The organism is Pseudomonas fluorescens, from assembly GCF_005938625.1.
Taxonomy (GTDB): Bacteria; Pseudomonadota; Gammaproteobacteria; order Pseudomonadales; family Pseudomonadaceae; genus Aquipseudomonas; species Aquipseudomonas fluorescens_BD.
Genome location: NZ_VCNJ01000009.1, coordinates 57,672 through 105,470, shown reverse-complemented (window position 1 = coordinate 105,470; position 47,799 = coordinate 57,672). Strand labels below are relative to the sequence as shown.

Below are 47,799 nucleotides of genomic sequence, written 5' to 3'. Positions count from 1 at the left end.
TCTCTACAGTGAGGGGCTTTTTTCCTGACCCAATAAAAAAGGGATCGCTCACCGCGATCCCTTTTTTTATCCCGCCTTAACCGAGGTTCTTGCCCAGCAATGCGTGATACAACTCACTGTCTCCCAGTATCCCCACCACATGATTGTTATCGTGCAGCACCAGCTTGTTGCCGGTCTGATAACGAATCTGCAGCGCATCACGCATACCGATATTCGAATCCACCAGCGTCGGCTTGCGCTCCAGACCTTCCACCGCTTGCCCCGGTGCCCAGTTCTGCAGGTTCAGTACCGAACCATTCTGCCGTGCGCCTTTGATGGTGTTGCCTTCGGCCAGATCCAGCCACGAATCGCCGCCCGGATCCAGACACACCGAACCGTTGATGCGTTTGCACTTGTCCAGCGTGCGCATCAGGCTGCGACCGCAAAGTACGTTGAGCGGGTTGGTGTGCGCGACGAACGTACGCACATAGTCGTCCGCCGGGTTCAGCACGATCTCTTCCGGCACGCTGTACTGGATGATCCGGCCGTCCTTCATGATCGCGATGCGGCTACCGAGTTTCAGTGCCTCGTCGAGGTCGTGACTCACGAACACGATGGTCTTGCTCAGTTTGCGTTGCAGTTCCAGCAGCTCATCCTGAAGGCCCTGACGGATCAGCGGGTCGAGGGCCGAAAACGGTTCGTCCATCAACAGAATATCGGCGTCCATCGCCAGTGCCCGCGCCAGACCGACACGCTGCTGCATGCCGCCGGAGAGTTCGTCAGGCTTCTTGTTGCGCCATTGAGTCAGGCCAACCAGTTCGAGTTTTTCATCGACCAGTTTCTTGCGTTCCTTCTCCGGGCGACCCTGCATTTCCAGACCGAAACTGATGTTCTCGCGCACCGTCAGCCACGGCATCAGGGCGAACTTCTGGAACACCATGGCGATGCGTTTGGTGCGCATCATTTTCAGCTCGGCCGGGGTGCAGGAGGCGATGTCGATCTGGCGGTTTTCATGCTCGACGAACAGCTCGCCGCGGCTCACGGTGTTGAGGCCGTTGATGCAGCGCAGCAGGCTCGACTTGCCGGAGCCGGACAGGCCCATCAGCACGCAGATCTCGCCTTTGTTGATGTCCAGCGTGGCTTTTTCCACGCCGACAATCTGCCCGGTCTTTTTCAGAATCTCGTTGCGCGTCATGCCCTGATCCAGCAGCTTGAGCGCCTCGCGCGGATCCTTGGAGAAGATTACGTCTACGTCTTCGAAGCGAATTATGCTCATGCGTCACCCCCTACTTTGGCGTCGGGTTGTTTGCAGATACGGTCGAGCATGATCGCCAGCAGTACGATCGCCAGGCCCGCTTCGAAGCCCAGGGCGATATCAGCAGTGTTCAGTGCGTTGACCACCGGTTTGCCGAGTCCGTCGGCGCCTACCAGTGCGGCGATCACCACCATCGACAACGACAGCATGATGCACTGGGTGATGCCGGCAGCGATGCTCGGCATGGCGTGAGGCAGTTCGATCCGTGAAAGCAATTGGCGACGCGAGCAGCCGAAGGCCTTGCCGGCGTCCATCAGTTCTTGCGGGACATCGCGGATGCCCAGGTAGGTCAGGCGGATCGGCGCAGCGATGGCGAACACCACCGTGGAGATCAGGCCCGGTACCACACCCAGCCCGAAGAGGGTCAGGGTAGGAATGAGGTAAACGAAGGTCGGTACGGTCTGCATCAGATCGAGTACCGGACGCATTAAAGTGTAGAACATCGGTTTGTGCGCGGCGACGATGCCCAACGGCACGCCGATGACCACGCAGACCAGGGTCGCGAACATGACCTGGGCGAGGGTTTCCATGGTTTCCTGCCAGTATCCCAGATTGAGGATCAGCAGAAAGGAAGCGATAACGAAAACGGTCAATCCCCATTTGCGCTGGATGAAATGCGCGAGCAGGGCGATGAGGCCGATCAAGACAAAAGGGTTGAACCAGGTGAGCGCAAACGTCACGCCGTGGATCATCGTTTCCAGGGTCACGGCGATTGCGTCGAACGTGCTGGCGCCGTGTTGCGTCAACCATTCAACGAAGCCCGCGATGTACTGGCCTAGAGGTATTTTCTGATCAATCAGCATGGTAGTGAACGTCCGCATGCAAGGAAATAAACAGCCCGAGGGAGCAAGCTCCCTCGGCATAAGCGATTACTGGGCAATCTTGGCTTTCACGGCCTCCAGGCCTGGTTTACCGTCAATGGTGGTCACGCCAGCGAGCCAGGTATCGAGCACCTGTGGATTCTTTTTCAGCCAGGCTTTGGCGGCCGCGTCAGGCTTCATCTTGTCGTCGAGGATGTTGCCCATCAGTTCGCTTTCCATGTCGACGGTGAACTCCAGGTTCTTCAGCAACTGACCGACGTTGCTGCATTCCGTGGCGTAACCCTTGCGGGTATTGGTCGCCACGGTCGCCGCACCGAAATCGGGGCCGAAGAAATCATCGCCACCGGTCAGGTATTGAATCTTGAAACGCTTGTTCATCGGGTGCGGCGCCCAGCCGAGGAAGACCACTGCTGTGTCGCGTTTTTGCGCGCGATCAACTTGCGAGAGCATGCCCGCTTCGGAAGATTCGACGACTTTGAAACCGGCGGTCTTCAGTCCGAAGGCGTCCTTGTCGATCATGCTCTGGATCAGACGGTTGCCGTCGTTGCCAGGCTCGATGCCGTAGATCTTGCCGTCGAGCTCTTTCTTGAATTTGGCGATGTCGGCGAAGTCATGCAGACCTTTGTCATACAGGGCTTGCGGCACGGCGAGGGTGTATTTGGCGCCCTTGAGGTTGGTGCGCACGGTTTCCACGGTGCCGGCGTCGCGGTAGGCCTTGATGTCGTTTTCCATGGTCGGCATCCAGTTGCCGAGGAACACGTCCATGTTCTTGCCGTCGGCCAGCGACTTGTAGGTCACGGGCACGGAAATCATGGTGGTCTTGGTCTTGTAGCCGAGGGCGTTGAGGACAACGGAGGTGGTGGCGGTGGTCGCGGTGATGTCGGTCCAGCCGACATCGGAGAAGTTAACAGTACTGCACTGCGCCGGTTCTGCAGCTTGCGCCAGTAACGGCAGACTCAGCATGGCGGCCAACAACAACGACGGGGAACCTTTCATGGATGGACTCCTTGGTGTTTTTTTTGGCAGTGTTCCGACTGTGGACCACCGCACTTATAGGTTGCGGTTGGATGGCGTTCTGGAGACAGCTCTACCACGGCGCCTTGCAATCGAGTCACAACGATCATGTACCAGTGAAAATCTGACGCCTACAGGGGGGGTCGTATCCAGTACAGGGATGGTCGTATCTAGTGTCGGTGACGTCGTTTACAGCTTTTTTCAGCCCCCGATGGCCATCTGAACCGTATAAAAACGGCGAAAAACCGGGGCGAAAACGGCGCGGCGCTGGTGGACATGAGTGCGTCGGTGTCAGACGCCGTGCGCTCCGACAAAAGCCTGATGATGCGGGCATTCCGGCGGATCGCAGCTTGAGCGTAGCAGCTCCGCCAGCGGGCGCTTTTGCGTCCCGGACCGGCATCCTCAGGAGCTCTGCAGCAATGGCTATCAGTGTTTTCGACCTGTTCAAAATCGGCATCGGCCCTTCCAGTTCCCACACCGTCGGGCCGATGCGCGCCGCAGCGTTGTTCGTCGAGTCGTTAAGGGGCCAACATCAACTGGAACAGGTGCGGCGAATCGAAGTGCAGCTGTTCGGTTCGCTGTCAGCCACGGGCATTGGTCACGGCAGCGACAACGCGGTGATCATGGGGCTGATGGGCGAATGGCCGGACGCAATCGACCCGGCGCAGATCGGCCCACGCATTAAGGCGCTGCGCGAAACGCACACCCTTCTTTTGGACGGTCGTTTATCGGTGCCGTTTGTCTGGGCACGGGACATGCGTCTGATCGACGAGAACCTGCCGTTCCACCCCAATGCCATGACGATTGTGGCCGAGGGCGATCACGGCGAGCTGCATCGCGACACCTACTATTCGGTCGGTGGGGGCTTTGTCGTGGATGAGGCGCAGGCGTCCAGCGGTGTCGTCGATCTGGATCGCACTGAGCTGCCGTACGATTTTTCCAGCGCGGTCGAGCTGCTGGAGCTTTGTAAAAAGAACAACCTGCGCGTCGCCGAACTGATGCTGGCCAACGAAAAGGTCTGGCGCAGTGAAGAAGAGATTCGCTCCGGACTGATGAAACTGTGGCGGGCGATGCAGGATTGCGTCGAGCAGGGCCTCAAACACGAAGGCATCCTGCCCGGCGGTTTGAATGTACGTCGACGTGCGGCGAAGTTGCATCGCAGTCTTCAGGAATTGGGCAAGCCCAATGTCATCGGCTCGACGCTGAGCGCCATGGAGTGGGTCAATCTTTTTGCGCTGGCTGTTAATGAAGAGAACGCGGCGGGCGGGCGCATGGTCACGGCGCCGACCAATGGTGCGGCGGGGATCATTCCGGCGGTGTTGCACTACTTCATGAAGTTCAGCGAAGCGGTGACGGACGCCAACGTGGTCGACTACTTCCTGGGTGCAGCGGCGGTGGGGATTCTGTGCAAGAAGAATGCTTCGATCTCCGGCGCTGAGGTGGGTTGTCAGGGTGAAGTCGGTTCGGCGTGTGCGATGGCGGCGGCGGGGCTGGCGGAGATTCTTGGCGCTACGCCGGAGCAGTTATGCAACGCGGCGGAGATTGGCCTTGAACACAACCTTGGGCTGACCTGCGATCCGGTCGGTGGCTTGGTGCAAGTGCCGTGTATTGAGCGCAATGCGATTGCGGCGGTGAAGGCGATCAATGCAGCGCAGATGGCGTTGCGTGGCGATGGTCAGCACTTTATTTCGCTGGATCGGGTGATCCGCACCATGCGCGATACCGGCGCCGACATGCATGACAAATATAAAGAGACTTCGCGCGGTGGGTTGGCGGTTAGCGCGGTTGAGTGCTGAGACCGAGTCGCCTCAATCGCGAGCAGGCTCACTCCTACAGGGGCGCGCATTCCAAATGTAGGAGTGAGCCTGCTCGCGATGGGGTCAGACCAGTCAAAATTGCTCATCAAGTGAACACGCGCGATCAATCACGCCACCTTTTAGCGCGTCGCAAACAGATAAGAGTCTTTCCCAGCTGTTACATGCATTCAGCACCCGCTACCGTCCGTCACCCGTGCTTGCGGTGACACTCCCCGCAAACTGCGCGCAGGCCAGTTCCCACAAGTGCTACCGATTTGCTCACAGACGTCGGGGCAGGGCTTTCACCGTCGCTGATGGCACTTCGAAATACCTTTCGTCGGACGGCTCGGATAGACACGTCGCGACGTCGTTTTCAGGAGTTATTGAACGGCCATCCAATTTTAGGCATGGCAATTGCTCTGTCATAACAAAGCCCGTCTCCCAAGCGAGAACGCTGGCAATAACAAGAGCCTCCGCCTGAGGCCATCACCCGCTTTGTGTGAGGAGATACCGCGATGACGTCGTTCAACTCCGGGGCCCAACCCCAGAACCGTGCGCCTCAATCCATCGGCTTTCTGCTGCTGGACAATTTCACGCTGATTTCTCTGGCCTCCGCAGTAGAACCTCTACGCATGGCCAACCAATTGTCCGGTCGCGAGCTGTATCGCTGGAGCACCCTCACCGTCGATGGCGGCCAGGTGTGGGCCAGTGACGGTCTGCAAATCACTCCCGACGCTTCCATGCACAAAGCCCCGCCACTGGACACTGTGATTGTCTGCGGCGGCATCGGCATTCAACGCACCGTTACCCGTGAACACGTGTCGTGGCTGCAAAGCCAGGCGCGCCAGTCCAAGCGTCTCGGCGCCGTGTGTACCGGCAGTTGGGCACTGGCTTGCGCCGGGTTGCTCGACGGTTTCGATTGCAGCGTGCACTGGGAATGTCTGGCGGCGATGCAGGAAGCTTTCCCGCGCGTGGCCATGAGCACTCGCTTGTTTACCCTCGACCGTAACCGTTTCACCAGCTCCGGCGGCACCGCGCCGCTGGACATGATGCTGCACCTGATCAGCCGCGATCACGGCCGTGAACTGTCCGCCGCGATCTCGGAAATGTTTGTCTACGAACGCATCCGCAACGAACAGGATCATCAGCGCGTGCCGCTCAAGCACATGCTCGGCACCAACCAGCCAAAACTGCAGGAAATCGTTGCGCTGATGGAAGCCAATCTGGAAGAGCCGATCGACCTTGATGAGCTGGCGGTGTACGTCGCTGTGTCGCGTCGACAGCTGGAGCGGCTGTTCCAGAAATACCTGCATTGCTCGCCGTCGCGTTACTACTTGAAGCTGCGGTTGATCCGCGCGCGGCAGTTACTCAAGCAGACGCCGATGTCGATCATCGAGGTGGCGTCGGTGTGTGGTTTCGTCTCGACGCCGCACTTCTCCAAGTGCTACCGCGAATATTTCGGCATTCCGCCGCGTGACGAGCGCGTAGGCTCCAACACCACCCAGCAAGTGGCGATGCTGCCGCTGCCGCAGGCGATCGTGATGTCGCCGCTGTCGGGGCCGATGTCGGCGTTGAGTCAGGCGCGGAATGAATCGACGTTTGCCAGCGTAAGGCTCTGATAAGGATCGTTCCCACGCTCGGCGTGGGAACGCAGCCCGGGACGCTCTGCGTCCCAAAAGGCCGAACGCGGAGCGTCCGTTGAGGCATTCCCACGCAGAGCGTGGGAGTGATCAGGTGATCAACGTCAGGCGCTATGGCTTTGCTGATAGTCCGCCAGTGCCGGCAACAACTGCTTGTCGATCGCCTGACGCACCGCAGGCTGGATACTGGCGCCGCTGGTGTACATGTCCTTGACCATCTTGCGCAGTTCAAACGCGCGAACATTATCCAGGCCGCGCACCGCACACTCGCAGGCCTGATCGGCGGTCGTGCCACTGGGCACTTGAATACCCAACGCCTTGAGCTGGCCCAACAGATCTTCCTGGTCAATCAAATCGGCGTACATCATTACGCAAATCCTTCTGTGGCAACGGAGGTCTTGGCTTGATTCTGTAAGGCCGGGGCGGGCACGGCAAGGGCGATTTGTCGCAGTGGCTGCGACGGCTATGAACAGGTCGTTTTCGGCTAACTTGCCGCTCAAGGGAATGGGCACACTGAACTCAGCTTGCAACACGAAGGTTTGGTCACCCTCGCACGGCAGCTCCTCAACAGTAGCTTGCGCCCCGATTCTGTCACGGCTGGTATCGGGGCTTTTTTTGGCCTGCTGCAAGGCGAAAGATCGCAGCCTTCGGCAGCTCCTACAGGGAACGTATTCCAATGTAGGAGCTGCCGAAGGCTGCGATCCTTTAACGGTCTATCTTTGCAACACGAGGATCCGCGACAACAACTCATCCCGGTCGATATAGCAGCCCTGAAAATGTCGCGCCCCCGTGCCCGGGTCAAACGCATTGCGCGCATGCAACGTGCGGCGGTTATCAAAGCACCACAGCTCACCGGGATTGAGCCGCTGCATCAGCCGAAACCGTGGCTCGCGGGTCATCGCAATAAACCGCCGATACACCCGATACAACAGCGGCATCTGTTCCACCGACGTCTCAAACGCCCCGCGCAAAAAGTTCGCCATGCGAATCTCGGCGACCCTGCCCAGAGCATCCAAAGCAATGATCGGCGCCAGGCAGCGATAGTCGCTATGCCGATCCTTGTTGCGAAACTCCACGGGGATTTCACACAACGCCTGAAACGCCGCCGGATCTTCGCTGCGCAACGCATCGGCAATCGCGAAACCGTCGACAAAAATACTCTCGCCGCCCTCGGCGTCATTCACCAGGCAATGCAGAAATTGCAGCCCCGGTTGCAGCTCGCGAGTGGGCAGGTCGGTGTGCAACGGCAGGTTGAAAGCGGTGTAGGCATTACTGTCGGCATCGGCCTTCGATTGCACGTTGAACAGCACGCCGAAGTTGCTCTCGCGGATGAACGAAATACGTTGGGCAATGAGCTTCAGCGAACCGGGTTCGGTGGGTACGCCGCGTACGTGCGTCAGGCCGATGTCGCGCACGGCGAGCAGCCATTGCAGCAGCGCGGCGTTGTCGTTCATCAGCGCCGCGTATTCGAACATCGGGAGTTGCAGATCGTTACGCCAAAGAAAGGGCTTGGGCTTGGCGGCCAGACGTTCGGCGCGGGATTCATCATCGTAGGCATGCGCGCGCAACCAGCCCGGATCGAAACGGCTGAGGTGACCGTCCGCCCAGTCGATGCGCAGGCAGCCGTCGGTATCGATGTTTGCGGCTGCGGGTTTCAGATCTTCAGCGGCGTCGACAATTTCGAAAACCTGCTCGCGGGTGACGTTGTAGACGCACTGCTGGCACGGACAGTTATCCCGCAACCAGACAGCGTGAAACGGGCTGATACGACCGTCAGCCCATTCAATGGCCACGCGATCCGCCAGGCTCTGCACGCCGCTTAGCGCGCTGATCAACGGATAAGTACGGAAATCGGCAACAGCGGCAGCGGTGCTCATGGCGGCTCCTTGCGATTGATGGGTTACCGGGCGGGTGGCAGTGCGATAACGCGGCCGATGTAAGCGGGGGCGGGCAGGTCTTTCTGTTCGGCGACGATGCTTTGCAGACGGCTCAGGGTGTCCGCGCTGAACGGTGCCGAACGCGGGCCGGCGAGGTCGACGTGCAGGAGCATTTGTTCGTTGCCGGCCAGTTCCTGCTCATTACCGACTTTGTACAGGCTGTGATAGAGGTGCAGGCGTTTGCTGTCGTGGCCGATGATTTGCGTGCGCACTTCGACCTCGGTGTCGAGCTTCACTTCGTGCAGATAGTTGAGGTGCAGTTCGAGGGTAAACAGTGAATGGCCGCTGGCGTCGCGGTTATTGCTGTCCATGCCGAGGCGGTCCATCAGGGCGTCGGTGGCGTAGCTGAAAATCAGCAGGTAGAAGGCGTCGCGCAGGTGGCCGTTGTAGTCAACCCAGTCGGGGATGATTCTGGTTTGGTAGGTGGTGAGGTTGGGCATGATTGGGTTCCGGCAGTTGGCGGGTCGTTAAGATCAAGAGCTACCCCCTCACCCCAGCCCTCTCCCCCAAGGGGAGAGGGGGAAAGGGAGCCGATCTTCAAGCTTTTCAAGTCCTGAGTTCGACTCGGTGGTGCAGGTCGGCGTAACTCGAACATTCAACTCGGTCAGTCCCCTCTACCCCTGGGAGAGGGCTAGGGTGAGGGCGGCGGTTTGACGCGAACGCATTACTCGCTGAACGCCATCCCATGCTTTTCCTTTGTGGTCTTCACCGCCTCCAGCACCGCCAGCAAGCAATCATCACGATAGCGCTCCAGCGCTGAAATGCTGTGCCTGCCGAGCTGATCGCTGGTGCCATCGACCACGTCATCAATCAACTTGTCAGTCAGTTCCGGAGCCGGCAAATACGTCCACGGCAACTGCAACGCCGGGCCGAATTGCGACATGAAGTGGCGCATGCCCGCATCACCACCGGCCAGCGTGTAAGTCAGGAACGTGCCCATGAACGACCAGCGCAGACCAGCGCCAAAGCGGATCGCGTCGTCGATCTCGCCGGTAGTCGCCACGCCGTCATTGACCAGGTGCAGCGCCTCACGCCACAGCGCTTCAAGCAAGCGGTCGGCGATGAACCCCGGCACTTCCTTGCGCACGTGCAACGGACGCATGCCGAGGGATTCGTAGACTTTCATCGCTGCCTGCACGGCTTCCGGTGCGGTGTTCTTGCCGCCCACCACTTCCACCAGCGGTAGCAGATAAACCGGGTTGAACGGATGGCCGACCACGCAGCGTTCCGGGTGTGTTGAGCTCTCGTAGAACTCACTTGGCAGCAGGCCCGAGGTACTCGAACCGATCAACGTATCGGGCTTGGCCGCTGCACTGATTTTGCTGTGCAGATCGAGCTTCAACTCGAGACGTTCCGGGGCGCTTTCCTGAATGAAATCGGCATCGCGCACGCACTCTTCGATGGTCGCGACAAAGCGCAGACGATCCTGCGAAGCGCCCGGCGCCAGACCGTTTTTCTCCAGTGCGCCCCAGGCATTGGCCACGCGTTTGCGCAGTGCTGCTTCGGCGCCGGGGGCCGGGTCCCAGGCCACCACATCGAGGCCGTGGGCGAGGGCGCGCGCGACCCAACCACTGCCGATGACACCGCTGCCCAGCGCGGCGAAGGTTTTGATTTCGGTGATAAAGTTCATAGGATTTTCCCCGTGGAAGGTAATCCCTGTAGTAGCTGACGAAGGCTGCGATCTTTTGATCTTGATCTTGAAAAACAAGATCAAAAGATCGCAGCCTTCGGCAGCTCCTACAGGTGAGATTGGGGGCAGTCAGAGCCCATTCTTTGAGCTGAGGGTCAGCCGCGCTGGGTCAGGCCCATTTTCTTGCGGCCCTCGGCCGGGGTCAGCACGCGGGCGCCGAGGCGACTGAGGATCTCGGTGGCGCGTTCGACCAGTTGGCCATTGGTCGCCAGCACGCCTTTGTCCAGCCACAGGTTGTCCTCCAGCCCGACCCGCACGTTGCCGCCCAGCAGCACCGCTTGCGCCGCCATCGGCATCTGCATGCGTCCAATGCCAAACCCGGCCCACACCGCATCGGCGGGCAAGTTATCGACCATGGCCTTCATGGTCGTGGTGTCCGCCGGCGCTCCCCACGGAATGCCAAGACACAGCTGGAACAGCGGGTTATCGAGCAAGCCTTCCTTGATCATCTGCTTGGCGAACCACAGGTGCCCGGTGTCGAAAATCTCCAGCTCGGCCTTCACGCCCAGCTCGGTGATGCGCTTGGCACCCGCGCGCAGTTGCGCCGGAGTGGAGACATAAATGGTGTCGCCATCGCCGAAGTTCAGCGTGCCGCAATCGAGGGTGCAGATTTCCGGCAGCAACTCTTCAACGTGGGCGAGACGGGTCAACGGGCCGACCAGATCGGTGTTCGGGCCGAACTCCATCGGGTTCTCGCCGGCGCCGATCTCCAGGTCGCCGCCCATGCCGGCGGTGAGGTTGACGATGATGTCGACGTCCGCCTCGCGGATCCGCTCCATCACTTCGCGGTACAGCGCCACGTCACGGCTGAACTTGCCGGTCTGCGGATCGCGCACATGGCAGTGCACGACGGTGGCGCCAGCCTTGGCGGCTTCAACAGCCGCCGCAGCGATCTGTTTTGGGGTGACCGGCACGTGCTGGCTCTTGGCGGTCGTGTCGCCAGCACCGGTGAGTGCGCAGGTGATGATGACGTCGTGGTTCATGGTGCGGTTTCCTTCAAGCGTGATGGGTCTGTCCGCAGCCCTTTTCGGGGCTGCGAAGCGTGGTTCATTTGCCTCTCCCATCTGGGAGAGCGGGTTTTTCAATTGGGGGTTATTTGCTGGTCAGCTGGAGGTTTTCAGCGGCCGGTTTGCCATCGAACGTGGTCACACCTTCCAGCCAGCGTTGCTTGTCTTCGGGGTGATCCTTGAGCCATTGCCTGGCCGATTCGAAAGCATCTTTGTGGTCGAGCAAGGGTTGCATCATCCGGCTCTCGTCTTCGGCGGTGAACGTCAGGTTGGTCAACAGACGGCCCACGTTCGGGCATTGCTCGGCGTATTTCGGCGCGGTGACCGTCCACACGGTGGCCATGCCTTCGTTCGGGCCGAGGGCATCGTCGCTGCCGGTCAAATAAGTCATCTTGACGTTGACGTTCATCGGGTGCGGCGCCCAGCCGAAGAACACCACAGCCTCTTTGCGGCGCACGGCGCGATCGACGGCGGCGAGCATGCCGGCCTCACTGGATTCGACCAACTGGAATTTGCCGAGGCCGAACTGGTTCTTGGCGATCATTGCCTTGATCTGCGTGTTGGCGCCCGAGCCTGGCTCGATGCCGTAGATCTTGCCGCCCAGTTCTTTTTCGAATTTGGCGATGTCGGCGAAGGTTTTCAGGCCCTTGTCCGCCAGATAAGTCGGCACCGCGAGGGTCGCGCGGGCGTCTTTCAGGCTTGGCGCTTCGAGAACCTTGACCTGATTGGCGTCGACGAACGGGGTGATGGTCTGGGTCATCAGCGGGTTCCAGTAACCGAGGAACAAGTCCAGCCGCTGATCGCGGATCCCGGCGAAGATGATTTGCTGGGACGCGCTGGTTTGTTTGGTGTTGTAGCCGAGGCCGTCAAGCAGGACCTGGGTCATGGCACTGGTGGCGATCACGTCGGTCCAGTTGACCACGCCCATGCGCACGTTCTGGCACGCTGCCGGTTCGGCCGCCATGACGCTGGCGCTCAAGAAAGCGGTACCGCTGAGTGCAAGAACACAGCTGCTGATCAGTCGTTTCATGTCGGGTTCCTCGGCAGGTCGTTTATTGTGAGTTCCGGCATCTGTCGTGCCGGTGATGCAAAGTTACGCAGCTATACGCCCATGAAAGCGCACTGCGGCGACTGGCATTTGCACTGTAGCGACCTGTGCGCTTGAACGCCGACGACAATCGGCGTATCAACGATCCACGCTACCCGCCAACCGAGTGCGCACATGTCCCAGGATTTCTACTTTTTGCTGATGCCGGGCTTCTCCGCCATCGGCTTTATCTCCGCGATCGAACCACTGCGCGTGGCCAATCGCTTCCGTGGCGAGTTGTACCGCTGGCATGTACTCAGCGCCGATGGCGGGCCGGTGTTGGCAAGTAATGGCATGTCGGTCAATGCCGATGCTGCGCTGGAACCGCTGAAGAAGGGCGCAACGTTATTGGTGGTGGCAGGGTTTGAACCGTTGAAATTTGCCACGTCGACGCTGGAGCATTGGCTGCGCCGACTCGACAACGACGGCGTCACCCTCGGCGCCATCGACACCGGCAGCTTCGTCCTTGCCGAGGCGGGCCTGCTCGATGGCCATCGCCTGACCCTGCACTGGGAAGCCATCGACGCGTTCAAGGAATCTTATCCACAGCTCAGCGTGACCCAGGAGCTGTTCGAGATCGACCGCCGCCGCATCACTTCGGCGGGCGGCACCGCTTCCATCGATTTAATGCTCGATCTGATCGCCCAGGCCCATGGCCCGCAACTGGCGATTCAGGTCAGCGAACAATTCGTGCTGGGACGCATCCGTCCGCGCAAAGATCACCAGCGCATGGAAGTCGCCACGCGTTACGGGATCAATAACAAGAAACTGGTGCAGGTGATCGGCGAGATGGAGCAGCACAGCGAACCGCCGCTGACCACGCTGCAACTGGCGGAATCGATCAAGGTGACGCGACGGCAACTGGAGCGTTTGTTTCGGCTGCATCTGAACGATACACCGAGCAATTTCTACCTGCGCCTGCGCCTGGAAAAGGCCCGGCAGCTACTGCGCCAGACCGACATGAGCGTGCTCGAAGTCAGCATCGCCTGCGGCTTCGAATCCCCGTCCTACTTCACCCGCAGCTACCGCGCGCGCTTCGCCCGCTGTCCGCGTGAAGACCGCCGTACCGCACAGGCCTGAAATCAAAAGATCGCAGCCTTCGGCAGCTCCTACAGGGAAATGCATTTCCAAAGTAGGAGCTGCCGAAGGCTGCGATCTTTTGATCTTGCTGTTGGTTACTTCTTTACCAACGCCGAACACGCCGCTTTGTAAGCCTCATGCTGATACTTGTTCAGCGTCCCCGGCAGCTCGAAATTATGCTTCTTCGCCTGCGCATTGATCGTCTGCGGCGACAACAACGTCACCTCACAGCCATCGAGCAACTGCAAAATCCCTTCAATCTTGAACGTCGTCGGCCCACCGGCAAACTCACCCTTCTTGCTGCGCTTCTTGATCGCAATCCGATCAACCGAATTCTCCCGCACAAACGACGCCACCTGCGCCGCAAAGAGCTTAACGTTTGCCGCTTCGTCATCGTCTTCGAGGGCGATCTTCTTGGTGGCAAGGGGAATGTGGCTCAGGGTCGAACCGTCGAGAGCGGCCACGGCGATGATCGCTTCGCTGCCTTTGATTTCGATGCCGCAGATGTTCATGGGGAATTCCTTGAAGTGAAGAGGGCAGCTTACAGCTCAAGCTGATTGGCGGTGATGCCGAACGCCGACGCAATTTTCTCGCGAGTGGCCTTGCGTGGCTTGGCGACTGTTTCCTGCTGGGCAAACGCCGGTTGCGAAATACCCATGCGTTTAGCGACTTCTTCCTGAGTCAGGTTGAGGTGTTCGCGCCAGGCACGGATCGGTGTTGCTCCGTCGACCATTCGACCGACCACCTCATGCGGGATCAGATCGGGCTGCATTTTCTGCGCGACATATTGTGCGTATGGAATGACCACAAAGGCTGGTTTGCCCTCGGCGTCATTAATGATTTGGATGTCAGTAGGTGCGTTCATCGCGTTTTTTGACCTCTTGAATACTGACCACTTTGATTGCTCCGTCCCAGTCGAACATCACTCGATAATTGCCGACACGCAGGCGGTAGGCGTAGTCATGGCCAATCAGTGCTTTGACATTGCCCACATCAGGCATGTGGGCAAGCGCCGTAACGGCATCCCGAACCTGTACCTGATGCACAGAATGCAATTTCAAGAGTTGCTTAACGGCCTTTCGAGTCCAGTGGATGCTGTTCATGGAAGAATATAAGTCTTTTATAAGATTCGCGAATCTTTACTTATATTTTCAAGGCGACCAATCAAGAACTGTTGTCAGCATATTGCGTGAAAGGCCCGTAGATCGGAGCTTTCACGCAATAGGTGCAGGCGAAGTCGGCATGTGCCGTAAGAAGAAGAGATTCACGAGGCAATTGCAGAAAGCAGTGCCAATTTTCCTTCAAATTTTGAGGACTATTCCTGCCCAATCGACTCCAAAAACTCCGACCGTTCATCACTCATCCGCGCCACGCAGTCATTCTGCGCAATCGTAAACGCCTTGCTCCCCGCCGTCGCCGGGAACGCCTCCACCGCGCAATCCGCGTCCCGCGTCTTCAACCACTGCTGCTGAGCCGTCTTGATCTTGGCAGTGATGTCCGCCAATTGCGTAGCGTTCTTGCCATACGCCGTCTGCATGCGCTCGTTGAGGCTGGCGTAGTTGTCCTTGAGCAGGTCTTCGGCGGTGCTGCGGCTGTAGGTCGAGCATTCCAGGGTCTGGACGTCGTTTTCGACGGCGTCGCAGGGGTTGTTGTCGGACTCTTCAGCGGCGTGTACGCCGGTCGCCATCAGTGCCAAAGCCAGGAAGATCGATTTCATTGTTGTCGCCGCTCTAATCCAGTGGTGTATCCAAGATGCCGGAGATTCTGGCTCAAGCTGGCGGGCTTGAACAGGTAGCTGATCGGAGCGTCTGGCGACCCTTTGTCGCGGATTGACGCTTTCGGCAATTCCCCTGTCGTTTTTGCACCCGGTCGCCCCGGCACCGAGGCATATGCTGGCCCCAAAGCGCCGGCAGACGATTCGGCGCATGAATCGCCAATAAGGGGACGCCTGATGAGCCCAGCCGAATTACACGCCGACAGCATCGTTATCGACGGTCTGATCATTGCCAAATGGAACCGCGAGCTGTTCGAAGACATGCGCAAGGGCGGTCTGACGGCGGCCAACTGCACTGTGTCGGTGTGGGAAGGCTTTCAGGCGACCGTGAACAACATCGCTGCCAGCCAGAAGCTGATCCGCGACAACAGCGATTTGGTAATGCCGGTGCGCACCACCGCCGACATCCGTCGCGCCAAGGAACAAGGCAAGACCGGCATCCTCTTCGGCTTCCAGAATGCCCACGCGTTTGAAGACCAGATCGGCTATGTCGAGGTGTTCAAGCAACTCGGCGTTGGCATCGTGCAGATGTGCTACAACACCCAGAACCTGGTCGGCACCGGTTGCTACGAGCGTGACGGCGGCCTGTCGGGCTTCGGTCGCGAAATCGTTGCCGAGATGAATCGCGTCGGCGTCATGTGCGACCTGTCCCACGTCGGTTCCAAGACATCCGAAGAGGTCATCCTCGAATCGAAAAAACCGGTGTGCTATTCCCACTGCCTGCCGTCGGGCCTGAAAGAACACCCGCGCAACAAGTCCGATGAAGAACTGAAGTTCATCGCTGACCACGGCGGTTTTGTCGGCGTGACCATGTTCGCGCCGTTCCTCGCCAAAGGCATCGATTCGACCATCGACGACTACGCCGAAGCGATCGAATACACCATGAACATTGTCGGCGAAGACGCCATCGGCATCGGCACCGACTTCACCCAGGGCCATGGTCAGGACTTCTTCGAATACCTGACGCACGACAAGGGCTACGCCCGTCGTCTGACCAGCTTCGGCAAGATCATCAACCCGCTGGGCATCCGCACCGTCGGCGAGTTCCCGAACCTGACCGAAACCCTGCTCAAGCGCGGCCATTCCGAGCGCGTAGTGCGCAAGATCATGGGCGAGAACTGGGTGAATATCCTCAAGGATGTCTGGGGCGAATAAGCCGCCGCACTTCTGAATCCTTTCCCCCGGCCGTCCGCGCCGGGGGCAACAAACCAAATTTTCTGGAGTTAAGTTTCCATGGCCAAGATCGCCCCGCAATTGCCAATCGAAGTCGACAGCGAGACCGGTGTCTGGACCTCCGACGCCCTGCCGATGCTCTACGTGCCACGGCATTTTTTCGTCAACAATCACATGGGCATCGAAGAAGTTTTGGGCGCTGACGCCTACGCCGAGATCCTCTACAAGGCCGGCTATAAATCCGCCTGGCACTGGTGCGAAAAAGAAGCTGAATGCCACGGCCTGGAAGGCGTCGCCGTATTCGAGCACTACATGAAGCGCCTGTCGCAACGCGGCTGGGGCCTGTTCAAGATCCAGGACATTGACCTCGACAAAGGCACAGCCAGCGTCAAGCTCGAACACTCGGCATTCGTCTACGTCTACGGCAAGGTCGGGCGCAAGGTCGACTACATGTTCACCGGTTGGTTTGCCGGGGCCATGGATCAGATTCTTGAAGCGCGCGGCAGCAAGATTCGCACGGTTGCCGAGCAAGTTTACGGTGGCTCCGAAGAAGGCCACGACGACGGGCTGTTCACCGTCAAGCCGTTGTAAGTCGAGGAACCCGCCATGGCTTTCGAAGCAATGTTCCAGCCGATCCAGATCGGCAAACTGACCATCCGCAACCGCGTGCTCAGTACCGCGCACGCCGAGGTCTACGCGACGGACGGCGGCATGACCACCGACCGCTACGTCAAGTATTACGAAGAGAAAGCCAAGGGCGGCATCGGCCTGGCGATCTGTGGCGGTTCCTCCGTGGTCGCCATCGACAGCCCGCAGCAGTGGTGGAGTTCGGTCAACCTGTCGACCGACCGGATCATTCCGCACTTCCAGAATCTGGCCGACGCCATGCACAAGCATGGCGCCAAGATCATGATCCAGATTACCCACATGGGCCGGCGCTCGCGCTGGGACGGTTTCCACTGGCCGACCCTGATGTCGCCGTCGGGCATCCGTGAACCGGTGCACCGCGCCACCTGCAAAACCATCGAGCCGGAAGAAATCTGGCGGGTGATCGGCAACTACGCCCAGGCCGCACGCCGGGCCAAGGCCGGGGGGCTCGACGGCGTTGAGCTGTCGGCGGTGCACCAGCACATGATCGACCAGTTCTGGAGCCCGCGCGTCAACAAGCGTACCGACGAATGGGGCGGCACCTTCGAAGGCCGGATGAAGTTCGGTCTGGAAGTACTGAAAGCCGTACGCGCCGAGGTCGGTGACGACTTCTGCGTGGGCATGCGCATCTGCGGTGACGAGTTCCACCCGGACGGCTTGTCCCACGAAGACATGAAGCAGATCGCCAAGTATTACGACGACACCGGCATGCTCGATTTCATCGGCGTCGTCGGCTCGGGTTGTGACACCCACAACACCCTGGCCAACGTGATTCCGAACATGAGTTATCCACCGGAGCCGTTCCTGCATCTGGCCGCCGGGATCAAGGAAGTGGTCAAGGTGCCGGTGCTGCACGCACAGAACATCAAGGACCCGAACCAGGCCACGCGCATCCTTGAAGGCGGTTACGTCGACATGGTCGGCATGACCCGCGCGCACATCGCCGACCCGCACCTGATCGCCAAGATCAAGATGGGCCAGATCGACCAGATCAAGCAGTGCGTCGGCGCCAACTATTGCATCGACCGCCAGTACCAAGGTCTCGACGTGCTGTGCATCCAGAACGCCGCAACGTCCCGTGAATATATGGGCGTGCCGCACATCATCGAGAAATCCACCGGGCCGAAACGCAAAGTGGTGATCGTCGGTGCCGGCCCTGCCGGCATGGAAGCGGCCCGCGTTGCCGCCGAACGTGGCCACGACGTGACCTTGTTCGAGAAGAAGGAATTCATCGGCGGGCAGATCACCACCGCATCGAAAGCGCCGCAGCGTGACCAGATCGCCGGCATCACCCGCTGGTTCCAGCTGGAATTGGCGCGGCTGAAAGTCGATCTGCGCCTGGGCACGGCGGCCGATGCCGACACCATCATGGACTTGCGTCCGGACGTGGTGGTGCTGGCGGTCGGTGGGCATCCATACCTTGAGCAAAACGAGCACTGGGGCGCCGCCGAAGGGCTGGTGGTCAGCAGCTGGGACGTGCTCGACGGCAAGGTTGCGCCGGGCAAGAACGTGCTGGTCTACGACACCATTTGCGAGTTCACCGGGATGTCGGTTGCCGACTTCCTCGCCGACAAAGGCAGCCAGGTCGAGATCGTCACCGACGACATCAAACCGGGCGTGGCCATCGGCGGAACGTCGTTCCCGACCTACTACCGCAGCATGTACCCGAAAGAAGTGATCATGACCGGCGACATGATGCTCGAGAAGGTTTACCGCGAGGGCGACAAACTCGTGGCAGTGTTGGAGAACGAATACACCGGCGCCAAAGAGGAGCGGGTGGTCGATCAGGTGGTGGTGGAAAACGGCGTGCGCCCGGATGAGGAAATCTACTACGCGCTCAAAGAGGGTTCGCGCAACAAGGGCCAGATCGACGTCGAAGCGTTGTTCGCGATCCAGCCGCAACCTTCGCTGAGCGAGGCGGGCGACGGCTACTTGTTGTTCCGCATCGGCGACTGCGTGGCGCAGCGCAACACGCACGCCGCCATTTATGACGCACTCCGGCTCTGTAAGGATTTTTGACGGCTCAGCTGCGAGCCATAAGCTTCAAGCCGCAAGTAAAAGCCCGGCAGATTTTGCTGCTCTTTCTTGCAGCTTGTAGCTTGTAGCTTGCACCTCGCCAGAGGTGACTCTGATGTTGAACACCCTTCTTCCAATCCTGTTGTTCGCAGCCATGGGCCTTGGTGTCCTCGGCGCGTTGCGGCGGGTAGCGATGTGGCGTCGGGGCCGGGCCTCGAAGGTCGATCTGATCGGCGGCCTGCTGGCCATGCCCAAGCGCTACATGGTCGACTTGCACCACGTGGTGGCGCGAGACAAATACATCGCCAACACCCACGTCGCTACAGCGGGCGGTGCGGTGGCGTCGATTGTGCTGGCGCTGCTGGTGCACGGTTTCGGCCTGCATAACCGCATTCTTGGTTACGCCTTGCTACTGATGACGGCAGTGATGTTCGTTGGTGCGATCTTCGTTTATCTGCGTCGGCGCAACCCGCCGGCGCGGCTGTCGAAAGGCCCGTGGATGCGCCTGCCGAAAAGCCTGCTGGCGTTCTCGGCGTCGTTCTTTCTGCTGACGTTGCCCGTGGCCGGGATTCTCCCGGAGAACTTTGGCGGCTGGGTGCTCGCAGTCATTCTCGGGATTGGCGTGCTGTGGGGCGTGTCGGAACTGTTTTTCGGCATGACCTGGGGCGGGCCGATGAAGCATGCCTTCGCTGGTGCTTTGCATTTGGCTTGGCACCGTCGTGCAGAGCGTTTTGGTGGTGGTCGTTCCACGGGTTTGAAGCCTTTGGATCTCAATGATCCGTCAGCGCCGCTGGGCGTTGAGAAACCCAAGGATTTCACCTGGAACCAGTTGCTCGGTTTTGACGCCTGCGTGCAATGCGGCAAGTGCGAAGCGGCATGCCCGGCCTTCGCCGCCGGCCAGCCGCTGAACCCTAAAAAACTGATTCAGGACATGGTCGTCGGCCTCGCTGGTGGCACCGATGCGAAGTTCGCCGGCAGTCCTTATCCTGGCAAACCCATCGGCGAACACTCAGGCAATCCACATCAACCCATCGTCAACGGTCTGGTCGACCCCGAAACCCTGTGGTCGTGCACCACCTGCCGCGCCTGCGTCGAGGAATGCCCGATGATGATCGAGCACGTCGACGCCATCGTCGACATGCGCCGGCACCTGACCCTGGAAAAAGGCGCAACCCCGAACAAAGGCGCCGAAGTCCTCGAAAATCTCATCGCCACCGACAACCCGGGCGGTTTCGCACCGGGCGGGCGGATGAACTGGGCGGCGGACTTGAACCTCAATCTGCTCAGCGAGAAGAAATCCACCGACGTGCTGTTCTGGGTCGGCGACGGTGCCTTCGACATGCGCAACCAGCGCACCCTGCGCGCATTCGTCAAAGTGCTGAAAGCGGCGAAAATCGACTTTGCCGTACTCGGTCTCGAAGAACGTGACAGTGGCGACGTGGCCCGCCGTCTCGGTGACGAAGCAACCTTCCAGTTACTCGCCAAACGCAACATCCAGACTCTGGCCAAATACAGCTTCAACCGCATCGTCACCTGCGATCCGCACAGTTTCCATGTGCTGAAAAACGAGTACGGCGCGTTCGACGGTAACTACCTGGTGCAGCACCACAGCACCTACATGGCGGAAATCATCCAGGCCGGCGCGCTTAATCTCGGTCAGCACAAAGGCAACAGCGTGACCTATCACGATCCGTGCTACCTCGGCCGCTACAACGGCGAGTACGAAGCGCCGCGTGAAGTGCTGCGTGCGCTCGGCATCGAAGTCAAAGAGATGCAACGTTCCGGCTTCCGTTCGCGCTGCTGCGGCGGCGGTGGCGGGGCGCCGATCACTGATATTCCGGGCAAGCAACGGATTCCCGACATGCGCATGGAAGACATCCGCGAGACCGGCGCCGAACTGGTGGCCGTGGGTTGTCCACAATGCACGGCGATGCTCGAAGGTGTGGTCGAACCGCGTCCCTTGATCAAGGACATCGCCGAACTGGTCGCCGACGCACTGCTCGAAGACGCCGCGCCAAGCAAACCTGCGACCCCGGCCAAACGTGAACCAGCGGAGGTCCACTGATGAGCGACATTATCCGCCGCGACCCGCGCGCCGAATGGATTGCCCGTAACCGCCTGCACCCGCTGCACGCGGCGATGCAACCGGCGCAACACAGCTGGATGGGTCCCAACGGCGTCATCCGCAAGAATCTGCACGGCATCGGCTTTATTGGCCCGAACGGCATCAAACGGATCGACCGCAGCGGCGCGCAACAGGGCGGGGCGGTCAAACGTTCCGCTGCTGTGGAAGTGCAATTGCCGCTGCATCAGGTGCCCGCGCCGGCGTTCTACATCAGCGTGGTGCCCGACATGGTCGGCGGCCGCTTGAGCAGCCACGACCGTGATCTGTTCGGCCTCGCCCATCAGCTTGCCGGTCAGGACGGCGCGGTGTTGGCGGTGGTCTTTGGTGAGCACAAGGAAAATGCTTTTGCCACCGCAGGCGTAGATCGCTTGCTGGTGCTCGAAGGCGAACAGTTCAGCGGTTATGCACCGGAACAGCGCGTGCAAGGTTTGCGCGCTGTGGATAACCAGTTCAATCCGCGCCACTGGTTGCTGCCTGACAGTCGCAGTGGTGGCGGTGAACTCGGTCGACGCTTTGCGGCGGCATTGGGCGAGCGCCCGGCGACGCGGGTCTGGCAGGTCAAGGATCAGGAATGCATTGGCCGCGCTGGCGCTGGGCTGCAAGACCTTGCCCGTCCCGTTGCACGGTTGATTCTGGCTGCCGCCGAATGCGCCGAGCCGGTCAGTGAAACTCGCCATGAAGCGTTGCCGGTGGAGTTATCCACAAGTGTCGCGCGCAGCCTGTCGCGGATTGAAGATCTCGGCGCTGTGGCGGTCGACCCGGCGGCGATTCCTATGGCTGAAGCCGAGTTTATTTTCTCCGGCGGTAATGGCGTCAAGGACTGGGCGCTGTTCCACGAAACGGCGGCGGCGCTCGGTGCTACTGAAGGCGCGTCGCGGGTGGCGGTGGACGACGGCTTTATGGCCCGTGATCGCCAGGTCGGCGCGTCCGGCACCTGGGTCACTGCGCGGGTTTACGTGGCTGTGGGTATTTCCGGTGCGATCCAGCACCTGCAAGGCATTGGCGCTTGCGACAAGGTGGTGGCGATCAACCTTGATCCGGGTTGCGACATGATCAAGCGTGCCGATTTGTCAGTGATCGGCGAGAGCGCAGAGATTCTGCAGGCGTTGATCGAAGCAGTCGCGGCTTACCGCAACGAAGCCAAGCGCGATGCGGCTTAAGGAAACGCTATGAACACGAAGATTATCAGTCTGGTTTCCATCGGCGCCCACCCGACTTCCGGTCGACCGCGCCGCGCTGATCAGGACGCGCGTGCCGTGGAACTCGGTCTGCAACTGGCTGGGGATAACCTGCAAGTGCTGCATGCCGGCGACGTTACGGAACCGGCACTGCGCGCCTATCTGGGCATGGGCCTGGAACAGATACATGTGCTGGAGCAACCGGTTGGCGCTGATGCGCTGCCGGCGCTGACCGCATATCTGCGCGATGCCGGTGCGCAGGTGGTGCTGACCGGCAGCCAGGCGGAAACCGGCGAAGGTTCGGGGATGCTGCCGTTTTTGCTCGCCGAAGGTCTGGGCTGGCCGTTGGTGGTGGGGCTGGCGCAGGTCGAATCGATCAATGATTGTTCGGCGCTGGTGCTGCAAGCCTTGCCGCGTGGACAGCGGCGGCGGTTGAAGGTGAAGCTGCCGTTTCTCGCGACTGTGGATAACGCTGCGCCGAAACCTCGGCAGAGTGCCTACGGCCCGTCGCGACGTGGGGTGCTGGAGGCTGCTGATGTCGAGGTTGTCGATGATGAACTCCTCGCGGTTGCCACTCTGCAACCGGCCAAACCCCGGCCGAAACGCTTGAAGGTGATCAAGGCCAAAAGCGGGGCGGACCGGATGAAGGCCGCGACGGCCAAGGCCAGCGGTGGCGGGGGGCAGGTGCTCAAGGGAGTTACCGCGCAGGCTGGCGCCGAGGCGATTCTCAAGTTGCTGATCGAAGAGGGTGTTGTTCGCTGAAAAGCCCCTCACCCTAGCCCTCTCCCAGAGGGAAAGGGGACCGACCGAGTGGTATTGGCTAATTACATCGACCTGCGATTGCGCAGTGACCTTGGCTTGGCCAAGCATGAGATCACAATGATCGTTCACGTCGGTGAAACTCGAATAGGCGATTTGGTCGGCTCCTCTCCCATTGGGAGAGGGTAGCTGTTTACCCACAATCCCTGTTGGCGGATCTGTGGATAACGTGTTCGCCCCTCTCTGCACCCCACGCCAATCAAGCCCTACAGCTCTCCGATCAAAAAACAACCAGCCTAAGTCACGGATTTTCCGGGCTTTTTCGGCAGGGTAACTCTGTGAGTTGCCCCCAATCTCTGTTGGCGCTTCTGTGGATAAGATGTTTGCTATCCGCTGAAGAGCACGTAAAACGTGGCTTACGATGGATTGATCAATAAACAGTCAATTCATCTGTTTCCACGGAAAACTCCCGCACAAACCCCGATTTAATCCAGCCTTCAGTGCTTTTCCACAGCATGGCCAAAGTTACCCCCGATCTCTGTTGGCGCTTCTGTGGATAACGTGTTCGCCATCCGCTACAGGCCATTAAAAACGGGGCTTACAAGGATGTGATCAAAAAACAGCCAATACGTCTCGCAAACCGTCCTTCTGGATAAGTCACGATTTTTCTTCACAAATCAGCCGGTTATTTTCCGAGTCATCCACAGTTACCCCCATTTGCTGTGGGTGGCTATGTGGATAACTTGTTCGTCAAACCCTGCGAGTCCCGTCCGCCATAGTCCAAACGGCAATTGATCAGATTTCATACAGTTCTAAGGCATTGCCTTGACTTCGATTCCTGCGCTGTCTTCACTGCAATGGCACAAGGACAGCCGTCACTTATCCACATCAGGTTCTGGGAGAACACATGATGGATAGCCCGTCGCACCGCCCCCCGCCCGTTTCACGCAAGCGCACCCTGCGTCGCGCTGCCAATCAGCACGCTCGCCTTTAGCGCGCCTCACCCGCCAGACCGTTGTGCTGTCACCGGACCCGCTCCGGAGGCCAGGTGCCCGTTCGCCCATTGATTGCAGGCAACCGCAGAGTTGCCCCCATCTGCCTGATTAGAGGATGCACCTCATGACACGGATCGCAACGCCCATCAGCGAGATCAAGGAACACTACGATGTCATCGTTATCGGTTCAGGCTACGGCGGCGGCATTGCTGCGTCGCGCCTGTCCCGCGCCGGCAAACGTGTGTGCCTGCTCGAACGCGGTCGGGAAATCCAGCCCGGCGAATACCCCAACACCATGATCGCCGCCACCGAAGAGCTGCAGGTGCATGACCCGGATGGCCATATCGGTTCGCGCACCGGGTTGTTCGACCTGCACGTCAACGCCCAGCAAAACGTCGTGGTCGGTTGCGGCCTCGGCGGCACGTCGCTGATCAATGCCAACGTTGCCCTCGAGCCGGAGCCTGGCGTGTTTGATGACCCGCGCTGGCCGCAAGCGGTGCGTGAACATCGCGACACGCTGCTCAAGGATGGTTATGCCCGCGCCCGCGAGATGCTCAAACCAAATCCTTATCCGAGCACTTCGCCGAATCTGCCCAAACTCGACGCCAACAAAAAATCCGCGGATTACCTCAAGCAAGGCGCGCACTTCTACAAGCCGCCGATCAACGTCACCTTCGACAAGCTGCCGAACAACCTCAACCACGTCGGCGTCGAGCAACTGCCGTGCAACCAGTGCGGTGATTGCGTGTCGGGCTGTAACAACAAGGCCAAGAACACCACGCTGATGAACTACCTGCCGGACGCCTGGAATCACGGCGCGGAGATTTTCTGCCAGGCCGAAGTGCGCCATCTGGAGCGCGACGGCGACGGCTGGATCGTGCACTTCCAGTACCTCGACAGTGGGCGTGAGATGTTCAGCGCGCCGACGTTGTTCGTGAAGGCCGACATCGTCGTGGTCTCCGCCGGCACCCTCGGCTCCACGGAAATTCTTCTGCGCACGCGCGACAAAGGCGTGGTGATGTCCGGCCAGCTCGGCGAGAACATGAGCGGCAACGGCGACATCCTCGGCTTCGGCCACAACTGCGAACAGGTCATCAACGGCATCGGTTTCGGCGCGCACCCGGCCAAGGAACTGCACCCGGTCGGCCCGTGCATCACCTCGATCATCGACATGCGCACCGAGGGCGACTGGCGCAGCCGCATGGTCATTGAAGAAGGCTCGATCCCCGGCGCCCTCGGCCGGCCGATGGTGCCGGCGATGGCCGGGTTTGCCGAGATGATCGGCGTGGCCAGCGATGACAGTTTCAGCGGCAAGGTGAAGTACAAGGAGCGTGAAGCCGAAAGTTTCCTGCGCGGCCCGTATTACGGCGCGCTGCACAACATGCAGACTTATCTGATCATGAGCCACGACAGCGGCCAGGGGCGGATGATCCTCGACAACAAGGACCAGCTGCGCATCGATTGGCCAGGCGTTGGCGAGCAGGAGAACTTCAAACTCGGCAACCAGCGTTTGCAGCAGAGCACCAAGGCCTTGGGAGGAGTCTGGGTGGAAAATCCGATCTGGACCAAAATGCTCAAGCACAGCATCGTTTCGGTGCACCCGTTGGGCGGTTGCGTGATGGGCGAAGACGCGGCGCAAGGCGTGGTCAATCACAAGGGCCAGGTGTTCAGCGGTGCCAGTGGCAGCGATGTTTACGCCAACCTGTACGTGACTGACGGCGCGGTGATTCCGACCTCATTGGCGGTCAATCCGTTGCTGACCATCTCTGCCGTGAGCGAGCGCAACATGGGCCTGCTCGCCGCCGACCGTGGCTGGCAGATCGACTACACACTGCCGTCGGCGCCGCGCAAACCGGTGGCGCCGCCCACCCTTGGCGTGCAGTTCACCGAAACCATGAAAGGCTATTTCTCCCGCGCCTTCACCGCGGCGCAAAGCACCGATCTGAAAGTCTACGAAGCGGCGGCCAAACGCGGCGAGGCGGATAACTCGCCGATCGACTTCACCCTGACCATCACCGCCAACGACCTCAACCGCATGATCAAGGAACCCGAGCACGCGGCGACCATTGTCGGCACCGTCATCGCCCCGGCGTTGTCGCCACAGCCGCTGACAGCGAGCAACGGCGTGTTCAATCTGTTCGAACAATTCGAGCAGCAGGTCGATACCCGGCACATGAAATACGACATGAAACTGACCGCTGAGGATGGCAACGACTACTTCTTCAGCGCTTTCAAAACCGTGCCGGAAGACAACGGCGTGCTGAACATCTGGCACGACACCAGCACGCTCTACGTGACGCTGTATCGAGGGCCGGACAAGACCGGCGAGGTGATCGGCTCGGGGGTGATGCACATTCATCCGACCGATTTCGCCAAGCAGATGACCACCATGAAAGTCCTCAACGCGCGCAACGAACGTGAGCGAATCGAAGGGCTGGCGCGCTTTGGCAAATTCTTCGCGGGGATTCTCTGGGAAAGCTATGGCGGGGTGTTTGCCGGGGATATCTACTTCAATCCAGATGCGCCGCCACGCTTGAAACGGCCGCTGGATGCGCCGACGCCAGCGGTGCATTTCTTCCCCACCGAGGACGGTGTCGAGTTGCGCCTGACTCGTTATCAGGCCGGCAGCAAAGGCCCGGTGATGCTGGTACATGGCCTGGGCGTGGGTTCGAATATCTTTTCCACCGACACCATTCAGACCAACCTGTTGGAGTACCTGTGCAAGCACGATTACGACGTCTGGCTGCTGGATTTCCGTGTGAGCATTCTGCTGCCGGCGAGCAAGAAGGAATGGAACGGCGACCAGATCGCCCAATACGACTTCAAGGCTGCCATCGCGCAGATTCAGCAGCAAACCCAGGCCAAAGATGTGCAGTGCGTGGTGCATTGCTACGGCGCGACGACGTTCTTCATGTCGCTGCTCGCCGGGTTGCAGGGTGTTCGTTCGGTGGTCTGCTCGCAGATTGCCGCTGACACCGTGGTTGCCACTGCCACGGGGCTGAAGGCCGGATTGCACCTGCCAGGGATGCTTGATGCGATCGGCATCAAGTCGATGACTGCTTACGCTGATAGCAAGGAAAACTGGTTCAACAAACTCTACGACAAGGCCCTTAACGGCTACGCGCGGATCGAGGCGCAGGGCTATTGCACCAACCCGGTGTGCCACCGCATTACCTTCATGTACGCGTCGCTGTATCGCCACGACACCCTCAACGAAACCCTGCACGACAACCTGCACGAATTGTTCGGCGAGTCGAACATCGAGACCTTCGAGCACCTGGCGCTGATCGTGCGTAAAGGGCATCTGGTGGATTTCAAAGGCAACGATGTGTACATGCCGCACTTTGATCGGCTGACCATGCCGATCTGTTTTATCAGTGGTGCCGACAACCAGTGCTATCTGCCGGAAAGCACTCTCAAGACCTACCAGCGTTTGTGCGATATGCACGGGCCAGAGCGCTATAGCCGGCAAGTGGTGCCGGGCTACGGCCACATCGACTGCATGTTCGGCAAGAACGCGGTGGTCGATGTCTATCCGATCATCCTTGAACACCTGGAGAAAACGGCCCTCGGTTGACTATTGACCGAGTCGACTGCTTCGCGAGCAAGCTCGCTCCCACAGGGGGCATGCATTCCAATGTGGGAGCGAGCTTGCTCGCGAAAGCGGTAGGTCAGGCGCTACACCTCTTGGGTCTGCACAAGGAAATGGATGACATGGACAGCTACATCCGCTGGTTTCAACGCTTCATCTGGATCGGCATTGCGATGAACATGGTGTTCGCCATCCCCGCGCTGTTTGCGCCGGGCTTGCTGACATCGGTGGTCGGTTTGCCGCCGCAACTCTCCGACCCATGGCTGGAAAACGCCGGAATGCTGCTGGTCGGCATCAGCGTGTTTTACATGCCGTCGGGTTTCAACGCACCGCGCTACGTGGTGCATTCCTGGCTGTGTGTGCTGACGCGGTTGATCGCGGTGATCTTCTGGATCTACCTGATCAACACCAGCAGCCAGGGCTCGGTGTTTGTGCCGATGTTGATGGGCGATCTGAGCTTTTTCCTGGTCCTCGGCATTTTGCTCTACCTCGGCACCACGCCGGAGAACCGGCCATGGGCGCTGCTCTGCGATGGCTGGCGCGAATGGCGCGCGGCGTGGCAGCGGCAATGGCAGAGTCACGCCTTCAAGGTTGGCACGCTGGTGGTGGTCGCGGTGCTCGGCTTCATCGGTTACGAAACCTGGTATCAGATGCTCCGCGTCGTCCCCGAACAGGAATATGCCTCCGACGAAGATCACTACAAATACGCCGCCATTGGCCTCGGTATCGAGGCGCGTATTCCCTATTACCTGTTCGCCGTGCTGCCGCAGATGTGCCCGGAAAAAATGCCCAAACCCGGTGGCTGGGAAGTCTTCGGCTTCCTCTTCGAGAATGGCAAGGACCTGCCGATCGGCATGGCCAAGCGGCAGATCGGCTACCCGACCGTCGAGCCGAATTGCGCGTTGTGTCACACCGGCTCCTACCGGGCCAATGCCAGCGACGTCGCCGTCAATGTACCGAGCGCACCGGCCAACACCCTGCAACTGCAAGCATTCCAGTGGTTTGCCTACGATTGCGCCAGCGACCCGAAATTCACCACAGACGCAGTGATGGCGGCGATCAACAGCAAATTCCAGTTGGGCTTCTTCGAAAAAATCTACAACCGCTACCTGATCATGCCCATGGCGAAAAGCGCCTTGCTCAAGCAGAAACAAGCCTACGCCTGGCAGAAGCTGCGTCCGCAACAAGGCCCGGGCCGCACCGACACCTTCAACCCGACGAAAATGGTCGTGTTTGGCTTCCCGGATGACTCGACCATCGGCACCGTTGATTTACCGCAAGTGTGGAACCAGAAACCGCGCGAATCGATGTACCTGCACTGGGACGGCAATAACAACAAGATCCACGAACGCAACTACGCCGCAGCGATGGCCGTCGGTGCGACGCCGGAATCGGTATTGCCGCCGAGCTTCAATCGAGTGACCAACTGGCTGCTCGGGCACAAGGCACCGACGTGGCCGTGGGCGCTGGATCAGACGAAAGTCGCGCAGGGCAAACCGATCTGGGAGGCGAACTGCGCTGCTTGTCATGACTTCGGGCGTGCCGACACCGGACAGGTCACTACCAACATCGATCAGCTCGGCACGGATCCGCATCGGCTCGATTCATTCACCGCAGGTTTGGTAGCCGCGTTCCACTCCTTTAAAAAACCGCCGTTCGATTTCGGCGCCTATCGCAAGACCCAGAGCTACAGCAACACGCCCACCGACGGTGTCTGGCTGCGCGCGCCGTACCTGCACAACGGCTCGGTACCGACGCTGTGGGACTTGCTGCAACCCGCGGAAAAACGTCCGCAGGTGTTCATCACCGGCTCGGACATCTACGACCCGGTCAATGTTGGCTTCGTCACCAGCGGCGCACAGGCCAAAGCCTCGGCCGACTTCAAGTACGACACGCGCCTGGAGGGCAACCACAACACGGGCCACCTGTACGGCACGACGCTGTCGGACGACGACAAGCGGGCGCTTATCGAATTCATGAAAACCCTGTGAACCCTTACGGATAGAGGAATTTGCCATGTCACTGGTCAGTCATTGGGAACACGAGTACGACAAGGTCAAAGTGCGCATTCACGGCTTGTTCACGCGCATGGAAATGGCCTGGATGAAACTCATCAGCGAACTGGAGCCGCAGGAGTTTCAGGCGATCATCAAGCTGTTGCAGCGCGGGCATGACCAAGCGCAATACGTGCTGAAAAATGGCGACTTGCCGGAAGATGAGCCGAGCGTGCCGTGGGAGTTGTCGCACGGCTTGTCGATCCTGCGCATCGGCAATGCCACGCCGCTGCCGCAATCGCCCGATCAACTGGCGACCCGCGTGCTGAAGGACGGCACTCTGCTCGGTTGTCGCAAGTGGGAACTGCTCGATCTGTTGTGGAGTGAGGCGCTGCTGAAGTGGATCGAAAACCTGCGCCATCACGCGACGTTCGGCACCGACCCGGCGGTGGTGCAAATGGATCGCGAGGTGACTCTGGCGATTGCCGGCGACTGGGGCACCGGGCCGTTCGACAGCCATGCGCCGGCGGTGTCGGTGGCCAATCAGATGCAACTGGCTCAGGCGGATTTCACCATTCATCTGGGCGATGTGTATTACGCCGGCAGTCATTCCCAGGAAGACGTCGACATGGCCGGTTGGCCAATGGGCACGCATGGCTCATTCACTCTCAATTCCAATCACGAGATGTACAGCGGTGCCCATGGCTACTTCAAGGAACTGGCCAAGCGTTTTCCGGGGCAGCAGGGCACCAGTTACTTCGCCTTGATCAACGATGACTGGCTGGTGGTCGGGCTGGATTCGGCCTATGCGTCGGACGCGATGAACCTGTACATGGATGGCACCTTGAACGAGCCGCAGATCCAGTGGATGAAAGGCCTGCCGAAACGCAAAAAACTCATGGTGCTCAGCCATCATCAGGGCTTCGATATTTCCGGGCACAACAAGACTGCGCTGTATCAACCGGTGTGCGATGCGCTGGGGCGTGAGCCGGATTACTGGTATTGGGGGCATCTGCATAACGGCATCGTTTATGCGCAGCAGGGCGGTCTGCATGCGCGCTGTGCCGGGCACGGGGCGATTCCCTATGGCAATGCCAGCGAGCTGAACGGGCATTCGCGGGTGTTGTGGTCGGAGACCCAGGATGCCAACGACCCGGCTTATCCGCTGCGGGTGTTGAACGGGTACGCGAAGATCCGCTTGGTGGGGGAGGAGATCTTTGAGGAGTTTATTGGCGAGGATGGATCGGTGAGGTGGTCATCGTACTGACTGATCGTTCCCACGCTCCGTGTGGGAATGCAGCCCGGGACGCTCTGCGTCCCAAAGGCCGAACGCGGAGCGTCCGTTGAGGCATTCCCACGCAGAGCGTGGGAACGATCAAGCAGAAGACATCAGCCTTGGACCGGGACGCCTTTGAGGTACGGCGCAGGCTCGGCGCCGAGGTTGTTCAACAGGCGCTCGCTGTACCAATCGACAAAGTTGACCACACCAAACTCATAAGTCTTGGAATAAGGCCCAGGCTGATACGCCGTGGAGTTGATCCCACGCTGGTTCTCTTCCGCCAGACGCCGGTCCTGATCGTTGGTCGCGTCCCACACCTGGCGCATGCGCTCAACGTCGTAATCCACGCCCTCAACCGCATCCTTGTGCACGATCCACTTGGTGGTGACCATGGTTTCCTGCGCACTGATCGGCCACACGGTGAAGACGATGATGTGGTCGCCCATGCAGTGGTTCCACGAGTGCGGCAGGTGCAGGATGCGCATCGAACCCAGATCCGGATTCTTGATCCGGCCCATCAGTTTCGCGCAGCCCTGTTTGCCGTCGAGGGTCATCGACACGGTGCCTTTGAGCAGTGGCATGCGCACGATACGGTTGCGCAGGCCGAAACTGGCGTGGGCGTAGGGGATCTTTTCGGCTTCCCAGGCAGCGGCGGAGGCGGCGACGTGATCCTTGAACGCCTGATCGGCGCGCGGGTCGGTGACGTCGTCCCATTCCAGCAGGGTTTTCAGCAGTTCCGGGTGCGACGCATTGCAGTGGTAACACTCGCGGTTGTTTTCCAGCACCAGTTTCCAGTTGGCCTTTTCCATCAAGGTGGTGGTAATCGCCACCTTGGTGTTTTCCATGTCGTACGGTTCCATGTAATGGTTCAGCGTCGAGAGGAAGTCATCAATGGCCGGCGGGTTCTCGGCCAGACTGATGAAGATGTAGCCGCCGGCAGTTTTCACGTTCACCGGTTTGAGGCCGTACTGCTTCATGTCGAAGTCAGCGCCCATTTCGGTGCCGGCGAACAGCAGGCGACCGTCCAGCTCGTACGTCCATTGGTGGTAATGGCAGACCAGTTTGGCGACTTTGCCTTTTTCACTGGTGCACAGGCGCGAGCCACGGTGGCGGCAGACGTTGTGGAACGCATGCACCACGCCTTCGGCGCCACGAATGACGATGATCGGGTTCTTGCCGATCTGCAGCGTCAGGTAGTTGCCTTTGGCCGGGATCTCGCAGGTCATGCCGGCGATCAACCACTCTTTCTGGAAGATCTCCTGCATGTCGATATCGAACAGCCGCTCATCGCTATAGAACGGTTGCGGCAGCGAAAACGTCCGCTCGCGCTCCTGGAGCATTTGTGCGGTGGCCTTGCGTGCGGGTTCCAGCGGATCGCCCAGGCTGATTTTTGCGGTGACGTCCATCGATGTGATCCTCATGGCCATCTGCGTGGCCGGCGAAAAGTGGCTAATCAGGTGTGCTGCTAACGGTTGCTACGCAAGGTGTAAAGAATCTGTCTTGGTGTTGGGGCGAGTGTGGGGCCGGCGCGGGGCGGAACCTTATCCATGGGCGACATGGTGCAATCTGTTCCCGACGCGCAACCCCCGGTGGTTGGGGGCTGGTCGCGATAAGTATGCCGATGTCGCGGATAGGTAAACGGGTGGTTCGCGCTATACGCAGAATCGCCGACATGAGGCCGACAGTCGGCCGTGGAGAACAGCATGTCCAACAGCTTCCTGAATCCGGTCACCACCCAGACCTGGGCCAATGGCCGACACATCGTCCGTTGCGTCAAAGTCATCCAGGAAACCTGGGACGTGCGCACCTTCTGCTTTATGGCCGATCAGCCGATCCTGTTCTTCTTCAAGCCCGGGCAGTTCGTGACCCTGGAGCTGGAAATCGAAGGCCAGCCGATCATGCGTTCGTACACGATCTCCAGTTCGCCGTCGGTGCCGTACAGCTTTTCGGTGACGATCAAGCGTGTGCCGGGCGGCAAGGTTTCCAACTGGCTGCACGACACGCTGCATGAAGGCCAGGAGCTGGCGGTGCACGGGCCGGTCGGGCTGTTCAACGCCATCGACTTCCCGAGCCCGAAAGTCCTGTACCTGAGCGGCGGTGTTGGCATCACGCCGTGCATGTCGATGGCGCGCTGGTTCTACGACACCAACGCCAACGTCGACATGACCTTTATCCACAGCGCGCGCTCGCCGAAAGACATCATTTACCACCGCGAGCTGGAGCACATGGCGTCGCGGATCGACAACTTCAGCTTGCACCTGATTTGTGAGAAGCATGGCTTGGGTGAGCCGTGGGCCGGTTATCGCGGTTACCTGAACCACAAGATGCTGGAATTGATGGTGCCGGACTTCCTTGAGCGCGAAGTGTTCTGTTGCGGCCCGACGCCGTACATGAATGCGGTCAAGCGGTTGCTGGAAGTGGCCGGGTACGACATGTCGCGTTATCACGAGGAATCGTTCGGTGCTACGCCACCGGAAGCGCGTGCCGATGCGGTGGAGCAAGCCGAGCAGGCTGCGGATGCGCCGGAAATCGATGCGGCGGATCTGCATCAGGTCGAATTCACTTCTTCGGGCAAGAGCATTCGTGTGGCTCCGGGCGAGACCGTGCACGCGGCGGCGGCCAAGTTGGGCTTGATGATTCCGAAGGCGTGCGGGATGGGGATTTGCGGGACGTGCAAGGTGCTCAAGCTGGGCGGCGAGGTGGAGATGGAGCACAACGGCGGGATTACCGAGGACGACGAGGCCGAGGGGTTTATCTTGTCGTGCTGCAGTGTGCCTAAAGGCGATGTGAGGATCGAATTCTAACGGGATCCCTGTGTAGGAGCTGCCGAAGGCTGCGATCTTTTGATCTTGTTTTTGAAGATCAAAAGATCGCAGCCTTCGGCAGCTCCTACATGGGTTGTGTTCAGTCGATGAACAGGTCGGGCATCAGGGTTGTAGTGCTATCCGGTTCAAAGCGGTAGTGATCGAACTCGGTCATGCCGCTCTCCCGCAAAATCTCCTCATCAATCAGCAACCGCCCGGTGATCTGCCGTCCACCGCTATCCAGAATCACATGCGCCGCATCCGCCATGATCGAAGGCAGACGCGCCTGTTTGAACGACTCCCGGTTCCCCAACTGAAACTCAATCGCCGCCGTGGCAATCATCGTCTGCGGCCACAACGAATTCACGCTGATTCCGTACGCGGCAAACTCCTCGCTCATCCCCAGCGTCAGCATGCTCATGCCGTACTTGGTCACGGTGTAGGGGCTGAACTGTGCAAACCACTTGCTCGCCAGGTTCAACGGCGGCGACAGGTTGAGAATGTGCCCGGCGGATTTCTTCAGATAGGGCAGGGCAGCCTGGCTACACAACAGCACCGCGCGAGTGTTGATCTGGTGCATCAGGTCGAAACGCTTGAGTTCGATGTGTTGCACCCCGGTCAGTTTGATCGCCCCGGCGTTGTTCACCAGCGCGTCGATGCCACCAAAATGATCGTTGGCCTGGGCCAGTGCCTGGCGCACGCCGTCCTCATCACGCACATCCACCTGCAACGCCAGCGCCTTGCCTCCCGCCGCCTCGACTTCAGCGGCGACGCTATGAATGGTGCCGGGCAGTTTTGCGTGGGGTTCGGCGCTCTTCGCCGCAATCACGATATTGGCCCCGTCCTTGGCGGCGCGCAGCGCAATCTCACGGCCAATGCCACGGCTGGCGCCGGTGATGAACAGGGTTTTGCCTTGTAACGACATGCCGATGCTCCTGCTTATTGTTATGTGAGCGGAGGGCTCGACAGACAATGTAGACCAAGCAGATCAGGTAACGCTGTCTCCGCCATGATCGTTCCCACGCTCCGCGTGGGAATGCAGCCGTCGACGCTCCGCGTCATAGCGGTGTTAAGGATGTCGACAGTGGTGAGGCTGGAACGCGGAGCGTCCGGAGAGGCATTCCCACGCGGAGCGTGGGAATGATCAGTGGGGTGGAGTCAGATCTGATCGTTCTTACGCTCTGCGTCCCATCAATACCAGCACTGAACCTCAATCAGCCCCGGCATTCCCGCATAGTCCCTGGCACTCGAATAACGCCAATGCTCCGGCAAGTCCACATATCCGCGTTTCACTGGATTGTTGTGGATGTATTCAAGTTTCTGGCGCATCACCGATTCGCTATAAACCATTTCTGCGTGAGAACCTTCCTGCCATAACTGATACACCCGGTCCTGCTTGTGTGCGCGTTTGCTAAAGCACAGACGTTGTAGGGCTTTGTCGGCGCCTTTGCTTTGCAGATCATCAATAATCTTTCGAGCGGTGAATGACTTGAACTGACTCAGGCATTTGCTCAGATCGGGTGCTTGGGCGACGAAGTGAAGATGGTTTTCCAGAATCACGAAGCCATACAGCTTCAAGTCATGATGAGTCTGTTGATAACGCCAGCAGTTGAGCAGGTGGTCGACGATGTAAGGGCGGATGAACAGGGGTAACCATTCCATGACCGTGCAGGTCAGAAAATGCGGTTTGTCAGTTTCGATAATGGTGTAGCGGCTGCGACCCATGGGATTCTTCCTTGAATCTTGCGGTGCGACGGGAATGGAACGCGGAGCGTCCCGGGAGGCGTTACCACGCAGAGCGTGGGAACGATCAGGGTGAGGCGGACGGGATGTTCGCGATAGAGGGGAAGTCTGATGCTGCGGTGGGAAAAATCATTCCCGACCAGAGATCGTTCCCACGCTCTGCGTGGGAATGCAGCCATTGACGCTCTGCGTCATAGCGGTGTTTAGCGTCTGGGGGATGGAACGCGGAGCGTCCCGGGAGGCATTCCCACGCGGAGCGTGGGAACGATCAGTGCGGTGGCGGGAGGTCAGGCGGACATGACTTCGCGGATGTCGCGGGCGAGTTCGCGGACGCGTTCTTCTTCGGTGTCCCACGAGCACATGAAGCGCGCGCCGCCCTTGCCGATGAAGGTGTAGAAGCGCCAGTTTTTCGCGGTCAGCGCGGCGATGGCCGGTTCCGACAGTTGCAGGAACACGCCGTTGGCCTGCACCGGGAACATCAGTTCGACGCCGGGAATGTCGCTGACCAGTTCGGCCAGCAATTGTGCGCAGTGGTTGGCGTGGCGCGCATATTTCAGCCAGGCGTCGGTTTCGAGGATGCCGACCCACGGTGCCGAGAGGAAGCGCATTTTCGACGCCAGTTGCCCGGCCTGTTTGCAGCGGTAGTCGAAGTCTTCCGCCAGTTCGCGGTTGAAGAACAGTATCGCTTCACCCACAGCCATGCCGTTCTTGGTGCCGCCGAAGCACAGCACATCAACACCGGCCTTCCAGGTCAGATCGGCCGGCGAGCAGCCGAGGAACGCGCAGGCGTTGGAGAAGCGCGCGCCGTCCATGTGCAGGTGCAGGCCCAGCTCTTTGCAGGTGGCGCTGATGGCGCGGACTTCTTCCGGGGTGTAGACGCTGCCGACTTCAGTGGCTTGGGTCAGGGTGACCACGCGCGGTTTCGGATAGTGAATGTCCTGGCGCTTGAGCGCGACTTCGCGGATCGATTGCGGGGTGATCTTGCCGTTTTCAGTGCCGGCGATCAGCAGTTTCGAGCCGTTGGAGAAAAATTCCGGCGCGCCGCATTCGTCGGTTTCGACGTGGGCGGTTTCCGAGCAGATCACGCTGTGGTAACTCTGGCACAGCGACGACAGGGCCAGCGAGTTGGCGGCGGTGCCGTTGAAGGCGAAGAACACTTCGCAGTCGGTTTCAAACAATTGGCGGAAATGGTCGGACGCGCGTGCGGTCCATTCATCGTCGCCATAAGCGCGCTGGTGGCCGTGGTTGGCCTGCTCCATCGCAGCCCAGGCTTCAGGGCAGATACCGGAGTAGTTGTCGCTGGCGAATTGTTGGCTCTTGTCGGTCATGGCCGGCTTCCGTGGTCGAGACTCTTGTGAAGGCTCGTGGTCAATGATGGTGCGCACTTTACCGAAGATCTTCCGGGGAGCACACGGGATGTCGCTGTCAGAACATTACATGGACGCAGGCCGATTATGCACCTGACTAAACGCGACGGCGCGCTGGATCTGCTCAAGTGGCTGGCGCTGCTGAGCATGTTGCTCGATCACCTGCGATATGTCGGGTTCTCCGCCGATTGGCTGTACGTGCCGGGGCGGCTGGCGTTTCCGTGGTTTTGTCTGGCGATGGCGGCGAATCTTTCGCGTGATGGTTCGCGGAGGATGGAGTGGCGGTATCTGGGGTGGTTGTTGCTGTTCAGTGCCGTCAGTGAAATTCCCTACCGGTTGTACATTCCTGAGCCCGATACGTTGAATGTGATGCCGACGCTGGCGCTGGGGTTGTTGGTGGCGCGGGGGTGGCAGGATCCCTCGATCACGTCGCGATTGCTCGGTGTTACCGCGCTGGTGCTGGCCGCTATATACCCGGAACGTTTGATGTTCGGCTTCTTCGGGGTCCTGCTGCCGTTGGCGATGCTGCTGGTGTTTCGCCTTCCTTGGTACTTCAGCTTGCTGCCGGGATTGATCTGTCTCGTCGCCAATCAATGGCAGGTGCTGTATGACTCGGCGAAGTTCGGCAGTAGTGTTGCGATCCTTGGCATTGCCACCTGTCTATTTGCGCCCATGCTCGGAATGATCCTGTTGCGACATGCACGACATCTCCAGCCGCCACCGATGCGCCGTTGGGCCTACGCCCTCTATCCCGCGCATTTCCTCCTGCTGCTCGCCGTCCGCCAATTGATCGCATAACCCCTGTAGGAGTGAGCCTGCTCGCGATGGCGGCGCATCAGCCAACATTTGCTCAGATGACCCACCGCCATCGCGAGCAGGCTCACTCCTACAGGGGATCTGTGCAGATTCAACGAGCCATTTCCGGCCATGTCGTAAACGCACCTTTGCGTGGCGCGCGCAGGCATTTGAGCTGTCTGCGCCGGTCATACCATCGGCATCAAAGGGCACTGCCTTCAATGCCAGTGCCTTACCGAGACGAATGGCGCACAGATGCCGCTGGGAGAGACGCGATGTTCAGCAAGCAAGACCAGATCCAGGGTTACGACGATGCACTGCTGGCGGCGATGAATGCCGAGGAGCAACGTCAGGAAGATCACATCGAGCTGATCGCGTCGGAGAACTACACCAGCAAACGCGTGATGGAAGCGCAAGGCAGCGGCCTGACCAACAAATACGCCGAAGGTTATCCGGGCAAGCGCTACTACGGTGGCTGCGAGCACGTCGATAAAGTCGAAGCACTGGCCATCGAACGCGCCAAGCAACTGTTCGGCGCCGATTACGCCAACGTCCAGCCACACTCCGGTTCCTCGGCCAACAGCGCTGTTTACCTGGCGCTGATCCAGCCGGGCGACACCATCCTCGGCATGAGCCTGGCCCACGGCGGTCACCTGACCCACGGCGCCAAAGTGTCGTCCTCGGGCAAGCTCTACAACGCCGTGCAGTACGGCATCAACACCGACACCGGGCTGATCGATTACGACGAAGTCGAACGTCTCGCCGTCGAATCCAAGCCGAAAATGATCGTCGCCGGTTTCTCCGCTTACTCGAAGACCCTGGACTTCCCGCGCTTCCGTCAGATCGCTGACAAGGTCGGCGCGCTGCTGTTCGTCGACATGGCCCACGTTGCCGGTCTGGTCGCTGCCGGTCTGTACCCGAACCCGCTGCCGTACGCCGACGTGGTCACCACCACCACGCACAAAACCCTGCGCGGTCCACGTGGCGGTCTGATCCTGGCCAAGTCCAACGAAGAGATCGAGAAGAAGCTTAACGCTGCCGTGTTCCCCGGCGCTCAGGGCGGCCCGCTGATGCACGTCATCGCCGGTAAAGCCGTGTGCTTCAAGGAAGCGCTGGAGCCAGGCTTCAAGGCCTATCAGCAACAAGTGATCGACAACGCTCAGGCGATGGCCAGCGTGTTTATCAAACGTGGCTACGATGTAGTGTCCGGCGGCACCGACAACCACTTGTTCCTGGTCAGCCTGATCCGTCAGGGCCTGACCGGCAAAGATGCCGACGCCGCCCTTGGCCGCGCGCACATCACCGTCAACAAGAACGCCGTGCCGAACGACCCGCAATCGCCGTTCGTGACCTCAGGCCTGCGCATCGGCACCCCGGCCGTCACTACTCGCGGTTTCAAGGTGACCCAGTGCGAAGTGTTGGCTGGCTGGATCTGCGACATCCTCGACAACCTCGGTGATGCCGATGTCGAGGCCAATGTTGCCCAGCAAGTGTCGGCCCTGTGCGCAGACTTCCCGGTTTATCGCTGAGTGTTCTGGAGTAACTGACTATGCAACGCTATTCGGGCTTCGGCCTCTTCAAACACTCCCTCAGCCACCACGAAAACTGGCAGCGCATGTGGCGCACGCCGACGCCGAAGAAGGTCTACGACGTGGTCATCGTCGGCGGCGGCGGGCACGGTCTGGCGACTGCCTACTATTTGGCGAAAGAGCACGGCATCACCAACGTCGCCGTGGTCGAGAAGGGCTGGCTGGGCGGCGGTAACACCGCGCGCAACACCACCATCGTGCGCTCCAACTACCTGTGGGACGAGTCGGCGCACCTCTACGAGCATGCGATGAAATTGTGGGAAGGCCTGTCGCAGGATCTGAACTACAACGTGATGTTCTCCCAACGTGGCGTCTACAATCTGTGCCACACCCTGCAGGACATCCGTGATTCCGAGCGTCGGGTCAGCGCCAACCGCCTCAATGGCGTCGATGGCGAACTGCTCAACGCCAAACAAGTCGCTGACGAAATTCCGTACCTCGACTGCTCGAAAAACACCCGCTATCCAGTGTTGGGCGCGACCGTTCAGCGTCGCGGCGGCGTCGCCCGTCACGATGCCGTGGCCTGGGGCTTTGCCCGTGCCGCCGATGCCTTGGGCGTGGATCTGATTCAACAGACCGAAGTGATCGGCTTCCGCAAGGAAAACGGCGTGTGCATCGGTGTGGAAACCAACAAGGGCTTCATCGGCGCCAAGCGCGTTGGCGTGGTCACGGCCGGTAACTCCGGGCACATGGCCAAACTCGCCGGTTTCCGTCTGCCGATCGAATCTCACCCGCTGCAAGCACTGGTGTCCGAGCCGATCAAACCGATTATCGACAGCGTGATCATGTCCAACGCCGTGCACGGTTACATCAGCCAGTCCGACAAGGGCGACCTGGTGATCGGCGCCGGTATCGACGGCTACAACGGCTACGGCCAGCGCGGTTCGTACCCGGTGATCGAGCACACCATTCAGGCCATCGTCGAGATGTTCCCGGTGTTGTCGCGAGTACGCATGAACCGCCAGTGGGGCGGCATCGTCGACACCACGCCGGACGCTTGCCCGATCATTTCGAAAACCCCGGTGCCGAACATGTTCTTCAACTGCGGTTGGGGCACCGGTGGCTTCAAAGCGACTCCTGGCTCGGGCAACGTGTTTGCCGCGAGTCTGGCCAAGGGTGAAATGCACCCGTTGGCCGCACCTTTCTCCATCGACCGTTTCCACAACGGTGCGTTGATCGATGAACACGGCGCTGCTGCGGTTGCCCACTAACAGGAGAAATCCCCATGTTGCATATCTTCTGTCCTCACTGCGGCGAACTGCGCTCCGAAGAGGAATTCCACGCATCCGGTCAGGCGCACATTCCGCGTCCGCTCGATCCAGGCACCTGCACTGATGAGGAGTGGGGCGACTACATGTTTTTCCGCGACAACCCGCGCGGTCTGCACCACGAGCTGTGGGATCACGTCGCCGGTTGCCGTCAGTACTTCAACGTCACCCGCGACACCGTGACCTACGAGATTCTCGAAACCTACAAGATCGGCACCAAGCCGCAATTCACCGACAAGGCTGATACGGCGAAAACAGCCACGACGGCGCTGGGAGAGAAGGTATGAGCCAGACCAATCGCCTGTCCAACGGTGGACGGATCGACCGCAACAAAGTGCTGAGCTTCACCTTCAACGGCCAGAGCTACAAAGGCTTCGAGGGTGACTCGCTGGCCGCCGCGCTGATCGCCAACGGCGTCGACATCATTGGCCGCAGCTTCAAGTATTCGCGTCCTCGCGGGATCTTCGCCGCCGGTGCCGAAGAGCCGAACGCGGTGCTGCAGATCGGTGCCACCGAAGCCACGCAAATCCCCAACGTGCGCGCTACGCAACAGGCGCTGTATCAAGGTTTGGTCGCGACCAGCACCAACGGCTGGCCGAGCGTCAACAACGACATGATGGGCATTCTCGGCAAAGTCGGCGGCAAGCTGATGCCGCCGGGTTTCTACTACAAAACCTTCATGTACCCGCAATCGTTCTGGATGACCTACGAGAAGTACATTCGCAAGGCTGCCGGCCTGGGTCGTTCGCCGACCGAAGTCGATCCGGACACCTACGACTACATGAACCAGCACTGCGACGTGCTGATCGTCGGCGCTGGCCCGGCCGGTCTCACCGCTGCACTGGCCGCTGCGCGCAGCGGTGCCCGGGTGATTCTGGCGGACGAGCAGGAAGAGTTCGGCGGCAGCCTGCTCGACTCCCGTGAAAGCCTCGACGGCAAACCGGCGATGGAATGGGTCGCCAGCGTCATCACCGAATTGAAGAACACCCCGGACGTGCTGCTGTTGCCGCGCGCCACGGTCAACGGTTACCACGACCACAACTTCCTGACCATTCACGAACGCCTTACCGATCACCTCGGTGACCGCGCGCCGATCGGTCAGGTGCGTCAGCGTATCCACCGTGTTCGCGCCAAGCGTGTCGTGCTGGCGACCGGTGCTTGCGAGCGTCCGCTGGTTTACGGCAACAACGATGTGCCGGGCAACATGCTTGCCGGTGCGGTGTCGACTTACGTGCGTCGCTACGGCGTGGCGCCGGGCAAGAAACTGGTGCTGTCGACCAACAACGATCACGCTTATCGCGTTGCTCTGGATTGGCTCGACGCCAGTCTGCAAGTGGTCGCCATCGCCGATGCGCGCAGCAATCCGCGTGGTGCACTGGTGGAAGAAGCCCGCGCCAAAGGCATTCGCATCCTCACTGGCAGCGCCGTGATCGAGGCCCGTGGCAGCAAGCGCGTCACCGCTGCCCGCGTTGCCGCGATCGATGTCAAAGCCCATTCGGTGACCAGCCCTGGCGAATGGCTCGACTGCGACGTGGTTGCCAGTTCCGGTGGTTACAGCCCGGTGGTTCACTTGGCTTCGCACCTCGGCGGCAAGCCGACCTGGCGTGAAGACATCCTCGGTTTCGTACCGGGCGAAGCACCGCAGAAACGCGTGTGCGTCGGTGGCATCAACGGTGTTTACGGTCTCGGCGATTCGCTCGCTGACGGTTTTGAAGGCGGCGTGCGTGCTGCCGCTGAAGCCGGTTTCCAGACAGTCGAAGGCGTGCTGCCAAAGGCTCTGAGCCGTCACGAAGAGCCGACGTTGGCGCTGTTCCAGGTGCCGCATGAAAAGAACACCGCACGGGCGCCGAAGCAATTCGTCGACCTGCAAAACGACGTGACCGCTGCTGCCATTGAGCTGGCAACTCGTGAAGGTTTCGAGTCGGTCGAGCACGTCAAACGCTACACCGCGCTGGGCTTCGGCACCGATCAGGGCAAGCTCGGTAACGTCAACGGTCTGGCCATTGCCGCCCGTTCGCTGAACGTGACCATCCCGCAGATGGGCACCACGATGTTCCGCCCGAACTACACGCCGGTGACTTTCGGCGCCGTGGCCGGTCGTCACTGTGGGCACATCTTCGAGCCGGTGCGTCACACTGCGCTGCACGCCTGGCATGTGAAGAACGGCGCCGAGTTTGAAGACGTCGGTCAGTGGAAGCGTCCATGGTACTTCCCGAAAAACGGCGAAGACCTGCATGCCGCCGTTAAGCGCGAATGCAAAGCCGTGCGCGACAGCGTCGGCCTGCTCGATGCCTCGACCCTCGGCAAGATCGACATTCAAGGCCCGGATGCCCGCGAGTTCCTCAACCGCGTGTACACCAACGCCTGGACCAAACTCGACGTGGGCAAGGCGCGCTACGGTTTGATGTGCAAAGAAGACGGCATGGTCTTCGACGACGGTGTCACGGCGTGCCTGGCCGACAACCATTTCGTCATGACCACCACCACCGGCGGCGCCGCTCGCGTATTGCAATGGCTGGAGTTGTACCACCAGACCGAATGGCCGGACATGAAGGTCTACTTCACCTCCGTCACCGACCACTGGGCGACCATGACCCTGTCCGGGCCGAACAGCCGCAAGCTGCTCAGCGCCGTGACTGACATTGACCTGAGCAACGAAGCCTTCCCGTTCATGACCTGGAAAGAAGGTCTGGTCGGCGGGGTGCCGGCGCGGGTGTTCCGTATCTCGTTTACCGGTGAGCTGTCGTACGAAGTCAACGTGCAGGCCGACTACGCGATGGGCGTGCTGGAGAAAATCGTCGAGGCCGGCAAGCAATACAACCTGACACCGTACGGCACGGAAACCATGCACGTGCTGCGTGCCGAGAAGGGTTTCATCATTGTCGGTCAGGACACTGACGGCTCGATGACCCCGGACGACTTGAACATGGGCTGGTGTGTGGGTCGCACCAAACCGTTCTCGTGGATCGGCCAGCGTGGGATGAACCGTGAAGACTGCGTGAAAGATCAGCGTAAGCAGTTGGTGGGCTTGAAGCCAATCGATCCGAATGTCTGGCTGCCGGAGGGCGCACAACTGGTGTTCAACACCAAGCAGACGATTCCGATGACCATGGTCGGCCACGTGACCTCCAGCTACGCGCACAACTCCCTCGGTTATTCGTTTGCCATGGGTGTGGTCAAGGGCGGTCTGAAGCGTCTCGGTGAGCGGGTGTTTGCACCGCTGGCCGATGGCAGCGTGATCGAGGCGGAAATCGTTTCTTCGGTGTTCTTCGATCCGAAGGGTGATCGCCAGAACATCTGACAGCTTCGGGCCCTGTGGGGTGGCTGATGTCGCCTTCGCGAGCAAGCTCGCTCCCACAGGTTTCGGGTTGTTAATGGAATTTGTGTCAGGCATCAGTCCAGTGTGGGAGCGAGCTTGCTCGCGAAGGCGGCAGTACAGCCACTACAGGGACCGGAACCAACAGAATTGATAAAGGTGCTTTATGACCACAGCCAATGTTTACCAACAACGCCCGACCACCGGGGCCAAGGCCGAGTCGTCGCTGCACCATGCCGACCTCGCCAGCCTGGTCGGCAAGGGCCGCAAGAACGCCGGCGTGATCGTGCGGGAAAAGAAACTCCTCGGCCACCTGACCATTCGTGGTGATGGCCACGATGCAGCCTTCGCCGCTGGCGTGCACAAAGCCCTGGGCATCGAACTGCCCGGCGCTCTGAGCGTCATTGTCAAAGGCGAAACCAGCCTGCAATGGATGGGCCCGGACGAGTGGTTGCTGATCGTGCCGAGCGGTGAAGAATTCGCCGCTGAACAAAAGCTGCGTGAAGCGCTGGGCGATCTGCACATCGCGATCGTCAACGTCAGCGGCGGCCAGCAAGTGCTCGAACTGAGCGGGCCGAACGTGCGTCAGGTGCTGATGAAGTCGACCAGCTACGACGTGCACCCGAATAATTTTCCGGTGGGTAAAGCGGTCGGCACGGTGTTCGCCAAGTCGCAGCTGATGATTCGGCATACGGCTGAGGACACTTGGGAATTGCTGATTCGTCGCAGTTTTTCGGATTACTGGTGGTTGTGGTTGCAGGATGCTTCGGCTGAGTACGGGTTGAGCGTTCAGGCCTGAAAGATCAAAAGCTACCCCCTCACCCCAGCCCTCTCCCCCAGGGGGGAGAGGGGGAAAGGGAGCAGATTTGTGTAGTTTTCGAGCCTGAGTTCGCCGCGATATTTCAGGTCGGCGTAGCTCGAAACAACACCTCGGTCAGTCCCCTCTCCCTCTGGGAGAGGGCTAGGGTGAGGGAAAAACCTGACACCCCGCACAAAGAACAGGAGTCACCGCACCATGAGCCGCGCCCCAGACACATGGATTCTGACCGCCGACTGCCCCAGCGTCCTCGGCACCGTGGACGCGGTCACGCGTTTCCTGTTCGAGCAGGGTTGCTACGTCACCGAGCACCACTCGTTCGATGACCGCCTCTCCGGGCGCTTCTTCATTCGCGTGGAATTCCGCCAGCCCGATGGTTTCGACGAACAATCCTTCCGCGCAGGCCTGGCCGAACGTGGCCAGGCCTTCGGTATGATTTTCGAGCTGACCGCGCCGAATTACCGGCCGAAAGTGGTGATCATGGTTTCCAAGGCCGATCACTGCCTCAACGACTTGCTCTACCGCCAGCGCATCGGCCAGTTGTCGATGGACGTCGCGGCGGTGGTCTCCAATCACCCGGATCTGAAACCGCTGGCCGACTGGCACCAGATTCCCTACTACCATTTCCCCCTCGACCCCAACGACAAGCCGTCGCAGGAGCGTCAGGTGTGGCAGGTGATCGAAGAATCCGGCGCCGAACTGGTGATCCTCGCCCGCTATATGCAGGTGCTGTCGCCGGAGTTGTGCCGCAAGCTGGATGGCAAGGCGATCAACATTCATCACTCGTTGCTGCCGGGCTTCAAGGGCGCCAAGCCGTATCACCAGGCTTACAACAAAGGCGTGAAACTGGTTGGCGCGACGGCGCATTACATCAATAACGACCTCGACGAAGGGCCGATCATTGCCCAAGGCGTCGAGGCGGTGGATCACAGTCATTACCCCGAGGATCTGATTGCCAAGGGGCGCGATATTGAAGGCCTGACGTTAGCCCGTGCTGTTGGATATCACATCGAAAGAAGGGTTTTCCTCAACGCCAATCGCACGGTCGTTCTTTAGATCGCTTTCGCGAGCAAGCTCGCTCCCACATTGGAACGCATACCCCTGTGAGAGCGAGCTTGCTCGCGAAGAGGCCATAACAGGCAACACATAAACAGCATCTGTACCCGAGCACTCAACGCGCTGCCTGCCTGGGCAACGCGGTTCCATAAAAACAACAGCGAGGTGAAAGCATGTCTGGCAATCGTGGTGTGGTGTATCTCGGCGCTGGCAAGGTCGAAGTACAGAAAATCGACTATCCGAAAATGCAGGACCCGCGCGGTCGCAAGATCGAGCACGGGGTCATTCTCAAAGTGGTTTCCACCAACATCTGCGGCTCCGACCAACACATGGTGCGCGGCCGTACCACGGCGCAGACCGGTCTGGTGCTGGGCCACGAGATCACCGGCGAGGTGATCGAAAAAGGCTCCGACGTCGAAAACCTGAAAATCGGTGATCTGGTTTCCGTACCGTTCAACGTGGCTTGCGGGCGCTGCCGTTCCTGCAAGGAGCAACACACCGGCGTCTGCCTGACGGTCAACCCGGCCCGAGCCGGCGGTGCTTACGGTTACGTCGACATGGGCGACTGGACCGGCGGCCAGGCCGAATACGTGCTGGTGCCATACGCCGACTTCAACCTGCTGAAACTGCCGGACCGCGACAAGGCCATGGAGAAAATCCGCGACCTGACCTGCCTCTCCGACATTCTGCCCACCGGTTACCACGGCGCCGTAACAGCGGGCGTTGGCCCGGGCAGCACCGTTTACATCGCCGGCGCTGGCCCGGTCGGTCTGGCCGCTGCTGCTTCCGCACGTCTGCTCGGCGCTGCGGTGGTGATCATCGGCGACGTCAATACCATCCGCCTCGCTCACGCCAAGGCTCAGGGTTTTGAAATCGTCGACCTGTCGAAAGACGCGCCGCTGCACGAACAAATCGCTGCGTTGCTGGGCGAGCCGGAAGTGGATTGCGCAGTGGACTGCGTCGGTTTCGAAGCCCGTGGTCATGGTCACGATGGCGCGAAATCGGAAGCCCCGGCCACCGTGCTCAACTCACTGATGGGCGTGGTGCGTGTTGCCGGCAAGATCGGTATCCCGGGCCTGTACGTCACCGAAGATCCGGGTGCTGTGGACGCCGCCGCGAAAATGGGCAGCCTGAGCATTCGTTTCGGTCTGGGCTGGGCCAAGTCGCACAGCTTCCACACTGGCCAGACGCCAGTGATGAAGTACAACCGCCAACTGATGCAGGCGATCATGTGGGATCGCATCAACATCGCCGAAGTGGTGGGCGTGCAGGTGATCAGTCTCGATCAGGCGCCGGAAGGTTACGGCGAGTTCGATGCGGGCGTGCCGAAGAAGTTTGTGATTGATCCGCATAAGTTGTTTAGTGCGGCGTAAGGCTTAAGCGCGATGCAAAACGGCGACTTCAGGGTCGCCGTTTTTTGTTGCAAGCCCAGGTCAAAAGCTACCCTCACCCCAGCCCTCTCCCGGAGGGAGAGGGGGCCGACCGAGGTGTCTTGCGTCGTACATCGACCTGAAAGATCGAGTCGACTATGGATTCAACGCAAGTCTTTCACGTCGGCGTATTACGTCAATATCCCACGGTCAGTCCCCTCTCCCTCTGGGAGAGGGCTAGGGTGAGGGGCTTTGCTTTACAGCGCCGCCAGCGCCCCTTGATACAGAACCGGCCCAGTCGGCTGCCCAGTCGGCGAACCACCTTTAGGTTCAAGACTCACTGCCAAAGCAATCGGCTTGCCGATCAACACCTTCTGCGCTTCGCTCAACTCAACCTTGCCTTTGCCACCCGCCGGAATCACCCCGAGCGAGATCGGTTTGCCATCCGCCGGAATCGCCCACAGTTCCAGGCTGCGATCCGGCTCGACCGCCGCCAGCGTCAGCGGCTCGACTTGCAGGTAATCCGCATGCGCCTCGACCTTCAGTGCCGGTTGCGCATCGGCGCTCAGCAGGGTGGCGCGGTAGCGGGCGTCGTCGCGGTTGTACAGCGAGCCGAGAAACACCAGCACAGCGATGGAGCAGACCGCAGCGGTGAGTCGTAGCCAGTTCCAGAATGGCCGTTTCTCAGGCACATGCAGTTCTTGCGGTTCGATCCGCGCGGTGATGCCTTGCCAGACGCGGTCGGGCACGGGATGTTCCGGCAGCGCTTGCGTTA

At 60.0% G+C, this 47,799-nt stretch carries 39 protein-coding genes (1 of these 39 cut by a window edge); 21 read left to right on the top strand and 18 right to left on the bottom strand.

The annotated features are described in order from the left end of the window. Positions 1–76 precede the first annotated feature (76 nt). From choV to FGA82_RS08330, 3 genes are all read right to left on the bottom strand, one after another. Positions 77–1,255, bottom strand: a complete 1,179-nt coding sequence (gene choV, locus FGA82_RS08340) for a choline ABC transporter ATP-binding protein (RefSeq protein WP_141126714.1) — start codon at positions 1,253–1,255, stop codon at positions 77–79. After that, positions 1,252–2,097, bottom strand: coding sequence for a choline ABC transporter permease subunit (gene choW / locus FGA82_RS08335; protein ID WP_007962645.1), 846 nt, complete (start codon positions 2,095–2,097; stop codon positions 1,252–1,254). The genes choV and choW overlap by 4 nt, the downstream gene beginning before the upstream one ends. Positions 2,098–2,163: 66 nt before the next feature. Continuing rightward, on the bottom strand, positions 2,164–3,111 hold the full coding sequence (locus FGA82_RS08330; protein ID WP_095121425.1) for a choline ABC transporter substrate-binding protein: 948 nt from the start codon (positions 3,109–3,111) through the stop codon (positions 2,164–2,166). Between the two features lie 437 nt (positions 3,112–3,548). On the opposite strand from FGA82_RS08330, the gene FGA82_RS08325 reads away from it, so the two are divergent. Both FGA82_RS08325 and FGA82_RS08320 read left to right on the top strand, forming a co-directional pair. Beyond that, positions 3,549–4,925: an L-serine ammonia-lyase gene (locus FGA82_RS08325; RefSeq protein ID WP_141126713.1), complete on the top strand. Its 1,377-nt coding sequence runs from the start codon at positions 3,549–3,551 to the stop codon at positions 4,923–4,925. Positions 4,926–5,440: 515 nt separating this feature from the next. After that, positions 5,441–6,544, top strand: coding sequence for a GlxA family transcriptional regulator (locus FGA82_RS08320; RefSeq protein ID WP_007949927.1), 1,104 nt, complete (start codon positions 5,441–5,443; stop codon positions 6,542–6,544). 125 nt (positions 6,545–6,669) lie between these two features. Here the strand turns inward: FGA82_RS08320 and FGA82_RS08315 are convergent, their stop codons facing one another. The 6 genes from FGA82_RS08315 to FGA82_RS08285 all read right to left on the bottom strand — a co-directional run bounded on the left by FGA82_RS08315 (position 6,670) and on the right by FGA82_RS08285 (position 12,229). Next, the gene (locus FGA82_RS08315) at positions 6,670–6,933 is read right to left on the bottom strand and encodes a hypothetical protein (protein WP_016983943.1); all 264 of its coding nucleotides are present in this window, start codon (positions 6,931–6,933) and stop codon (positions 6,670–6,672) included. Between the two features lie 345 nt (positions 6,934–7,278). Further along, complete coding sequence (locus FGA82_RS08305; protein WP_141126712.1) at positions 7,279–8,442, bottom strand: gamma-butyrobetaine dioxygenase; 1,164 nt, start codon at positions 8,440–8,442, stop codon at positions 7,279–7,281. A gap of 23 nt (positions 8,443–8,465) precedes the next feature. Further along, positions 8,466–8,942, bottom strand: a complete 477-nt coding sequence (locus FGA82_RS08300; protein WP_141126711.1) for a thioesterase family protein — start codon at positions 8,940–8,942, stop codon at positions 8,466–8,468. Positions 8,943–9,166: 224 nt separating this feature from the next. Then, positions 9,167–10,132, bottom strand: a complete 966-nt coding sequence (locus FGA82_RS08295) for an L-carnitine dehydrogenase (RefSeq protein ID WP_141126710.1) — start codon at positions 10,130–10,132, stop codon at positions 9,167–9,169. A 155-nt stretch (positions 10,133–10,287) separates the two neighbouring features. Continuing rightward, positions 10,288–11,175 (bottom strand): 3-keto-5-aminohexanoate cleavage protein, encoded by an 888-nt coding sequence (locus tag FGA82_RS08290; RefSeq protein ID WP_141126709.1) that lies wholly within the window; start codon positions 11,173–11,175, stop codon positions 10,288–10,290. A 109-nt stretch (positions 11,176–11,284) separates the two neighbouring features. Then, on the bottom strand, positions 11,285–12,229 hold the full coding sequence (locus FGA82_RS08285; protein ID WP_034153594.1) for a choline ABC transporter substrate-binding protein: 945 nt from the start codon (positions 12,227–12,229) through the stop codon (positions 11,285–11,287). A 192-nt stretch (positions 12,230–12,421) separates the two neighbouring features. Here FGA82_RS08285 and FGA82_RS08280 point away from each other — a divergent pair, with 192 nt between their 5' ends. Further along, a complete protein-coding gene (locus tag FGA82_RS08280; RefSeq protein WP_141126708.1) occupies positions 12,422–13,366 on the top strand; it encodes a GlxA family transcriptional regulator in 945 nt (314 codons plus the stop codon). A 95-nt stretch (positions 13,367–13,461) separates the two neighbouring features. On the opposite strand, the gene FGA82_RS08275 is transcribed toward FGA82_RS08280, so the two are convergent. From FGA82_RS08275 to FGA82_RS08260, 4 genes are all read right to left on the bottom strand, one after another. Continuing rightward, complete coding sequence (locus tag FGA82_RS08275) at positions 13,462–13,878, bottom strand: DUF3010 family protein (RefSeq protein ID WP_095050256.1); 417 nt, start codon at positions 13,876–13,878, stop codon at positions 13,462–13,464. 29 nt (positions 13,879–13,907) lie between these two features. Next, positions 13,908–14,231 (bottom strand): helix-turn-helix domain-containing protein, encoded by a 324-nt coding sequence (locus FGA82_RS08270; RefSeq protein ID WP_141126707.1) that lies wholly within the window; start codon positions 14,229–14,231, stop codon positions 13,908–13,910. Then, positions 14,215–14,469 carry a type II toxin-antitoxin system RelE family toxin gene (locus FGA82_RS08265; protein ID WP_122596525.1) on the bottom strand — a complete coding sequence of 85 codons (255 nt, stop codon included), beginning with the start codon at positions 14,467–14,469 and terminating at the stop codon, positions 14,215–14,217. Before FGA82_RS08265 ends, FGA82_RS08270 begins: the two co-directional genes overlap by 17 nt. A 212-nt stretch (positions 14,470–14,681) precedes the next feature. Beyond that, positions 14,682–15,083, bottom strand: a complete 402-nt coding sequence (locus FGA82_RS08260) for a lysozyme inhibitor LprI family protein (RefSeq protein ID WP_141126715.1) — start codon at positions 15,081–15,083, stop codon at positions 14,682–14,684. A gap of 234 nt (positions 15,084–15,317) precedes the next feature. On the opposite strand from FGA82_RS08260, the gene FGA82_RS08255 reads away from it, so the two are divergent. From FGA82_RS08255 to FGA82_RS08215, 9 genes are all read left to right on the top strand, one after another. After that, entirely contained in the window at positions 15,318–16,295 is a 978-nt protein-coding gene (locus FGA82_RS08255; RefSeq protein ID WP_141126706.1) for a dipeptidase, read from the top strand. A 78-nt stretch (positions 16,296–16,373) separates the two neighbouring features. Further along, positions 16,374–16,904, top strand: a complete 531-nt coding sequence (locus tag FGA82_RS08250) for a DUF5943 domain-containing protein (protein ID WP_005792152.1) — start codon at positions 16,374–16,376, stop codon at positions 16,902–16,904. 15 nt (positions 16,905–16,919) lie between these two features. Then, entirely contained in the window at positions 16,920–18,980 is a 2,061-nt protein-coding gene (gene dgcA / locus FGA82_RS08245; RefSeq protein ID WP_141126705.1) for a dimethylglycine demethylation protein DgcA, read from the top strand. Between the two features lie 112 nt (positions 18,981–19,092). Beyond that, positions 19,093–21,042: a dimethylglycine demethylation protein DgcB gene (dgcB, locus tag FGA82_RS08240; protein ID WP_141126704.1), complete on the top strand. Its 1,950-nt coding sequence runs from the start codon at positions 19,093–19,095 to the stop codon at positions 21,040–21,042. After that, positions 21,042–22,262: an electron transfer flavoprotein subunit alpha/FixB family protein gene (locus tag FGA82_RS08235; RefSeq protein WP_141126703.1), complete on the top strand. Its 1,221-nt coding sequence runs from the start codon at positions 21,042–21,044 to the stop codon at positions 22,260–22,262. Before dgcB ends, FGA82_RS08235 begins: the two co-directional genes overlap by 1 nt. A 9-nt stretch (positions 22,263–22,271) precedes the next feature. Then, positions 22,272–23,042, top strand: a complete 771-nt coding sequence (locus tag FGA82_RS08230) for an electron transfer flavoprotein subunit beta (RefSeq protein ID WP_141126702.1) — start codon at positions 22,272–22,274, stop codon at positions 23,040–23,042. 1,116 nt (positions 23,043–24,158) lie between these two features. After that, on the top strand, positions 24,159–27,611 hold the full coding sequence (locus FGA82_RS08225; RefSeq protein WP_141126701.1) for a GMC family oxidoreductase: 3,453 nt from the start codon (positions 24,159–24,161) through the stop codon (positions 27,609–27,611). A gap of 137 nt (positions 27,612–27,748) precedes the next feature. Next, on the top strand, positions 27,749–29,617 hold the full coding sequence (locus FGA82_RS08220; protein WP_141126700.1) for a hypothetical protein: 1,869 nt from the start codon (positions 27,749–27,751) through the stop codon (positions 29,615–29,617). Positions 29,618–29,642: 25 nt separating this feature from the next. Beyond that, positions 29,643–30,887 carry a metallophosphoesterase family protein gene (locus FGA82_RS08215; RefSeq protein WP_141126699.1) on the top strand — a complete coding sequence of 415 codons (1,245 nt, stop codon included), beginning with the start codon at positions 29,643–29,645 and terminating at the stop codon, positions 30,885–30,887. A gap of 122 nt (positions 30,888–31,009) precedes the next feature. Here FGA82_RS08215 and gbcA read toward each other — a convergent pair whose 3' ends face one another. Further along, positions 31,010–32,305, bottom strand: a complete 1,296-nt coding sequence (gbcA, locus tag FGA82_RS08210; RefSeq protein WP_008083155.1) for a glycine-betaine demethylase subunit GbcA — start codon at positions 32,303–32,305, stop codon at positions 31,010–31,012. A 297-nt stretch (positions 32,306–32,602) separates the two neighbouring features. On the opposite strand from gbcA, the gene gbcB reads away from it, so the two are divergent. Beyond that, entirely contained in the window at positions 32,603–33,703 is a 1,101-nt protein-coding gene (gbcB, locus tag FGA82_RS08200; RefSeq protein ID WP_141126697.1) for a glycine-betaine demethylase subunit GbcB, read from the top strand. A 100-nt stretch (positions 33,704–33,803) separates the two neighbouring features. Here gbcB and FGA82_RS08195 read toward each other — a convergent pair whose 3' ends face one another. From FGA82_RS08195 to FGA82_RS08185, 3 genes are all read right to left on the bottom strand, one after another. After that, entirely contained in the window at positions 33,804–34,628 is an 825-nt protein-coding gene (locus FGA82_RS08195; RefSeq protein WP_141126696.1) for an SDR family oxidoreductase, read from the bottom strand. Positions 34,629–34,894: 266 nt separating this feature from the next. Then, positions 34,895–35,428 carry an REP-associated tyrosine transposase gene (locus FGA82_RS08190; RefSeq protein ID WP_141126695.1) on the bottom strand — a complete coding sequence of 178 codons (534 nt, stop codon included), beginning with the start codon at positions 35,426–35,428 and terminating at the stop codon, positions 34,895–34,897. A gap of 305 nt (positions 35,429–35,733) precedes the next feature. Next, on the bottom strand, positions 35,734–36,774 hold the full coding sequence (locus FGA82_RS08185; protein ID WP_141126694.1) for a low specificity L-threonine aldolase: 1,041 nt from the start codon (positions 36,772–36,774) through the stop codon (positions 35,734–35,736). A gap of 126 nt (positions 36,775–36,900) precedes the next feature. Between FGA82_RS08185 and FGA82_RS08180 the strand changes: the two genes are divergently transcribed. From FGA82_RS08180 to fdhA, 8 genes are all read left to right on the top strand, one after another. Next, positions 36,901–37,611, top strand: a complete 711-nt coding sequence (locus tag FGA82_RS08180; RefSeq protein ID WP_141126693.1) for a TraX family protein — start codon at positions 36,901–36,903, stop codon at positions 37,609–37,611. A gap of 272 nt (positions 37,612–37,883) precedes the next feature. After that, on the top strand, positions 37,884–39,137 hold the full coding sequence (locus FGA82_RS08175) for a serine hydroxymethyltransferase (RefSeq protein WP_008086924.1): 1,254 nt from the start codon (positions 37,884–37,886) through the stop codon (positions 39,135–39,137). 20 nt (positions 39,138–39,157) lie between these two features. Continuing rightward, positions 39,158–40,408 (top strand): sarcosine oxidase subunit beta, encoded by a 1,251-nt coding sequence (locus FGA82_RS08170; protein WP_034155011.1) that lies wholly within the window; start codon positions 39,158–39,160, stop codon positions 40,406–40,408. Positions 40,409–40,422: 14 nt separating this feature from the next. Continuing rightward, positions 40,423–40,752 (top strand): sarcosine oxidase subunit delta, encoded by a 330-nt coding sequence (locus tag FGA82_RS08165; protein WP_141126692.1) that lies wholly within the window; start codon positions 40,423–40,425, stop codon positions 40,750–40,752. Then, entirely contained in the window at positions 40,749–43,766 is a 3,018-nt protein-coding gene (locus FGA82_RS08160; RefSeq protein ID WP_141126691.1) for a sarcosine oxidase subunit alpha, read from the top strand. Before FGA82_RS08165 ends, FGA82_RS08160 begins: the two co-directional genes overlap by 4 nt. A gap of 181 nt (positions 43,767–43,947) precedes the next feature. After that, positions 43,948–44,580 carry a sarcosine oxidase subunit gamma gene (locus FGA82_RS08155; RefSeq protein ID WP_008086919.1) on the top strand — a complete coding sequence of 211 codons (633 nt, stop codon included), beginning with the start codon at positions 43,948–43,950 and terminating at the stop codon, positions 44,578–44,580. Between the two features lie 216 nt (positions 44,581–44,796). Next, complete coding sequence (purU, locus tag FGA82_RS08150; RefSeq protein WP_008086918.1) at positions 44,797–45,654, top strand: formyltetrahydrofolate deformylase; 858 nt, start codon at positions 44,797–44,799, stop codon at positions 45,652–45,654. 173 nt (positions 45,655–45,827) lie between these two features. Next, entirely contained in the window at positions 45,828–47,027 is a 1,200-nt protein-coding gene (gene fdhA, locus FGA82_RS08145) for a formaldehyde dehydrogenase, glutathione-independent (RefSeq protein WP_008086916.1), read from the top strand. A 254-nt stretch (positions 47,028–47,281) separates the two neighbouring features. On the opposite strand, the gene FGA82_RS08140 is transcribed toward fdhA, so the two are convergent. Further along, positions 47,282–47,799, bottom strand: partial view of an anti-sigma factor gene (locus FGA82_RS08140; protein ID WP_141126690.1) — the 3' portion only. The gene runs 157 nt beyond the window's last position; 518 of the gene's 675 nt are visible here — the last part of the coding sequence; the start codon falls outside the window, past its right edge; its stop codon occupies positions 47,282–47,284.

Coding starts and splice junctions, on each gene's coding strand:
- FGA82_RS08315 (WP_016983943.1), bottom strand. CDS start 6,933: ATGATGTACGCCGATTTGATTGACCAGGAAGATCTGTTGGGCCAGCTC.
- FGA82_RS08175 (WP_008086924.1), top strand. CDS start 37,884: ATGTTCAGCAAGCAAGACCAGATCCAGGGTTACGACGATGCACTGCTG.
- gbcA (WP_008083155.1), bottom strand. CDS start 32,305: ATGGACGTCACCGCAAAAATCAGCCTGGGCGATCCGCTGGAACCCGCA.
- FGA82_RS08180 (WP_141126693.1), top strand. CDS start 36,901: ATGCACCTGACTAAACGCGACGGCGCGCTGGATCTGCTCAAGTGGCTG.
- FGA82_RS08295 (WP_141126710.1), bottom strand. CDS start 10,132: ATGAACTTTATCACCGAAATCAAAACCTTCGCCGCGCTGGGCAGCGGT.
- FGA82_RS08155 (WP_008086919.1), top strand. CDS start 43,948: ATGACCACAGCCAATGTTTACCAACAACGCCCGACCACCGGGGCCAAG.
- FGA82_RS08265 (WP_122596525.1), bottom strand. CDS start 14,469: ATGAACAGCATCCACTGGACTCGAAAGGCCGTTAAGCAACTCTTGAAA.
- FGA82_RS08290 (WP_141126709.1), bottom strand. CDS start 11,175: ATGAACCACGACGTCATCATCACCTGCGCACTCACCGGTGCTGGCGAC.
- dgcB (WP_141126704.1), top strand. CDS start 19,093: ATGTTGAACACCCTTCTTCCAATCCTGTTGTTCGCAGCCATGGGCCTT.
- fdhA (WP_008086916.1), top strand. CDS start 45,828: ATGTCTGGCAATCGTGGTGTGGTGTATCTCGGCGCTGGCAAGGTCGAA.
- FGA82_RS08250 (WP_005792152.1), top strand. CDS start 16,374: ATGGCCAAGATCGCCCCGCAATTGCCAATCGAAGTCGACAGCGAGACC.
- FGA82_RS08275 (WP_095050256.1), bottom strand. CDS start 13,878: ATGAACATCTGCGGCATCGAAATCAAAGGCAGCGAAGCGATCATCGCC.
- FGA82_RS08195 (WP_141126696.1), bottom strand. CDS start 34,628: ATGTCGTTACAAGGCAAAACCCTGTTCATCACCGGCGCCAGCCGTGGC.
- FGA82_RS08185 (WP_141126694.1), bottom strand. CDS start 36,774: ATGACCGACAAGAGCCAACAATTCGCCAGCGACAACTACTCCGGTATC.
- FGA82_RS08305 (WP_141126712.1), bottom strand. CDS start 8,442: ATGAGCACCGCTGCCGCTGTTGCCGATTTCCGTACTTATCCGTTGATC.
- FGA82_RS08220 (WP_141126700.1), top strand. CDS start 27,749: ATGGACAGCTACATCCGCTGGTTTCAACGCTTCATCTGGATCGGCATT.
- FGA82_RS08190 (WP_141126695.1), bottom strand. CDS start 35,428: ATGGGTCGCAGCCGCTACACCATTATCGAAACTGACAAACCGCATTTT.
- FGA82_RS08160 (WP_141126691.1), top strand. CDS start 40,749: ATGAGCCAGACCAATCGCCTGTCCAACGGTGGACGGATCGACCGCAAC.
- FGA82_RS08235 (WP_141126703.1), top strand. CDS start 21,042: ATGAGCGACATTATCCGCCGCGACCCGCGCGCCGAATGGATTGCCCGT.
- FGA82_RS08300 (WP_141126711.1), bottom strand. CDS start 8,942: ATGCCCAACCTCACCACCTACCAAACCAGAATCATCCCCGACTGGGTT.
- FGA82_RS08285 (WP_034153594.1), bottom strand. CDS start 12,229: ATGAAACGACTGATCAGCAGCTGTGTTCTTGCACTCAGCGGTACCGCT.
- purU (WP_008086918.1), top strand. CDS start 44,797: ATGAGCCGCGCCCCAGACACATGGATTCTGACCGCCGACTGCCCCAGC.
- FGA82_RS08225 (WP_141126701.1), top strand. CDS start 24,159: ATGACACGGATCGCAACGCCCATCAGCGAGATCAAGGAACACTACGAT.
- FGA82_RS08230 (WP_141126702.1), top strand. CDS start 22,272: ATGAACACGAAGATTATCAGTCTGGTTTCCATCGGCGCCCACCCGACT.
- FGA82_RS08170 (WP_034155011.1), top strand. CDS start 39,158: ATGCAACGCTATTCGGGCTTCGGCCTCTTCAAACACTCCCTCAGCCAC.
- choW (WP_007962645.1), bottom strand. CDS start 2,097: ATGCTGATTGATCAGAAAATACCTCTAGGCCAGTACATCGCGGGCTTC.
- choV (WP_141126714.1), bottom strand. CDS start 1,255: ATGAGCATAATTCGCTTCGAAGACGTAGACGTAATCTTCTCCAAGGAT.
- dgcA (WP_141126705.1), top strand. CDS start 16,920: ATGGCTTTCGAAGCAATGTTCCAGCCGATCCAGATCGGCAAACTGACC.
- FGA82_RS08280 (WP_141126708.1), top strand. CDS start 12,422: ATGTCCCAGGATTTCTACTTTTTGCTGATGCCGGGCTTCTCCGCCATC.
- FGA82_RS08165 (WP_141126692.1), top strand. CDS start 40,423: ATGTTGCATATCTTCTGTCCTCACTGCGGCGAACTGCGCTCCGAAGAG.
- FGA82_RS08260 (WP_141126715.1), bottom strand. CDS start 15,083: ATGAAATCGATCTTCCTGGCTTTGGCACTGATGGCGACCGGCGTACAC.
- FGA82_RS08320 (WP_007949927.1), top strand. CDS start 5,441: ATGACGTCGTTCAACTCCGGGGCCCAACCCCAGAACCGTGCGCCTCAA.
- FGA82_RS08325 (WP_141126713.1), top strand. CDS start 3,549: ATGGCTATCAGTGTTTTCGACCTGTTCAAAATCGGCATCGGCCCTTCC.
- FGA82_RS08330 (WP_095121425.1), bottom strand. CDS start 3,111: ATGAAAGGTTCCCCGTCGTTGTTGTTGGCCGCCATGCTGAGTCTGCCG.
- FGA82_RS08255 (WP_141126706.1), top strand. CDS start 15,318: ATGAGCCCAGCCGAATTACACGCCGACAGCATCGTTATCGACGGTCTG.
- FGA82_RS08270 (WP_141126707.1), bottom strand. CDS start 14,231: ATGAACGCACCTACTGACATCCAAATCATTAATGACGCCGAGGGCAAA.
- gbcB (WP_141126697.1), top strand. CDS start 32,603: ATGTCCAACAGCTTCCTGAATCCGGTCACCACCCAGACCTGGGCCAAT.
- FGA82_RS08215 (WP_141126699.1), top strand. CDS start 29,643: ATGTCACTGGTCAGTCATTGGGAACACGAGTACGACAAGGTCAAAGTG.